This is a genomic window from Arcanobacterium pinnipediorum (genome assembly GCF_023973165.1).
Taxonomy (GTDB): Bacteria; Actinomycetota; Actinomycetes; order Actinomycetales; family Actinomycetaceae; genus Arcanobacterium; species Arcanobacterium pinnipediorum.
Genome location: NZ_CP099547.1, coordinates 1,672,473 through 1,730,143, shown reverse-complemented (window position 1 = coordinate 1,730,143; position 57,671 = coordinate 1,672,473). Strand labels below are relative to the sequence as shown.

Genomic DNA, 57,671 nt, shown 5'->3' with positions numbered 1-57,671 from the left:
TGATCTTAAACTCGAAGGTGATGAAGCAACTGGTGCTAACATCGTCCACGTAGCTGTTGCCGCCCCACTCAAGCAGATCGCAGTTAATGCTGGTCTCGAAGGCGGAGTTGTTGCAGAAAAGGTTCGCTCACTGCCAGTTGGTCACGGCTTGAACGCTGCCACCGGTGAGTACGAGGACCTGCTCGCTGCAGGCGTGAATGATCCAGTGAAGGTTACTCGTTCTGCACTCCAGAACGCAGCTTCAATCGCTGGTCTGTTCCTCACCACTGAAGCAGTTGTGGCAGATAAGCCAGAACCACCAGCCGCTCCAGCACCAGGTGCTGACGATATGGGCGGCATGTACTAAGGATAACTGCTTAGTTCTTGTGGCCAGATAATGGCCAAACAAAAAGGAGCGAACCTCGGAGATGTTCCGAGGTTCGCTCCTTTTTAGTAACCAGTGTGCTATGCGAGCTTTAGGCTATAGGCCGAGCTTTACTTCAGATTTCTTAGGCTAAATTGGTGTGGCTGTCAGGCTTTCTGTAGTTTCCTCGGACCGCTTATGTGTGTAGTAGACGTAGGCGAGGGTGAGGGCGATGATGCCAGCTATTCCAGTTACGGGAGTCCATATCCGGTCAATCGCATCGGTGCGAAGGTGGCCGAAAAGGTCGGTGCGCACAATATATTCTTGGATGGCAAGAATTGCGTCGTAGAGTCCGTGAGCGATGATCAGCGGTAGGATACGGCCTCGGCGTGTGACATATATGCCGGCAAAGATACCGTCGGGAATAAGCCATAATACTATGCCAAGCGTTGCGTAGTACAGGTGTAGTATCACCCGGAAGATGAGTACTACTGCAATCGACAGGCGTGATGGCATGCGGAACATATAGATCAAGGCTAATAAAATTAACGCATAGGCAAGTTCTTCCATGCCGCCATTGAGCGTATTGCGGAGAATATCCCATATTGAAGGAGATGATAGCGGAACGTCTATGCCATATATGTCGTGATTGGTAAACCAATGGTGAAAGTCGGTTCCGGTCGCCATTCCCCAGGATCTGAAATAGATACGAAAAGCGCTTCCTTGCACGAGGACGATAGCAAAAAATACTCCAAAAATCATCCAGGAGCTATGCCGGGTGGCTGGCGATGAGTGTGAAGGAAACGTATTCCGAGAGAGCATATACCATGCTACTACTAGCAGGCCTCCGATGATAATCATGCCCCAGAACCATTGTGACCGGTTTTGTTCCAGGGATGAATAATAGACTCCAGGAATATAGATGGGCAATGATTTTTGCCAAAAAAGCTGGATGATGCCGGCAATGAATCCGCCAACGGTGATGGTTGTTGCTCCAAGAATCATCGTTGCGCGTAGAGCGCAGAGCGCGGTTTTTGGCACTGTAGTTGTGTTTTTAGTGGTGGCGTGGTTGAGGGTTCGGGTGATGAGCCATGCGATTGCCCAGCACATGATGATGGGCAGGACGACGTCGTTGGTGGTGGTTTTTAGTGTTCCTAAGAGTGTTTCGCTCAAGATGTCGTTTGGTCTAAATGCGATGGCGTTAAATAGTGCGTGGCTTAATGCTAGTGGCCATACTCGACGATACTTCCAGTAGTAGTAGGTGGAAAATACTGCTACCCCAGCCCATTGAAGACTTGATAAGACGTTGAGGTAGGGAGCGAAGAATATGCCGCGAAATACTGCTGTGAGACCTACGGCAAGGGTGAAGCGTAGTGTGAAAGATAAACTCGTTCGGGTAAGTATCCACCAGCTGAGGGCGGCGCAGATTATTTCGGTGAGCGCTCCGATAGTAATGCTCAGTGTCCATTGCGTAGGCAAGGGGAGGCGTTGGGTGAGGCCGAAAATATCACCGATAAATCCAGCAGTTGAGATAAATCCTAGTTGCTGAAATCCTTGGGTGTGTATGAGTGCAAAAGAAGCTAGTCCGCTAAAGACCACGCAGCCAAACAACACATCCCGAAACGATAACCGATCCTCACTAATCACTTCCCACTCCTTCGCGTAAACCACACGTTGTTCTTTAGCTCAGCTCTTTACGACCTAACGGCACCGTGCCTGGATCAACTTTGTTCATACATACATAAACGCCATGGATGCTCAGGAATTGGGGTGAATATCTGAAATCATTATAAATAGAAATGAACATTTCAGCAAGATAAACTTACACGAAACATACTATTAGCTGGATGTGCCGCTACCTAAATGAATGCGTAGCGTTAATGTTGAACGATTATGGAGATCATGATGAGTAACGTGACGAAGGGCGTTTATCGCCGGCTATATTCGACAACACTCATTAACCTTATTGGAGACGCAATAGCGCAAGTCGCTCTCCCGCTTGCCTTCCTCTACGCGACTGGATCCATCGCATTGGCTGCCACGTTGGCAGCGGCAACGTTAACTACTCAATTAGTTTTGACAATGCCGCTGGCGGCGATTGCAGACCGGCTACCGCGCAGACCAATCGTGATCGGTGGCTATATTATTGAAGCGATCTGCCTAGCTATCTTGGGGATATTTCTCTACGTTGGTTTTGCTCAGCCGCTAGTTTTTATTGCGATCGGTTCACTGCGTGGAGCCGCGTCCCAATTTGGGGTAGCAGCAAGTGCCGGCTATGTTCCGCAGCTACTGGGACGCGATGCGCTCCTTCACTATCACTCACGAGTAGAAACTGTTGAAGGTGTTGCCGCGATTGGTGGCCCTTCAGTTGCTGGCGGAATAGTAGGGTTACTCGGTGGCCCGTTGGCGCTCTTCGTCCCAGCTGTTATGTCCGGTGCAAATGCCCTTATTTATCGAGCATTGCCGCCGCGGCCCACAGTGGCCTCATCTGCTACCAGTTCAGGTAAGAGCGGGATCTTTCGCGCGATCTTGCCCGATATTTATGAAGGCATGGCATATATTGCTCGCAGTAGAACCCTTATCGCGGCGCAGTTAGTTCAGGTTGCGTTAGGTGCAACCACTGCCGGATACATCTATGGCGTAGTGGTTCATCTGAAATCTGATCTCGGTCTACCAGCATGGCTGGTCGGCTTCATACTTGCCTCCTCTGGCGTAGGAGGAATCATTGCGTCCTTGACGTTAGAGCGCTTCGTTCCTATCGGGGGCTATAAACTAGTAATGTCTCTATCCCTCGCAGGTGTCGGCATCATCCTGGCAACCTTTGCGTTCATCCATAACCTATTCTTCCTCAGTTTCGGGCTCTTCGCGCTCGATTTTTTCTGGGTTGGACTCTTTATTTATGTGGGAACATTGAGCCAGTATGTGACAGATGATGAGCATTTGGCTCGGGTTGATTCGGTAGAGACGTTGTCTTTTTATGGTGCTTCGGCGCTCTCAACGTTCTTTGCTGGGCTAGTGATCCCTAACCACGGCGTGGCAATATATTTGAGCGTCATCAGTACAACAGTTCTTCCGGCGTTCGTGATGCTGTTGTCGTTTCCGGCGTATAACACCAAGCAAACCCAAGACTGACTATAAAACGACGAAGCCTTTGCTACCTCAGCACCATACTTAGCGTTTCTACTCGCGTTCTTCGCGCCCTTCCAGTGCTTCGGTTTGCTTACGCTCAATTGTTTCCAAGGTTTCTTGGACAATCTGTTCGCGCCGCGCTGCCGCAGCTTGTGAATGGTCTAAAACTCGTGGCGGAGCACCTGGGGTGAACGCATCATCGAGTTCTTCGAGCGAGGATCGCTTCACTACCGGCACGTGGGGTTGAATAACATCAGAGACGACGACGTCGTCAACAGCGCCGTTATCGTGATCACTATCCACATCCGGGGCAGGAGTTTGAACCATGTTGCGTTCCAGCTCGGCGGTTTGGAACAGCTTTGCGGTTGGATCTTCTTCTAAGATCGCGCCAGGTAGCGTTTCGGTCGGTGGTTGATAATCGTGCGAATCCGTCGTCGTATCAGCGCACAGTGCAAGAGCATCAATTCGTTCTAATTCGGCTTGTAAGTTTTGCCGAGCAACTGGTTCCCACTGTGCGGCCAGTGGCGTCAAAAAGATTCGTTTACGCGCCAATAAGTGTTGTGCGATCAACCGCCGAGCCATCAACCAGTCTTGTTCTGGAACATGTGCATATTCCTCGCGCACCTGTTGCACATAGCTCTTGTAGCGCTGTGGAGGGGTGGCTAGGGTTCCAAAGTGTGCATCGTATAAGGCCATGCGATCAACGTCGATAGAATCGAAACGTGAGGTTTCGTCAGCGTGGGTAGTCAAACCTGGAACGTCGTGGCGTTTGTGCATCTGCATAATCAAATCTGAAATTCGCTCGATGTTGTTGCTTGGAATACCGATAGCGGAAAAATACTGGGCGGCCACGTGGGCAGAAGCGCGCTCGTCTTCACCGCCATTGCGCGAGTAAACCGCCTCTGGGGAAATATTGAAGACGAGTCCGTGGCCCCAAGTTGCCAACCGTACCAGGCACGGGTTTTGAGTTTCGGGTGCAAGAGTATCTACGCGAGTGAGCATATCGGTTAGATGCCGAGTGTTATGAAATAACCGCTCAGGTGCTGCCCAAACAGTGAGAAGATCATTGGCGGTTTGCTCAATGAGTGTACGTTGCGCACTCGCACCGGCATCGAGTGCACTGCGCACAAAGGCCTGCACTACCCAACCAGGAACGTTTATGTCTTGCATAGATCCTCCATAGTCAACGTTCCACGATTCTATACCCACCTAGCAAACTACCCAAACTCGTAGCTGACAACAACTAGACAATTACCACGAAGGTGTAAATCAAAGTGCTCTACAGCCCAAAGTGTTCTAACGTAGATATTGTGAACAAACAAGGTGCGAAAACAGTTCTTTCCGGCCGTGCACTTATTACCGGTGGCACATCGGGAATGGGGGCAGCATTTGCGTATGCCCTAGCTAAAAAAGGCTGCGACCTAGTGCTGGTGGCGCGCAACGAATCGCGCCTGCGCGCAGTCGCTGAAAAAATATCGGGCGAAACTGGCGTAGATGTGCGAACTATTCAAGCAGATTTAAGCCAACGCCACGGCGTAGAGCTCGTCAAAACCGCACTTTTAGCACAGAACGAACCCATCTCGATTTTTGTCAATAACGCTGGGTCTGGGATGTATTCGCCGATGGCAACCGATGATGCAACCCAGTTGCGAGCCGGAGCTGAACTTATGGCACTCGTACCAATGGAACTCGGTGGAGCTGCCGCATACGCAATGAAACAACGCGGCAACGGCATTATTATCACCACCGCCTCAATCGCCTCCCTCGCACCGATGGGAGCCTATGCGGCAGTCAAAGCCTTTGTGCGTATGTGGTCAGAATCATTGTCTATCGAAGTGGGAAAATACGGCGTTCAAGTCGTCTCCTTCTTGCCCGGATGGGTACGAACCGAATTCCATGAACGCTCCGGAGTATCGACGTCGTCAATCCCCCATTGGCTGTGGCTCGATGCTGAACGCGTCGTCAACGAAGCACTGGCCGATGTTGAGCGCGGAAAAACTGAAACAATCCCAGCAAAGCGATTCAAGGCACTTGCCTTCTTCGCCCGGCATACACCGCGAAGAGTGGTACACAAGGCAGTCAAGAAATTGAACAAAGGCCGCCGATGAGTGAACACAATCCGGTAGACGATTACCGTTCAGATCGCAAACGAAAAGTCCGCAAAGCCGTGCGCAAAGTCGTAACCCGGCCTGCGATGAAGACCTTGCTGGGCACAACCGTGTGGGGGGAACATAACGTTGAAGGGCTTACTGGCGCATATATCGTCGTCGGTAACCACTCCTCCCACCTTGATGCGCCGATGGTGTTTTCGTTGCTGCCAGACCATATGACCGACAATCTCGCAACCGGCGCAGCAGCCGATTACTTCTATCGGAAAAAGGGTATCGCGAAACTGACCTCGATATTCTTCAATACTTATCCCATAGAACGAAAAGGGAAAACTACCACCCCCGCACCTGGTCGTGCTACTGGGATGACCAGCAAGCTCTTGCGTGCCGGCATACCGATTCTTATCTTCCCTGAAGGTACGCGATCGCGGGATGGAAAGATGGGAGTATTCAAACCCGGAGCAGCTGCGATCGCACTGAAAATCGGGGTTCCTATTGTTCCGTTAGCGATGTCTGGTGGCCATGAGGCGATGCCGGTAGGGCGGTATCTGCCTACACTCAACCATCCACAAGTTCATCTTTTTATTGGCGAACCCATGTATGGCAAGCCCGAAGAAACTCCAGAAGATTTCATTGCTCGCGTGCGCCACCACATTGAACTTATGCTCGATCAGATGACGGCGAACCCAGATCCGACGTTAAACTAGCGGAGTCAATGGTGTGGTTTTGCAGATAAGGAAGCGGGAAACTTAACCGGACTGTCAAACCACCGCCTGGTGTTTCCTTAATCGACACACGGCCGTGATGAGCAGCCGCAATCGCAGCCACAATAGCTAAGCCCAGCCCGGAGCCTTCACCGCTACAGCGTGAGCGCGAAGAATCGATTTTGTAGAATCGTTCAAAGATATGGTCACGGTCCTTTTCGGGAATACCTTGGCCATGATCGCGCACTTCAACGATCGCCTGTGCAGAATTTTCCGGGTTGATCCCCACGGCAACTTCCACAGCAACATCGCTCTCAGTGTGCGTGCTGACATTGCCCAACAGGTTCGTTAAAAGCTGAGTAACAGAATCATTATCGCCCATAATAACAACTGACTCGACCTCACCGCCGTCGAGATTCGTCACGGTAGCACTGCGTTGCGGTGCACGTGCCAGGAAGTCGGAAACCGTGTTGAGGGCTACTGCGGCAAGGTCAACGGGCTTTGGATTGATTTCGCCACGCTCATCAAGGCGCGCAAGTTTCAGAAGGTCTTCAACCAGATTAGCCATTCGGCCTGACTCTGATTCGATTCGGCCAAAAGCTTGCGGAATCTGATCGCTGGGCACTCCGCCCAACCGATAAAGTTCGGCATAGCCTCGAATTGTTGCCAACGGGGTACGCAATTCGTGGGATGCGTCGGAAACAAATCGACGCATTCGTTGCTCGGAAGCGGCCCGAGCATCGAAGAGCGTCTGGATTTCATCCAACATGGCGTTGATCGATTCACCTAATGCATTAACTTCACTACCGGGTTTCATTGGTGGGACGCGGGCGGAGAAATTACCGCGTCGCACGTCTGAACTTACATGATTAACGGTACGCAAACCACGCAATGACCTGCGGATCAAAACGATAGACACTAGCGAACCAATAGAGGTAATGACGAGAACAAATAGTGTTAAGACTTGGCGAAGGTTCGCAACCGTGCGCTCTACTTGTTCTAACGGTAGACCGATGAGTACGTGCCCAACTGTTCGTGGATTGGGCCCGGTGGAGGTTAACGGAACTGAAATAACACGCCATTGGGTGTGCAGCCGAGTGCCGGGAACAGAGCGCGGTTGAGAAATGTAGCCATTGGCTAATTCGGCTGCGTTGAGTGGTTTGCCGAACTGTTGTTCAACTGCATGATGTACCTCTTCTACTGCCGTACCGAAATCGTCACGGATAAATAAGTAGAACTCCGATGGTAGTAGCGTGCTTGAAGATCCTTGGATAAGAGCATCAACAGTTTGCGAGGCGACGATCTGGCCGGAAGACGAGAGCGTTTTATCTGTTTCGGAGGTTAAAAAGGTGCGCAACGAGATCGTGGCGAAGGCCGAGACAAGAATCAAAGCCATACTGATAATAAGGAGAAATACGGCAAGTAGTTGCCATGAAAGTCGGCCGGTAAGCGGGGGTCGAGGGCGATGATCGGCCATGCTTATCTGTCGGCTCGCATAACGTAGCCGATACCGCGTTTAGTGTGAATCAACGGAAGAAGTTCGCTTGCTTGGGTGGGGTCGGTGATTCCTAACGCTTCTGCCGAATCGATTTTTCGACGCAGATACGAAATATAGGATTCGACGATAGAAGCTTCCCCGATCCAGTCGTAATCCCAAACGTGGTCAAGGATTTGTACTTTAGATACCACGCGTTCGGCATTGACCATTAAATAGCGCAACAGCTTGTATTCGGTGGGGGAGAGCTCTACGAGGTGCCCGGCGCGGCGCACCTCGTAGGTATCTTCGTTGATTTCCAGATCGTGGTAGCGGATGATGGCTGAATCTGGTTCGGTTGGATTGGTGCGACGCAAAATGACTTGGATTCGAGTCACGACTTCTTCGAGTGAAAAAGGTTTCGTCACATAGTCGTCTGCACCGGCCGTCAGGCCGTGGAGTTTATCTTCTAGGTCATCTTTTGCGGTGAGGAAAAGGACTGGAACATCTGAGCTGCGCTCGCGGATCCGGCGCAAGACCTCATAGCCATCGAAGTCCGGCAACATGACGTCGAGAACAATCAGATCGGGGGTAAATTCTTGTGATTTATGAACTGCTTGCTGGCCATCGGCTGCCGTATCGACGGTGAATCCGGCGAATTTGAGCGATACGGAGAGAAGCTCGCGGATCGAAGGTTCGTCGTCGACGACGAGAATTTTCGCTGATACTTTTTGTTCTGCCATAGTCAATATTGTTCGTTAGAAAACTGAAAATATTCTGAGAATGTTCGGATTAAAGGTAGGGATATGGATCGAATTCGTCGATATCAACTGGGTGAGTGCGATTAAGTGGTAGGTTAAACGCTTGCACATCTAGTTCGAGATCGTGAATGATGAGCCCTTTATCTTCGAGTTCTGCGATAGGTAGCGCTAAGAATTCACGGAAACACAAGATGGAAACCCGGTGCCCGGCATCTAGGAGGGCTTCAAGTTGCGGTAAATAATCGACATCGTGTGTGCCAACGACAACGTCGGCTCCCGGCTTTTCTTTCAAAATCGCATCCAAGGTGCGCTGGATGCCTTCATCGACGATCTTGCGTTCGGGATCTGTAGAGGTCAACTGAATGGGTTGCCATCCGATTGCCAGTAGCGCTTGGATAAAAGGTGCGGCAGTTCGTTGGGAAACGTTAAGGAAGAATAGGCCGCGCGCGGAGGCTGTATCCGATTGCGTTTCAGGATCCTCGGATTCGGACTGCGCCTGGAACGGGTGGAATTCCAATACGCGATCCCACCGGGGGCGTTCTTCGCCGCGCGGTGGTCGTTTCAAGATATTTACGCCCAATGTGGCATCGATATTTTCACCATCAATAAGAATATACATACTCGTTATCCTAGCGTGGTAGCTAAGGAAATTCAGCGAATTTTCTCGTTAGCGTATTTCGATGGTGATGTAGCCTGCCAAGATAACCGAATGGGTAGTGATAAACCTTTACATTGTTCATCACTACCCATTCAGCCTGCTCATAGCGCAGCTCTTGAAGAGCTCTATAAAAGGCTCAGTTGTTTTTCCGGCCGGTTGGGCTCAGCTACGATATTCAGCCTTCGATCTGATCGACGTCGAGTGAGGCGTTCAACGCAGCGAGGCGAGCTTCAACTTCGGTTTGTGACGTTGAGGATGTTAGCTGCGCAAACTGTTCTTCAAGTGAAGAAGAGGCGACTTCTGCTTTACCAAGTGCAAGAGCTTCTTGGCGGCGCACTGATTCTTCAAACCGGCCAATTTCTGTTGACGGATCGAGAACATTAATTGAACTAATGGCATCTTGGACTTTGTTCTGTGCATCGGCAGACTTTGCACGAGCCACGAGCTGATCGCGCTTTGAGCGCAAATCTTCGAGCTTAGAACGCATCACGTTCAAGCCATCCTTGAGCTTGGTAACAACCTCACGCTGGGAATTAATCATCGGTTCGGCGTCGCGAGCTTCAGTTTCGGCGCTAATTTGGCGTTCAAGGGCGATCTTAGCGAGGTTTTCCATCTTCTGCGCGCCGTCTTCATTTCCCGAAGCGCGCAGTTCGCGTGCCTTTGCAACTGCAGCTTGCGCCTTAGTACCCCACTCACTAGCGGCGCGAACATCTTCATCGTAGTCAGCCTCAGCAAGCCGAAGGTTTCCAACAGTAACAGCAACCGCATCCTCAGCTTCAGCGATTGAGTTGGTGTAATCACGCACCATTTGATCGAGCATCTTTTGTGGATCTTCAGCGCGATCCAAAAGTGCGTTGATATTCGCCTTGGTGAGCTGGGCAATCCGCCCGAGAATTGATTGTTTTTCAGCCATGGTAAAAACCTTTCGTTGTGACTGACTCTTCCAGTCTTATTGTTACCAGATTTGTGTTAAATATGTGATTGTTTTAGATAAAATATAGTATGTGCTCGCTTCGCTCGCCCTAGAATGACTTTCCAAAACCACCGCCATTTGATCCAAAGCCGCCACCGGAACTCCGGCCACCGCCCCATCCTCCGCTATAGCCACGGCGAGAAGAACCGCTCGAAAATGCTCCATAGACCAAGGCACGTAGGGCGCCACTAATAATAACGTCAGTTAAATTGCCGCCACCGTCATCAGAGTCGCGATAGTCTTCGAGATCTGAAAACAGCGCACGATTTGCACGAGAGGCGTAATCCATAGCTGAAATATAAGCAGCTATTTGTTCGTCCACCGGTAGTCCTTGTGCTGAATGGAAAATTGAGTGTGCTCGTTGCAGTAGCGTTCTGGTATCAGCAGAGACAACCTCTCGATACCGAGTCACATCCTCATCTAGGCTCTTCAACTTTGCCTGAGTCTGTTCATAATAGCGCCTCACCTTGGAGTCGATGTGCCGTTTTTGTTCATCTCGTGCGCGCACACCTGCTAACGCCAAATCGAGATTGCGTTCCGCCTGGGAAAGCTGCTCGTTGATGAGCAACAGATCAACCTGCCTGCCTCCGGTAGCCCGAGCAAGAACTTCCTCGGCTTCCTTTTGACGCATCTGGATCGTGGCATCTGCTCCACCTAATCGACGAGCGTCAATAATATCTGCCGAAAGTGATTCAATACCCGCAGCCAGTTGGTCACGTGCTGCCGCCAGTAATTGGGGGGCATCATCTATCCGCTTCACCAACTGAACGGCCTGGTCAAGAACACTTTCGGCCAACCGAGCGTACTGTACTGCCTGGTTTTTCTCTCCACCAGATTCTGCCTTAAGGGCAGTATCCAAATGTGACTCAACCGCTGTGAGCAGGGAGCGAATCTGATCTGGGAAGGCCGACAGCGTCACCAAGGATTCCTTGGGGAAGTTAAACTTTAAGTTTTCTACCTTATCGTCGAGCAACGGAAGCTGTGAGCGTAGCTCACCCGTCCGTTCACTCAATTCAGTGAGTTTCCCCCCAATCCGGTTAGCTAGATCGCGTAACTGCGAAAACTCTTGTGCTTGGGAGCGCATAGCTTGACGTGCCCGCTGGGCAAGACTAAGAATCTGGGTATTCATCTGCTCTTGCTGAGCGGGAGTTTCTGGTTCGTCGTCGTCAAGCAGGCGCCGCAATCCAAACGCCTTGGCAACATCTTGTTGTGCCAACTCAAGTGTTTCCCGGAATTGCGCGGTAGCATCCGTACCAAATTCGAGGCGGGCAAACTCCAGTTCGCTCACGCCGGCGCGAACGTCGTCGTCAGCCGCAAGTAGTTCAGTAGAGGCTCGTCGGGCAAGATCTTGGGAATCGGCTTGGCGAGCTACTAGTTTCTTACGCTTGCGCCAGTAGGCAAACCCTGCAACTCCAGCCCCTCCTAGACCAATAACGCCTAAAGCTGGAAGAATGTTAGGTACTGACGACGTTGGCTGCGAAACCGGCAACGTCGCGCCACCACGCAACGAGCGCACATGTTCGGCGAACAAGGTAAGGCCTTCATCCCAATTGCCTTCATGGAATTCATCGAGCACATCTTGCGTAGTTGCCTGATTCAACAACTCTTTAATATCGCCACTGGGTGAATATGCGTAAAGTTCAGAGGTTCCTATACTAATAACTAACAAACCATCGCCTGACCCTAGCCCAGACTTCTCAAAGGTCTGCTTTGCCCAGAGATTGGGAGGCATAGAATCGAAATCGTCAACTGTGATCACCCACAGATTGCCGTTGGATACTTCAACCATCAGATTAGACAAGGCTGCAACACTGGTTGAGACATCGGCGTAGTCTTCGTAATTTCGCTCCACATCGACAGGCTCAACTGCGTAGGCGGCTGTTGAAAATAGAGACAGCAATCCCGCCAAACAAGCAGCAGCATATACACGTGTGTATTTCATAGCCTTGACCTTCCTCTTAGGTAATAATCCAAATTTATCAAGCCCTTCCCACAATGTGTGGGCGAGCAGATACGCCACCCGCAAAATCATCACCGCGCTACTTGATGGAATACTTTGGCAGTTAAGTGTCATAATATGTGTAGTAAAGTTTTCGTACCGAGAAATTATCTACCAATATTGGAAATGAAAGAGAGAATGCCGTGCCTACTGGAAAAGTAAAGTTCTTCGATGCAGAGAAGGGCTTTGGTTTTATCACTGGCGACGACGGCGCCCAAGTCTACTTACCGCAAAGCGCGGTACCGATTGGGGTTAAGCTTCGTCCAGGAACCAGGGTTGAATATGGTGTGGGAGAAACCCGCCGCGGACCGGCAGCGTTATCGGTTTCGGTAATGAAGAAGGAAGCTTCGTTGCTCGAAGCTAACCGACGTTCCCCGGAAGAGCTTGTGCCACTAATTGAAGATCTCATCAAGATTCTTGATGTGTCCTCAACCCAGTTGCGTCGAGGTCGCTATCCAGAAGGGGGCCCACGAATCGCTCAAGCGTTGCGTGCTCTGGCAGATGATTTCGATGTCTAAGCGTATAAAGCCAAGCAAGAAAGCTGTTAAAGATAAAGTTCTTGGGGGTGCAATCGATTTTGCTCGCCAAGCACTGTTGGATATCACCACCCTAGAACATATCGGTGATCATGTTGGCATGCTTCAAGAAGATGAACGTCTTGTCACTCATGCCTTTGATTGCCTGCTACCGGGATATCGCGGATGGTATTGGGTGGTCTCCCTTGTTCGCGTTCCGCGCGCGAAGAAAGCGTTAGTCGCTGAGCTATCGATTTTGCCTGGTGAAGATGCGTTGTTGGCTCCAGATTGGGTACCGTGGTCTGATCGACTTCACCCATCGGATATTCATCCTTCAGATCGCATGCCGTATAATCCGCATGATCCACTTTTGGTAGCCAACGTTGATCCGGGCTTGGATCAGGGTTTTGAGTCCGTGGGAGTGGATGAAGATGCGATTGCCCTGTGGGAGCTGGGTTTAGGCCGTGCTCGAATCATGTCTGAGCAGGGACGTTCGCAAACCTATCGGCGTTGGTATCGATCCGATGCTGGGCCGCGAAATCAGGCCACTCGGGACGCGAAGGCTCCGTGCTCTACATGCGGTTATTTGTTGCATATGGGTGGTTCGGCGCGCCAACTCTTTGGGGTTTGCGCCAATGAGTGGTCTGCTTTCGATGGCCGAGTTGTTTCGATGGATCATGGTTGTGGTTCACACTCCGAAACTGATGTCGCATATCGAGAACCCCTGTGGGAGCAGGCATCGCCTGTTATTGACGACGTCAATATTGAGGTTGCAAAGCAGTAGTGCATGAAGTTCTTGCAGGGGAGAGTTCGCGAGTACTCGTGGGGATCGCATAGTGCGATCCCCCAACTTTTCGGTTATGCGCCACATAGCCACCCCGTGGCCGAGCTATGGTTTGGTGCCCACCCTACTGCGCCGTCGTTCATTTCGGATAATCCGGCAACACGCGCCTACGAACCGGCTAGCTTGTCCGGCACGCAATCACCTGGCCATTCACTTGCTGATCTGATTGCCACAGATCCCAACACTGTTCTTGGGCGTGACATTGTGGCACGCTACGGCTCGCAACTACCGTTTTTGTTAAAACTGATTGCCCCTGATGAGCCGTTATCGCTACAAGTCCATCCTTCGTTAGCGCAAGCCCAGGCTGGGTTTGCGCGAGAAAACGATGCTGGTTTACAGATTTGCGATCCGATGCGTTGTTATCCAGATGCAAACCATAAACCGGAGATGGTCTACGCACTATCGAAGTTCGAGGCGTTAGTTGGTTTTCGTAGCCCGCGCCGCATTTTAAGTGTGTTAGCTGGTCTAGATTCTTCGATTGCGCGTCAGCTTCACGCGATAATACTTGCCGAACCGAATACGAACGGCGTCCAGCGGGCTTTTTCAACGCTCATTTCTCACCACACTCGCCCTTCGGGCGCCCAAGTTCAAGAATTGGTCCAGGCGTGTTCCCGCCGGAATCCGCACGAGTCTCCCTCGCCGCGTGCCGACGCGCTCGCGGTACGTATCGCTCATTTTTATCCTCAAGATCCGGGGGTGGTGGCTTCGTTATTGCTCAATCCGGTGACGTTGCATCCCGGCGAGGCGTTGTTCACTCCCGCCGGGATTGTCCACGCCTATATTTCCGGTTTAGGCGTGGAAGTGATGGCAGCTTCAGATAATGTGTTGCGCGCAGGCTTGACGCGCAAGCACATGGATGTTGATGAACTTTTGCGCATTACTGATACGGTTGCCGCGCCACCGATTAGGATTGCTGCCGAGCGCATCACTGCGGTGCAATCGACGTTCTATGTGCCGGTAGATGATTTCGAGTTGTCGGTTGTTTCGTTACGGCACGCAGATGAGCGGGTTGCTATTCGTGGTTGTGGTCCACGTATCATTTTGTGTGTGCGAGGCGCAGCTCAGTTGTGGGTCAATGGGGAGAATTACTTTGTTAATACTGGGCAATCCATATTTTTAGGTGATAACGACGGCGAGGTTTATGTTCGCGGCGCCGGGGAATTAGTCCAGGTAGAATCCCCGTAATCTTAAAGTTTGAGAACAATACGTCTCAGGATTTGGCATTGTTCTGATTTGTGCCTTTGCCGTGTGCGAAAGTAGAGCAAGTGAACAGCACTACGGGAGCTGCCCCAGTAAAACAGCCAATGACTGAGTCCTCATCTCCCTCCGTCGTCGAGAAGTACTTCAAAGTAGCAGAACGTGGTTCTTCGCTACTTCAAGAAGTTCGTGGCGGCATCGTGACCTTCTTCTCTATGGTCTATATCCTCGTCTTGAATCCGATCATCTTATCTGGTCCAGATTCAACTGGCGCTTTCCTTGGCGGGGGTTTGGAACCAAACATTCCTGCTATCGCAGCCGCCACGGCGCTGGTTGCTGGAATTATGTCAATCTTGATGGGTGCGGCGGCTAACTTCCCCATAGCTTTGGCAGCCGGTCTCGGCCTGAACGGCATGATTGCGGGCTTCGTGCAAATTCCAGGAATGACTTGGGCAGATGGCATGGGAATTGTCGTCCTCGAAGGTATCGTGATCGTGTTATTGGTGCTTACCGGGTTACGCGAAGCCATATTCCGGGCGGTTCCTAAATTCCTACGTTCAGCAATCTCGGTAGGCATTGGCCTTTTTATTGCCTTCATTGGCTTGGTCAACGCGGGTATCGTGCGACCAGGTCAGGGCGTTATTGTTTCGTTTGCTGTTAATAACTCGATTTCTACATGGCCCCTTGTCGTCTTTATCGTTGCTCTGCTAACCATCATCGTTTTGATGGTTCGCCGTGTGAAAGGCGCCCTGCTTATCGGCATCGTTACTGGCACTCTCTTAGCAATCGTCATCGAAAAGATCTTCGGTTTACATCAACTCAGCCATGACGATCCAGGAAGCTGGGGTTTAACTGTTCCTGCCTTCCCTGGTTCACCGGTTCAAATTCCAGATTTTTCAACCGTCGGTCAATTCTCGATCGTTGGACCATTCGAAAAGCTCGGAGTCATCGCGGTTATCGTTTTGACCTTCTCAATCATGTTGGCCGACTTCTTCGATACCTTAGGTACGATGGTTGCAGTGGGTACAGAAGCTGGTTTAGTTGATGAGCGTGGTCAACTTCCACGCACACGCCACATTTTGCTGATCGACTCTCTCGGTGTTGTTGCTGGTGGTGTGGGCGGCGTATCAACCAACACCTCTTTCGTTGAGTCCTCCACCGGCGTTGCCGAAGGTGCTCGTACTGGTATTTCTTCAATAGTTACTGGCGTTGCTTTCTTGTTAGCAACTTTCCTTTCTCCGCTATTCGCAATTGTGCCGAGTGAAGCTGCTGCTCCGGCACTCGTCGTCGTCGGCTTTTTGATTATGCAACAAGTTGCCGAAATCGCATGGCAAGAGCTACGCATCGCCATCCCATCCTTTATGGCGATCGTCTTCATGCCATTTACTTACTCGATTACCGTCGGTATCGGTTTTGGATTCATTGTTCACGTCCTTGTTGAAGTAGTGGCGGGCAATGCAAAGAAGGTCCATCCGTTGATGTATCTGACCAGCGTTGTATTCTTTATATATTTCGCACTCGAACCGATCAGTTACTTATTGGGAATCAAGTAACTCTCAATTTGCTAGTGCGTTGAGTCGAGCCGGTAGCTAACCGGCTCGACTCAATGCTTTGTGGAGTGCGGAAGTTACGGTGGTAGAAGAGCTGGGGTTAGGTCAGCTAAATATGGTGTATCTCGTTGTTAGTATGGCGATGAGGAATTGCGTGCTATAGGAATAGCTAGCGCAACGAACGCGTTGAAATTTGTAGATGTAATTTAGTGCGATCAAGTAAGATAGCTTGCAGGAAGAGGTGGAATATGAATGATTTACTAGACACCACAGAGATGTATTTGAAAACCATATACGAGCTGATTGAAGAAGGTGTTCCACCGTTGCGCGCTCGGATAGTTGAGCGGTTGAGTCAGTCCGGCCCAACAGTGTCTGAAACTGTAGCGCGTTTAGAGCGCGATGGGCTCATTGTAATGAAAGCTAATCGGGAAATGTCGTTCACCTCCGAAGGTTACATTCGAGCTGCGGGAGTGATGCGCCGCCACCGCTTGGCTGAACTTATGTTAGTCAACGTTGTCAATATGCCGTGGTCCGAAGTTCATAACGAGGCGTGCCGATGGGAACATGCGATGTCTAATGAGGTTGCAGAACGCATCAGTGCGATGCTCGGTCACCCCACGCGCGATCCTTTTGGTAACCCGGTGCCAAGCAGTGATCCGCAACCTGACGATGTTCATTGCGGGTGTGATGATGGCCTGATCGCGCTCGATGATCCGGCGGTTGTTGGGCAAAAGATTAAGATTGAACGGATCGCTGAGGTGTTGCAAGTCGATAGCGATAGTTTAGATAATTTGCGCGAGTTAGGGCTCGTGCCGCAAGCAGAGGGAAGCGTTGAGTCCGTCAAACCTTCGGTTGTTGAGCTTGGAGATGTGCGGATTGCGATCCCGGATGAGTGGGCTACCCATATTTTCGTTTCGCTTCAATAATATGGATCGTTCAGCTGAGCGTGGCAGCGGAGCACATATATAACGAAGAATCGTGGAAAATAACAAAATGTAACAAAATATAACGTTCCTGTAACATGAATCACTGCGGTTAGTTTTCGTTGGTATTTCGCGGAAAGTTGCGCAATGTGAGTGGGGTTTGGTGTGCTGTTGTTATATTTGTGTGTTCAATTGTTGCCTAATCGTTATAAACGCTGTAATCTCTTTCTTGTGCCTACGGGTGCGTTAGATTTTATCTGACAACCAAAACCTAGACATAAATGGAGAAAAAGCTATGGGCCGTCATTCGATGCCAAAGACCGTAGATGTCAAGAACCCAAATGCGGTTCGTGGCTTAGCCTTGGCAGGAGCTCTCGGCATTATCGCCGGTGCCGGTATTCCAGTAGCAGTTGCTGCTCCTGAGGGTCAGCAGAAAAATATCTCTGCCGATAGCTTGAATGCTTCAGTTTCCCTCAGTGGAAAGGTTGCGACAGCCAAAACCACTGATGTGCAAAGCATTTCGCTCGAAGATGCTAACGAAGGTGAATGGTCCATCCAGGCAGTAGATGCTCAGATCGATCTTGGCAGTGCAGTAGTCGAAGCAGTAGATAATGCTCCAGCTCCAAGTGTTGCGCGTTCTAACGGCGGTCAAGCATCCGGCGGGCGCGTTGCTGTAAATGCCCCTGCTATGATCTCTGGTGACATCGCCTCAATCGCACGTGCCTACGTCGGAACACCTTATGTGTGGGCTGGTACTACGCCAGCTGGATGGGATTGCTCTGGTTTCACCCAGTGGGTATATGCACAAGTAGGTATCTCCTTGCCACACAACTCCGAAGGTCAGCTCGCTGCCGGTACGATTATTTCCCAAGCTGAAGCACAGCCAGGCGATCTCGTATGGTGGCCAGGGCACGTCGGTATCTACACCGGAAACGGCATGCATGTGGCAGCTCGATACCCAGGTGCGGGAACGCTTGAAGGTGAACTTTACGGTAGCCCAACATTTGTCCGCATCGGCTAATATTTAATCTTTAGTAATTGGGGGTAAGCATAATGCTTACCCCCAATTACTATATTTCAACCAGTATTCTCAGTGACACCTGACACAGTTTGCAAATCGTGCAATAATAAAAGTGATCGAAGGAGATTGCTATGTCACACGAGAATATCGTTGTTGTTGGAGTCGATGGTTCACGAGGTGCTTCAAGTGCACTGATGTGGGCACACGCGCAAGCCAAAGCTCGCAACGCTCGCCTGCATCTTGTATGCGTCTATGAACTACCTAGCTATGCGCCAGAGTTTATGGCCCCAAGTGCACTGAGTATTCCCGCCGAGGATAGCGGTTATTTGCGTTCAGCTGCCGAGAAAATGATTCAAGAAAAAGCTCAGGCACTCCAAGGGCAAGGAGTTGAGGTAACGTGGTCGCTCGAATTCGGTGACCCAACTGAGGTGCTTGTGGAGATGTCGAAGAAAGTCGCCCTCGTCGTCGTCGGTGGCCGTGAACCCAACTCCAGCTCGCTAGCGGATCGGCTACTGCGAACCGTCTCTTCAGCTGTGCCGTCTAACGGATACTGCCCAACCGTTGTAGTTCCATCCCAGCACGAAGTCAAGGACGTGCCAATTAAACATATCGTCGTAGGTGTAGACGGTTCGGAACACGCTAAAACCGCGCTGCAACGTGCAGTGTGGGAAGCAGATCGCTGGAATGCGCGACTATCTATTGTGGCTACCGTCAATACGGCAGCTGCAACCTGGATTCCAGCAGATAGCCTCCACGACGGCTTCTTAGACGAAGTCTCCGAATCAGTTCGGGCGCAACTTGCCGAAGTTGACGAAGGGCGCCAGATCGACGTCGACATCCACGCCATCGAAGGCAATCCGGCTGAAGTTCTCGCCGAGTTCTCCCATGAAGTCGATCTTGTTGTGATCGGAACTCGGGGTCGAGGCGGATTCGCTGGTCTGCTCCTGGGATCAACCTCGCAAACTGTGCTCTCTACAACCGCTTGCGCAACGATGGTTGTTCCGCGTCGCGTCCGGCCAGGAGACGACGTGGGCCCGCAGCCACAACAAGCTGAATCAGACCAGTAAGTGACTGTGCAATAGTCAACTAAAGTCTGCACGTATCTGCCACACCGAGCCCAATCTGAGCACAAGACCAATACCACGGTTAAACCTCTCGGTATGGTGAGGTTCATTGATGCTGGCTATATCAGTTAGACTAGGTAAGGACTCTTCATCCAAGAAAGTCCATGCCCTCGTAGCTCAGTGGATAGAGCACGGCTCTCCTAAAGCCGGTGTCGTAGGTTCGATTCCTATCGGGGGCACGCCTGGTTCCATCAGAACAGCTCTGGTGATAGTGCATAAAGGGGAAATACTGTGGCAATTTCGCGAGTTTTACTTTTCTACAAATTCACGCCCATCGCTGATCCGCAGGCGATTAAGCTTTGGCAGTGGGATTTATGTGAGCGCCTAAAGTTGCGCGGGCGCATCCTGATTTCCCAGCATGGAATCAATGGCACCGTGGGTGGGACAATTCAAGCATGCAAAGCATACGTAAAACGCATGAAACAGTATCCTGAATTTGCTGACATTGAATGGAAGATCTCCGAAGGCCTTGGCACAGACGCTGACGGCTACGCATCTGATTTTCCGCGCCTCTCAGTCAAAGTGCGCAAAGAAATCGTAGCGTTCGGTGCTCCAGATGAACTAGAAGTTGACGAGAACGGCATCGTTGGCGGCGGCCGCCATGTCCGCCCCGAAGAAGTTGAACAGATCATCGCACAGAACCCAGATCTGGTTTTCTTCGATGGCCGCAATGCTATTGAAGCGCAAGTAGGGCGTTTTGACGGTGCAATTGTGCCACCAACATCAACCACGCATGATTTTATTTCACTGCTCGATTCAGGTGAATATGATGACCTGAAAGACAAACCAATTTTGGCATACTGCACGGGCGGAATCCGCTGCGAAGTGCTGACCGCACTGATGAAAAAGCGCGGTTTTTCCAAGGTAATGCAGCTCCATGGCGGTATTGTTCGCTACGGCGAAATGTTTGGCAACACTGGACGCTGGAAGGGGTCACTTACCGTTTTCGACAACCGTGAAGTGATGGACTTCGACGGCGGCGACGTTAGCCTCATTGGAACCTGCCATTCGTGTGGTGCGTCAACTAACACGTTACACAACTGCGATGAGCCTTCGTGCCGCGAGCGACTTGTCACATGCCAAACGTGCGCACAGCAACCAGTTTTCTGTCAAGAGCACGCAGTAGCGCTCGCGTGAAAATAGCTAGAAGAATATGACGACGGCGAGAGGTGTAGAACGTGAGTTTATTTAAATGGAAAAAGGAAACTCAACCGGACCAGTTTCCGGTAGCTGACCACAGCGACGACGTCGACGAACCTAGCGCAGTTGAACAAACTCCAGATCCAGTTGCTGAACCCGCCCTTCCTACGCGTACCCCAGAACTACATGCCTCGCGCGAAATCCTCATAGGCCAGGCCTATGAGCGGTGGCATGCTGAGCTCGCGGAGCTAGTCCAGCGCGCAGACCAACGTGAAGCTGAGCGCAGTCCGGGGCGTATTGATCTGACTCAAATCCATCCCACGGGCTCAGCACAGTTCTACGCATATCAAGCTACGCGCCTATCGTCGTTGATACGCGAAGAGCGCGCTCTCGCGCAGGCAAAAACTCAACTATTACGGCTGCGCGACGAACTCCATATCGCTACCCAAACCTATGGCCATGCACCGGCAAGTCTGGCTGTGGGTGTCATGACATGGACCGAACTACCTGAACCAGAAGTAACCGAGGCGTTAGTCAATGCTTATACTGCTACTGGCGAGTTGCAGTTATCGCCCGAAAATTATCTTAACGATCTAGGATCAAGCGACCAATCAGTTGATGATGCGCCCACACAGGTAGCCGATAGTAGTGCAGCTGAGCCAGATACGCCCCCAACTATTCGCCAAGCGCGAGTTATTCGAGAGGTTGCGGTATATCGTCCCGTTCGGCTTTTCTTCCATGACCAAAAAGACGCACTCATTCAACTCACCCCAGCCGTTGACATCAATACCGCAGTGATTCGAGCCTTGCGCAACCACGGAGCGGTTGCCGAAGAACTAGCTAATCTACGCCAGTTAGCAAGTGAGGATGGCCCAGTTGACGTGCTCATCACGCGATTAACGGAATTGGGCCGAATCTACTTGCCGGGCTTTACATACGAACCCCACGTCACGTTAGGCTCATTCTTCCAGCCAGAACGCACGATGCTTGCCGATCTCGAGGCGATGGAACCCTATATTCGCACCTCGGGTACCATGCTTGCCCTGGCTGGAGACGAAGAAGCTCGCCAGCTATCGTCGTTGCCATTATCGCCAGGTAACCCCAAAGATCGCCATCCCGAACAAGAACGCGGAGTGGGTGATTTAGATCCAGCAGAGCTCGACGTCGTTGAGGCAGTGGCCGCAGGACGGTCAATCGTCGTGGATTGCCCGCCAGGCTCCCAACGCTACGAAACTATGGCAGCAATTGCTGCTGACACGGTTGCTTCGGGTCGCTCGCTCATCGTCGTCCCATCGCGAGCATCAAGCGCAGCGCAACTAGTGGCGGAACTTGATCGCCGCGGTCTGGGCTCGCTGGTTGCCGATTTTTCCGACGTCGAAGCAATCCCCATGCGGTTACGCACCGGCATGCGTGTAGAACGCCCCGATCTGCCAACCGATGAAACACTCGAACGCCGTACAGAACTCATGCGCGTGCGCACCGAACTCGAAACCTTCATGTACGAGTTGCATGACGTCGATCCGCACTGGGGTGTGTCGGTTTATGACTTGTTGGAAAAACTTGCAGCTTCCACCCAAGGTAATCATGCTCCAGTGACGAAAGTGCGCTTCGACGCTCAGACGCTAGATGAGATCTCGGGAGAGAATCTGGAATCGATCTACGAACTTTTGACTACTGCTGGGCACCGGCATGCCTTCGATCCTGAGGTTGCACATTCTGCCTGGAATACAACTGATATTGCCGATCCTGCGCTAGGTAACCAGGCTTTGGATGCAGTGCGCCGGCTCCATGAAATCTCAATACCAGCAGTTGTTGCGCAGTCCTCGCGTGCAGCGGGAGAAACCGGGTTGCGCCAGGCAGATACCGTGAGTCAGTGGCGCGAACAAATCGAGGTTCTTGACGGTATTTCGCAGTCTCTCGACATTTTCTTACCCCAGATTTTTGAAACCTCAGCAATGGACATGGTTATTGCGAGTGCTTCGCGCCAGTGGCGGGAAGCCAATGGGTATTCCATGCGTGGTTCGGAGCGTCGTAGGTTCAAAAAGCAGGCCCAGGATTTGATTCGCCCAGGTGTTGTGGTTAAGGATCTGCACGCCGAGCTCCTCAAAGTCCAAGAACGTAGGGAGACTTGGCGCCGATACACTGCCGAGGGTGGATGGCCACAGTTGCCTCAAGGATTGAATCAAATCCGTTCCACAAGTGCCGAACTATTTGCTGATCTTGATTTCCTTTCTGAGCATCTTGGTGGAGAGAACTTCTTTTCGTTGGAGTTTGCCCAGCTCGAAGAGCGTATCGCTCACTTGGCAACTGATGCGCCACATATGGCGATCTTGCCCGAACGCAATGCGGCGCTCAATGAGTTGCGCAGTCGTGGTCTAGGAAGATTCCTCGACGATATGATTGCGCGCGCGGTGCGTGCAGAAAGTATCGAAGCAGAGTTCGAACTGGCATACTGGTCTTCTGTTTTTGAACAACTCATTGTGCACTCGACGTCGTTGGCTCATCTTGGCCCACAGGATCTGTCGCGGCTCTTACGAGCTTTCCGTGATTTGGATACGGTGCACTGCGAGTCAATGGCTGGTCCGGTAAAATTTGCGGTAGTTAATAACGCGCGTAGTCTTATGATCGATCGTCGCAACGATACGTTGAAACTCGATAGCATGTTGGCTTCCAGTGGAGTGTCAGTGCTGCGCGATGTTATTGCAACCTATCAGCGACTGGTCCAGGTAGCGCGACCGATCTGGATCGTCCCGGCAACTATCGCTGCTGAATTCATCCCGCCCATGCCGTGGGTTGATGTGGTGATGATGGATATTTCCGATAATGCTACTGTTGCTTCAGTTGCGTCGTCAATGACTCGTGGCCGGCAAGTCGTCGCCATGGGAGATGTACGCCGTGCGCAGTTTGTTGAGCGCGAAAATGGTGTTATGCGTGCGTTATCGGCAGTCCTGCCAGTACGCCAATTGCCGGCAAATCGGATAAAGTTAGACGACTTGTCGATTCGGACGTTACGCAACCATGGCTATGATGATGTCTTAGTAGATATTCCATCCGTTTCCCGATCCGAGAAATCGAAACTGGTTGTTGTTGACGGACGCGGAGTTCCGAGTGCTTCTGGCAACGGAGCCGTAGTGGCGCCAAAAGTCGAAGTAGATGCTGTTGTTGAAGCAATTCTTTCTCATGCGATGGATCGCCCAGATGAATCGCTCGCTGTTATCACAGTCTCGTCCACACATGCACAGCGGATACGTGATGCCTTGCGGCATGTGGGCACCCATTCTGCAGAACTTTCTCAATTGTATAGTGGGCACAACGGCGAACCGTTTGTGGTAGTCGATATTATGGCCGCTAGTGGAATTCGCCGTGACCATGTGATTCTTTCAGTTGGCTATGGCAAGACCGTTCACGGACGCGTGCTGCATTCATTTGGCATGTTATCGACTCCGGCAGGTTTTGCCGGGATGATTGACGCAATTGAAGCTGCCCGTGCTTCGATGACCATCATTTCTTCCATCGCTCCGGGCGAGATTTCATTTAACAGAGTGACAACTCCAGGTCCGCGACTGCTAGCAGATCTTTTATCCGAAGCTGGTGGCTACCATAGCCAAAGCATGATCACGGATGATTCACAGGAGGTAGCGCCGCTTTTAGCAGATTTGGCACAGCGGATCGAAGCTGCTGGTTTCGTGACACGAGCAAATGTTGGCAGTGGCCAATGGCGTATTCCGTTGGTTGTGGGGCATCCCAAGATTCGTGATCAATGGGCTGTGGCTGTGATGTATGACGATAATGACTACACTCAGATAGAGTCTATTCGCCGGCGCGATCGGCATCGCTTTGCGACGCTGGAAGCTCATGGATGGGCTGTTTACCAAACTTTTTCGACGTCGCTATTCGTCGATCCGCAAGGTGAAGCACAACGCGTCATTGACTTGGTTTATGCCGCAACTGATCTCCTACATGAGCCGTCTGCTACTGGCTTAGTGCACTCGAATGGAGAAGAAGATCAGGACTCACCGCTACCGCATTCCACTACGGGCAATGGTTCTGTAGCCAGAGCGCGCGGCCAACGCCCAGCGATCATGCCGGGGTTACAGATTGCTGGCTATACAGATAACGAGCTCGAAGATCTCATCACCTGGATTGCCTCAGACGGAATTGAGCGTAACGTAACGCAGTACGTCACCGAGGTTCGCCATGAATTAGCGTTGCGTCGCGGTAGCCAGATCGAACGTGTGTTGGCTAATATCGTGCGACGGATGGGAGTTGCCCGTGACGGGGAATAAAAAATCTCGTCGCGTGGTTCGCTTGTCGCGAGTAGATGCGCAACGGCTCGCTAATGGTGAGATTACTACGCCAGAAGAGGCTGTACATATATCAGATGCGCGGACGATTTTGCCTAAGGTCGAGCCGATTCAAGTTCGCACTGGGCAGGCTCTAGATGCCCACGAGAGACAACTTTTAGAAAATATCCCGCCGCACTTTGGAAAGCTGTAACGTTTATTTTCGTGCCACACTCGTTACTGAGCTGGGGTAGTTAGCCCAGTTAGGCCGGGATAGTTGGCCTCAGTCAGTAACGAGTGGCGTGTGTTTTTATTTGTGTGCGAGCAAGTCACGAATCTCAGTTAGTAGTTGAATATCTTGTGCGGGCGGTGTGGTTTCAGGTTCGACTTTCTTGCGTGCTTTGAGGGCGTTCATCGGCATAACAACTGCGAAATAGATAGCGGCCGCGACGATAATGAAGTTAGCGACAGCGGTGAGGAAGAATCCAGGCTGGATTGCTGTTTGGCCGATATGGAATTCGCCGATGTGATCGAACTTGGGTTGGCCGAAGAGTGCTGAGATCAACGGCATAATGACTTTTTCAGTTAGTGAGGAGATCACGGGAGAAAAAGCTGCGCCGATGACGACGGCTACGGCGAGTTCAACCACATTGCCGCGGTTGATGAAGTCCTTAAATCCTTTGAGCATATAGGTTCCTTGAAAAATAGCTGGGCTAACTTGATACAAGTGTTATTCACTAGGCGTATGGGAAAGCACTGCTAATAGTGGAGTGCGCGTCCCGGCGCCCAGAATTACTTTAACTGTTGAGTCAGGTATTTCTAAGAAGAACCTCATGGTGTCGGGCATGTCACGGAAGAAAGTTGATTCTCCAGTGCTTTGGGCAACTCCGGCAACTCGAATATGGCGCGCAATCAGCTCCGCTTCGCCACTTCCCTCACCAAAGCTATCGGGGGCAGGTGCGAACAAGTCAATGTAGCTTCCCGTTTGTAGCATAGATAGTCCGCCAGTATCAGCAAGCAATACCGGAGCTATGACGAAACCAGGGCGCGGTTTAGCTAGAACCTCAGGGGAGAGCACCTGATTCTTCCCGATCGCAGCTCCGGAAGACACAGGCGTTAGAAGGTGAAATCCGACGAGATCTGCCGGATCGGTGGCCATGTCGGGTAAGAGATCGTGTACGAGGTTGGTCTCCACATCATCTGCTGATAATTCGTGGCCAGCCGGTAGATCGGCTGACGCCACAACTGCCGGGTAACGAGGCTGGTTCGTCAACGTTATTGTGGATAAAACGTTGTGCGCTATTAGTGTTGTGAACACCAGGATTGTCACCCAGCGCCAGCGCCACAGCGTAGCTCGAAAACGGCGGTAAGTTGAGATTGAAGTAGGCATGTATTGATTGTGCCAATTTCTAGGTAGGCTTCCGGCCAGTGCGCCGCTTCTTGTGGATAAATCTCAATGGAACATTAGTGTGGAAAATAAGTAGATCACACCCAGATTTTTGCCACTGCGAAGCGATGAGCGTTGCCGCGAGTTTGCCAAAAGCCACCGCAAAGAGGTGAAAGGGTGTGGCGTAGTAGAGAGGTGTCAGTTTCTTGATGCGGCGGTAGCACTCCAGCCGGAGGGAAGGAGGACGTAGGGGATGAGAACATCTAACTCATTTTGTGGCAGGTCGGTGGTGAAAAATTCCCACGGAAAAACCATTTGGCCAATTCGACTAGTGAGGTTATCAGTTTTGAGGACGCGATCATACCAGCCTCCGCCTTGCCCCATACGTTGGCCCGACGCAGAAATCGCAAGTCCGGGGATAACCATGGCATCGACGTCGGCTAAGACGTCTTGGGGTAACGCTGGGCCCGATGGTTCAAGCGGACGGCCCGGAGCGAGCTGAGCTAAATCTGATTTCCCGCGGTATTCTGCCCAGGCTCGCGTCAGGCCAGGGCCAAGTTTCGGGAGCAAAATCGTTTTCCCGGCTGCCGCTAACGCGTCGAGGACTGGCCCGGTAGGAGGTTCGTCGGGTAAGGAGACGTAGCATGTGACGACGTCGAGACCGTCAGTAAATTGCAGAACCGGTTCAACCCATTCGGACGAAAACTGGTGTGCTCTGCTCTTGCGCCGCTCGCGAATCAGTGCGCGAACGGCCTGCTTTGCTTCTTCGATATCCATACCGGATGTATCGGGTAATGTCAGTGCCGAGTTCATAGGTTCATTCTTCCACGAAAGTTCAATAAGATGGGCAACCTTTAGCGCGGAGCAGATAAACTAGAAATACATCAAAATCGGAGGAAAAAATATGAAGTCCGTTGCCGATCACCTTGCTGATTGTCTCGCAATTGTTTCACCCCTGCCTGCCTTTACTGTTACGTTGCATGATGCGGTAGGGACGATTCTTGCAGATAACGTTCGATCCTTAGTAGATTTACCAGCTACTAACCTTGCCGGACGTGACGGATATGCGGTGCGTGCAGCTGATGTTTTCGGTGCGAGCGCGGCCCAGCCGGTGAAACTTCCAGTTATCAGCGAGATACGTGCAGACGCTACCGATGCGCAAAGCATTATTGAGGGCGCGTGCATGCGTATCTCCTCGGGTGCTCCGATGCCATCGAATGCTGATGCGGTTGTTCCTATTGAATCAACTGATCAAGCCAGAGCTGAGGTGCTGATTAGTTCCGGAGTTGAACCGGGAGCCAATATTCGCATGCAAGCTGAAGATTTGCAGGCTGGTTCTATTATTTTGCAGGCTGGGGTGCGTATTGGATCTCGGCAGGTGGCTATGCTGGCATCTGCGGGTCATTCGCGAGTTATGGTTCATCCGCGCCCTCGGGTTGTTATTATGTCGGTTGGCGATGAACTCCAAGAACCTGGAACCCAGGCTCGCCGGGGGCGTGTTTTTGATGCTAACTCACACGCCCTTGCCTCTGCGGTCAGTGATGCTGATGGCGACGTTTTCCGGGTGGGCTCGGTGTCTGATGATGCTCGGCAGTTGCGTGACATGATTGAAGATCAACTAGTGCGAGCTGACATCATCATCACTACTGGCGGCTTGTCCTATGGCGGTGGTGATACGGTCAAAGATGTGATGCATCAGCTTGGTGATGTGCGTTTTGACAATGTGGCTATGTCGCCTGGGCGTCAACTTGGGGTTGGCAGAATCGGAAACACTGTGGTGTATTGTCTACCCGGTAATCCGGTTTCGGCATTGACGAATTTTGAAGTCTTTATTCGTCCTTCGTTGCGAAAGATGGCAGGCCATTCTCATATTCATCGCCAATCGATTCGAGCCCGAGTTTTGCGTGGTTGGGAGTCGCCACGCGGGCAGCGCGAATTTGTTCGAGCTAAAGTGTTGGGCAATCCACGTGATGGTTACCAGCTTGAACCTACCGGTGATCCGCGTCGTCCACTTATAACTGCATTATCGGCGGCGAATTGTTTGGCGATCGTACCGGAGGATAAAACCGAGGTTGCAGTTGGCGATGAACTCATCTGCGAAGTGTTAGATCGCTAATAGTGGTGATACACGTGAGACTGATGCCCGAATTGTCGAGCAAAATACGCAACACACCATTGAGAGATATCCGCTTTAGCTAAGGTATTTACTACCGTTAAAGCATGGGTTTTGGAGGAGTTGGAGTTGCAGTTGCAGCTATTTTTCTGCTCATCTATCTCGTCCCACAAGCTTTACGTTCATGTGAAGTTTCAGCGGATGCACACATAGATGATCGATTTGCAGAAGATCTGCGACTACTCGATGACTCTACTTTTTCCCCATCTCCAGCCTCACCGGCCCATGGCAGAATTTTTTTAACGGAGCGAATCATGACACCAGCATTAACGAGTGAACAGTTACGGCGCGTCGCTAGAGATCGATCTCGGGCACGCGCTCGAATGGCTACTCGCCACGCTCGCCAAATGCGTGGCATGACCATCGGCATCCTGCTCCTTGCCGTCGCAGTCACCACCTGGCTTGCGGTGTGGCTAACCAGCCTTTCGTCTGTGCTAGCAATAGTTGCAACCAGCGTTGTTGCACTCTACTTCGCTGGGTTTGGCTACGTCATTAACGAGATGCTTAAAGCAGACCAAGAAGACGCAAAGCGAATCGCGCATGCGGCTAAGATTTTACGTGTTCATTCCCGCCCGGGCGTGGCAGTTAAGCAGACCCAACCAAGTGAGCAGCCGATAGTGCAAAGCCCTTCTCCTGCAGAAGTTACGATCGCCTCGGATATCGACGAAAAAGTCGATGAAGTCCAGGTTGCTGCAGAACACAAAGCTGGGCAAGGTGTGCGTAAGATGACGCGCGCAGAAATCGATGCCCGCACAGCTGCGCTCGCTGTTCCGGCGACGCCGTCGTACACGTTGAAATCCGTAGCTGGGAACAGTGCGGAAAATCTTGCCCAAAATGTTTCAGATGCTAATGTGCCATTCCGTCCGCGCCGCTTGCACGAACGCATCGGAGATGGTCTGGTAGGCCAGGCGCACAGTGCAGACCAATCGGCTAATGGCGCAGATTCGCGTGATGATGTTCTAGGTGGCGGGTCAATGCTTGACGCACTGCTATCTCGACGTCGAGCATAACAGTGACGACGATAGTTTTCTTGCACGCCCCGGGAAAATCCTATATGGATTGGAGGGAGGTCGCCGACCATCTTCCGCCTGCGTGGGCTATCGCGGCCCCTGATCTATCCCGCTGTGCAAGTGCAGATGAGATTTTCGATGTTATCGACGCCGATGCGCGTAGTGTTTCATCTGAGCAAATTGTTGTGGTTAGTCAGGGTCTAAGTGTGGTGGGCGCTGGTGGTTTTTACCGGGCACGCCAGCAGCGGGTAGCGGCCATTGTTGCGTTATCTGCCCAGTGGAAACCGTCGCTGGCACAGATGTTCGCGTTGCGTTCAGATACTTATTTCCGTGCGTTGCGAGCTAAAGAATTTCGTGGTGTACCTGCGCTAAGTGCAACGATAACGACGACGATTCCCAATTCTCAAGCGCAATATCCAGCTCAAACTGCTGCGGCGCTTTACCGTACTATCTCAGGTTTGGTTGCCTGAGAATCGTGGCATGTAGCTAACGGCTATTGCCCGCAGGTGCAATTACAGTTGCCACCGCATCCACCTGCGCTACCTTGCGGTGCATCTTCGTCGAAAATCTCAATAACGTGGCTGGCGTCGAAGTGAATTTCATCGCCGGCAGTTAAGGACTCAATAACTTCAGGGTCGGTATCAAGCGTGCCGATGAAACCAGTTCCAGCAAGCTCATTGACAATCACCCACATGCGTTCTGCGGCGATATCAGTTTCTGGATCGGTCAGACCAAAAACCAGCTTGACGATATCACCGGGTTGAATCTCTTGTAATTGTTCAAGAGATGGAATGGGGAATCCGTCAATTAGAGAAGCTAATTCTTGGGCGTCCCATAGTTCCCATTCGCGAGTGGCTTCGGTGGTGGTCATAATCGCTCCTTTGCTTGATATGACATCATAGTACCTCTGTGAATAAACGTACAGCAATATCTGCACGGTTTCTCGCCAAGACGATTGCTGGTGAATATGCAATGTGGCTGTGTCTAACAGGTTGGGTTAGACACAGCCACATTGGCTACTTAGCGCAAACGGCGTTTAGCTACGTTGCCTATTCTTAATTGCGAAGATGATACCAGCACCTCCAGCGAGCAAAATCGCAGCGATCCAGCCTGCCACGGAAATCGATGCGCCAGTTTGGGCTAATGGCTTATCCGTAGGCATAGGTGTTGGATCGGTTGGTGTTGGATCGGTTGGTGTTGGGTCAGTTGGTGTTGGATCGGTTGGTGTTGGATCAGGTACCTTGCGTTCAATAACTGTCACGTTGATAATCTTAGTGACCATACTTCCATCACCGAAGGTAATCTTCACTGTTTGGGTGGTCTTTCCAGGAACAGAGACATCGGCCGGAGTAATAATTTCAACGCTCGCATCCTTGGGTAGATCAACAATTCCGTCAGTTGCTCCAACTGGATCGCCAACCATCACAGTGATATCGACTGTTTCAACATCAGGCAATGGCGTGGTGGTGAAGGTGATCTTAGTGTCTTGGGATACCGTGCTCATCGACGTGAACTCCGGGCCCGGTGTAGGGTCAAAAATGACGAACTTGCCAGCAAAACCAGCTGGAACATCAGGCTGAGTAAAGAAGGTGGTAGCGTTGAGTGGCTCGGCAATATTCGTACCTGCAATGAGCGTACGAGTATCTGCACTCTGGGCATCGTCTTGGTTGACGTAGTAGTCGACCATAACTGCCGGTGCCCACACGTGCTTCATGGAATCATCAGATTCTTTGGTCACTTTGTAAGTGTAAGGATTGCCTTCGAGGTCAATGCTAACTTCTGTGGTATCGGCATCTGAAATAAATTCACGCAGATCTTGCCCGATCGAATTCTTAGCAACGGTAGTCGGTGGTAGAACAACAGTGCCGCCATCAATGACAGTTGTAATCTTGGCGTTAGGCATATCGCTCGTGCCTGGAATCTGAACCTTTGAATCGCCAGTGATCTTCAGATGAGATCCGGCTGTCTGCTTTGAGTCAACGCCAAGCGAATCGCCAACGACAACACTGGAATCGATGTTGTACGTCGAATCTTGGAACTGGAACGCCTCGTGAGTTGCTCCAGTTGCCTGAATGTCACTCGAAATAGTGCTATTGAGAATATTGACCGTGTTACCTGCCGTATTGATCGCAACAAATGGTTTCTTGAAAATCCAAAAACCTTCAGTAACTGCATCGGCGGTGGTCACTAAGTCTACAGTGGAGTTGTCAAAGGTGGCAGGAGCGCCAGCAACAAAAGACATATTGTAGTTACGCACAGTCTGGGAGCGAACTGCGCTATTGCGGAAGGTGATCTCCCGCTCTGAATACAGTGCAGGACGCCACACCGAGGTTGTACTCGAATGATCTAAGTTAAGCGCGACGTTGTCGAAAACTACCTTGGCATCAACGCTTTCTCCGGTTTGCTTCGCGAAGATCATCGGCCCTTCAACAGTGTCAGGACCTGTCGCAACATTGAGCGCCATATCCTTAACTGTAAAAGGACCGTTGAGCAGTTGGCCATCGATGCCGTAGTTTTTCGTGGGGCCAACATTAATTGCGCTACCATCTCGACCATCTCCCATAAAGACCACACTTTGGCCAGGAGTCTTTTGGTTAATCTTTACGCCATAGCCACCGCTAGAAACTAGATTAACCGTGCCCATATTGTTAAATACGAACTCGGACTTAATATCGAGGGCATGCCCGACGCCGGTGGTGAAATTGACAGCGATACCATCGTTAACAACAAAAGTCATCGGATGATTGATGACGATACCGCCATCAAAGTTGGCATTTTCTGTGAAGATCACCCGTTGGGTAGTCTCATCGGCAAGTGCCACCTTGAGTTCATCAAGTGTGGTGGTTGCTGTGACGGCGAATTCTTCAGCAGCAAGTGCGCTAGGTGCAAACCCGATAACAAGCCCAGCGGCAAGGATCGGGGAGATTATAATCTTTTTTATTCTCATACCGGCGAGTGTACGGGATTATGAGGCGCGCGTGAAGTGTTTTGCTACTTTTGAGTATGGTTACATCGATTTTAGTATCCATTAAATCTTGATTATCCAAATTGATGCCGATATATATCTAATGTCTCCAAAAAAGAGCATTTGGTGTATATAAGTCATTTAAGAGTTTTTCCGAGTCAGAGTTGCGTACAGTGACGAGGAAACTGGGGCAGAATACCTACAGCCACCCTTTTTCACGTGCAACGCGCGCAGCTTGGGCTCGAGTGGCAGTGCCGGTTTTCCCGATTGCGGATGAGAGATGGTTGCGCACAGTTCCTTCCGAGAGGAACACCTGCGCAGCAATCTCAGAAACCGTAGCGCCTTCTTCAGCCACCCGCAACAGTTCTCGCTCCCGTTCGGTGAGCGGGTTAGATCCGAAAAACAGCGACTGCGTTGCTAGGCCCGGATCAACGACTTGGCCACCAGCGTAGACCTGCCGGATAGCTCCGGCGAGTTCTTCGGCGGGAGTATCTTTTACCATAAACCCCGAGGCGCCCGCAGTCAGTGCCCGCTGGAGATACCCGGGCCGCCCGAATGTGGTGACGATAAGGATTTTGGTCGCTAGGCCAGCTGCACGAACGGCTTGAGTTGCAGCGATTCCATCCAGACCTGGCATTTCGATATCGACGACGGCGACGTCGGCGGCAGTGGCTTCTAGAGCGGGAATTAGCTCATCGCCACGCCCAACATCGCCGACGACGTCAATATCATCTTCCAAATTCAACAATGCGCATAACGCACCGCGTACCAGTGTTTGATCATCTGCTATCACAACGCGAATCATCTCTTCTCCTCAGTTACCCTTTGTTAGCCTACGCCTTAGATCATCGTTGCTCGCACAATTGTTCCCGGAGAGTTATCGGAAATCTCTAACCGTCCGCCAGCTGCCGTGATACGTTCGCTTAAACCAGTGAGCCCATTTCCAGGTGCTGTTGCGCCGATCCCGACCCCGTCATCACTCACCGAAATCTGGCTTGAACTCAACGTAATCGTGATCTGTGAGGCGCGACTGTGGCGCAAAATATTCGTACTAGCTTCGCGCACAACCCACGCAAAAACGAATCGGAATCGCGGATCGACGTCGTCGACACTTCCGGTGACTGTGACCTGCAACCCCGCCTTGCGCAAGACCTCGACGGCACTGGTTAATTCTTCGTCCAAAAGCCGCATCCGAATCCCGGAGACCGTTGCACGCACTTCTGCAATTGCCGCGCGAGATAGATCGCGAATGTCCTCAATCTCGGCACGTGCACGGCTTGGATCAACGTCGAATAAGCGCAGCGCAAGCTCAGACTTCATCGACATAACTGTCAGCGAATGGCCTAAGACGTCGTGGATGTCGCGAGCCAGGCGACTGCGTTCGTTCGCAGTCGTCTCATGGACTATGGCTGCTTGTTTTTCTTTGGCTATCTGATCGAAGTATCGCGAGCCAGCCGTCATTGCAAAAATTGCTATTGAGATAAAGAGAAGCTGATGGGCAAGAGCGGACGTGTTGAGCCACCACCCCGCTATTTCCATACTTGCCCCCAGCACTACGACGACGGTGGAAGCAGCGGCCAACGGCAGGTGGATCCCGACCAGTGAAAAGAGATAGGGGAAGAGTGATAGACCGGCTGCGCCAAATAGCCACAGCACGCTCGCAGTGATCGCAGACTGAATGATAACCGAGGAAACGAAGAGCTCAGTGCGCCGATGTGCCAGGCGCGGTAAGAAGGTTAGAACCCAGGTCGTAACGTTAACAATTGCGAAGATTGCGATCAGGAGGTAGCCCAATGAGCGCAAGGCGGGTGAATAGGGACCTATGGCGATCAGACGCAGTGGAATAAAGAGAAAGAATAACCAGATCAGAGACATGGTTAGCGATAACGCATACTCGCGGCGGGTATCCATGATCTTTTCCTTTATCTATATTCGCAGTTATCGTTGGTTGCTTCGCGGCCCAGCAAGGCGGGCCAGGATAACGAAAATGGCCAACCAGGCGCTGATGTTTAGCAGTGCATACCAGATTGGAGTGGTGTAGATTACGCCGCTTGCATCATACATCTGTCCGGAAGTTAGCGGGTAGCGGGCCAGCTCACCGATTCCCCACATTGGAGTAAAGCGTGCAACGGTTAACAAAGTGCCTGAAAGTGGCGCGAAGAGATTGCCGGCAAAGGCGAATAGGACGAGGAAGCCAGCAGAAATGCTCGTGGCTGTTTCAGCTTTGAAGGTATTGACAACCGCCAGGCCGTAGCTGGCAAATAACACAACCGCCAGATAGGAAATGATCCAGACGCTAAGTAGACGCAGTGGTGGGACATTTGCGCTCATGGCGATACCTGCCATCTGCAACGCGCCAAAGGTGATGGTGGAAATGAGGAAGGCTGACATTATTCGGATGAATAACAGCTTATCGGCAGATAGTGGGGTGAGAGCTAATTGGCGCCCCCAACCTTGAATGCGATCAATAGCGATCGTTCCGGTATAACCAACCGCAGCTTGGGCTACCGCGTAAATGCTCATGTTGATCAAAACAACCGCATTCACAGTGACGTGCCCGATGGGGATATCGCCGTATTGGGCACTACCGCCGAAAATAATGTACATCAAGATGGGCAATCCGATAGTAAAGAAGAGCGCTTCGGGGGCGCGCAGAAACCGGATAACGTCGGCGCGAATCAAGGTGATGTTCATGGTCAGACTTCTTTCGCTAAAGTATCGGCGGCGACGAGGGATGTGAAGGCGTCGTCCAGAGAGGGGGAGATGATTTCTAGATCGTGTGCGCCAGCGTTGAGCAGTGCGCGGGCAAGATCGTCAGATTGCGCAGTTGCGCAGGTCAGGCGCTGGTCTGTGATCTGGGCGCCGAAAGTTGTTTCGAAAGCGGTGAGGTCTTGCTGATTGACTGATTCAACTCGTGCCCGAACGTGGCGAATCCCGGCGATGGCACGCACTTGGTCGATGGATCCGTCTGCGATGATCCGTCCGCGGTTGATAAGGATGACGCGATTGGCGAAATTTTCTGCTTCTTCAAGGTAGTGGGTGGCGAAGATGATCGTGCGCCCGGTGCGCACATGACTATGCATGGTTTCCCAAAACGCATGGCGCGCAGTGACGTCCATCCCGGCGGTGGGTTCATCAAGGATCATCAGGTCTGGATCGGGCAGCAGTGCGAGCGCAAATTTCACTCGCTGTTGTTCCCCGCCAGAGAGTTTGCCGATTTTTCGATCTAGCAGCGAGTTAAGTTGTGTTTGGACAACGACCTCACTGATTCGAGCAGACGAGATTTGGTGTGTAGATTGATACGTGGCGCCGATATAGGAAAGTATTTCGCTGACTTTCATGTCTTTGTTCAGGCCGCCGGTTTGCAACAGCGCAGAGATTTTCCCGGCACTAATCGCTTGGCGCGGGGTTGCCCCTGCGATCGTGATTTCTCCCGCTGTGGGTGAGATCAATCCGAGGATCATATCGAGCAACGTTGTTTTACCCGCGCCATTGGGCCCGAGAAGGCAGACGATTTCTCCGGTAGGAATATCGAGGGATAGCTGATCGACGGCGGTTAGCGGGCCGTCAGAAGTGAGGAAAGTTTTCGTCACTTCGTGCACATGTAGCAGTGTTGGATTCATGCTTTAAGTATCACAAACTCGATGTTTGCGAGTAAGTCATGAATGTCAGCTAATGTGCATGACGGATGTCATGGTTTGACGTAGCCGTATCCTTCAGCTTGTAGTTTAGCGATTTCCACGATCCCGGCGGGCACAACGGTACAAAAGTCTGGAACCATATCTGGTTTAATTTGGCGTTGCTCGAGTGCGATATTGCAGATCAGGAAGTGGACGCCTTTATCGGAGAGGTCTTTGATTCGTGACATCCGATGGGGTTCGACGTCGAGCTGGGAGAAGGATCGAACAGAAGCTCCATTGGCAACGACGGTAATGTTGGTGCCGGGGGTTGTGGAGTTTGTCAGGACGTTATCAACTGAACGGATGGCGAATGGCCAGCGGTCGTTTTCGTTGACATGGAAAACAAGTTTGATTTCTGGCATGGCGACTCCTCTGTCTCATACACAACTATAAATGTGCTTGGTATCACCTTACCTCGATATCTAGGAATTGTCTCGACGTTAAGACAAAATCGTTGCGAGAAGTGTGGCGCCCAGTAATGCGAGGCGCGGTCGGGATCTACGAGTAGTCGATGGGAACGATGGTGAGCGGGTAGAATGTGTGCATGATTATTCTTGCTGGAACCCCGTTAGGTAACGACGCCGATGCTTCGCAGCGGTTAAAGGATTCGTTGGAGAGTGCGGATCTGATTGCAGCTGAGGATACCCGCCGGTTATTGAATCTGGTGGGGCGCTTGGGAGTGGAGATTCATGCCCCGGTTATTGCCTATCACGATCATAACGAAGCGGAAAAAGCACCAGATCTTATTGCGGCAGCGAAGGCGGGTAAGGCTGTTGTTGTGGTCTCGGATGCGGGAATGCCCTCGGTCTCTGATCCGGGGTATCGGTTAGCTGCACTCGCGGCTCATGAAGGTGTTGGGCTCACAGTAGTTCCCGGCCCTTCGGCGGTGCTTACTGCGCTGGCAATTTCTGGTTTAGCTTCGGATCGATTCTCCTTCGAGGGGTTTTTGGCGCGGAAGTCGGGGGAGCGCCAGCAGGCATTATCGAAACTCGCGCGCGATGAGCATACTATGATTTTCTTTGAATCTCCCCGGCGCTTGCATGAGACGCTAAAAGATATGAGCGCAATTTTTGGTGCTGATCGCCCAGCGGCAGTGGCTCGAGAGTTGACGAAAGTCTATGAAGAGGTGGCCCGAGGGAGTTTAGCAGAACTGGTGGAGTGGTCTGCTGGTGAGATCAAAGGCGAGATCTCTATTGTGGTTGGCGGATACCGAGATGATTGTGCGGGGCAGAGGGAAATTGCCCCAGAGGTGATTGCTGATGTCAAAGAGCTGGTGGAGTTGGGTGTGCGGATGAAGGATGCTGCTGGTTTTGTTGCTCAGCGCGCTGGGTTGCGCAAGAACGTTCTCTATCAAGCGGTGCTAGGTAGCTGATCTGTTACAGCGGTGACATGAAAGCCAGGCTGTGATGTTTTCTACTGACAACTTGGCGACGTTTTATGTAAAAGTGTCGCACAACTCGAGGTAGAGTGGAGTCAGTAATGGAAGGAAAACAATGAGCAATACGAACACTCCTAGCCACCTACCGCAACCAACTGGCTCATCAAAGCTAGATTCCGCAGTAACATTCTTGCGATCTCGCGCTTGCCTGCCGCTACGAGGTTTACTACTGCTCTTCTGGTTAGCGATCTTTGCCTTTGGTGGAATGGCACAGGGGAAAATTTCGACGCTAACCGAATCCGACCCGTCCTTCTTCCTTCCCGCATCCGCCCAATCAACCCGGGCAGCCCAAGAAGCCAATAACTTCCGCGAAGACGCCACTATCCCAGCCCTCGTCGTCGTCCAAAACAATGACGAAAGCGAACTAAGTGACGATCAGATGGCGCTACTGGGCAAAATCTCGACGTCGTTACCTAAGCTAAAACTTGATGCAGACCTGCAACTAGCAGACGTCAGTGCCGGCCCCATTCCAGTTATTCCCAACCAAGAGCGCACCGCCGTACTCATGCCCATTGCACTGGACAAAGCAATGATGAATGAACGCACCGCAGATAACGATACGCGCATAAGCCTAACTATCAGTCAAATCCGCGCTACCCTCGCCACCCAATTATCTGACGCCGGTCCTACGGGGCAAAACCTCGTTCCTTATGTTTCAGGTCCTGCAGGATTGGCAGCAGATCTCGGCGGCGCATTTGCCGGAATTGACCTCACCCTCCTCCTCGTTGCCGTCATCGTGGTTTTTATTATTCTTATCGTCGTCTACCGCTCTATTTTCATCCCAATCGCCGTGCTCTTCACAGCAATCACCGCCCTATGTGGGGCGGCGCTGGTGGTCTTTGGGCTGGCGCAAGCAAACATTATCAACCTCAACGGCCAGACCCAAGGAATCTTGGCAATTCTCGTTATCGGTGCTACAACGGACTACTGTCTACTGCTCATTGCGCGCTACCGCGAAGAACTGACATTGCACGATCACCCAATGACCGCGCTCGTAGTAGCGCTCAAAGGATCATGGGAGCCGATCTTAGCCTCCGGTGGAACAGTTATTGCCGGGCTACTGATCCTGCTAATCTCTGATCTTTCTTCGACGTCGTCATTGGGGCCAATCTCCTCAATCGGTATCGTTTTTGCTATGCTCGCCGCGCTCACCCTGCTCCCAGGTATTTTGATGATTCCAGGCAAGCATGCCCGCGCGCTGTTTTGGCCCGCAAAGATTGTGCACTACGATTCACGCGCCGAGGCGGAAAGTCATGGTATCTGGCATAAGGTTGCCCGATTCGTCGAACGTCGCTATCGCAGTGTGTGGGTTGGAACGTTAGCAACACTATTGATCTTTGCCAGCTTCGCCTTCACCTTCCAAGCCTCAGGTACCTCAGCAACGGAACAATTTACCCAAACCAGCGAAGCCGTTAGTGGTTTTGAGGTCATCGGCCGTGAGTTCGAATCTGGCTCCATTCAGCCCACGATTGTTGTGATCGACGCCGAAAAGGCCGACCAAGCAATCACCGAACTTACCAAGCTCGACGGCGTGGTTCGAGTAACGCCACAACCCCAAGAAGCCGAGCAACTAACTGGACCGCCGCCGGGGGTAGCGGCCGATCAACAAGCCAAGCCGCCTGCCGGTGTATCGGGATCAGAACGTGACCAGCCAGCTACACCACCCAAACCGCTCATTATTGACGGACGCGTACTTCTCAACCTCACCACCGCCATGCCCGCAGAAGACAAAGCAACACAAGAGGTGGTAGGTGAAGTGCGCAAGGTAGTCCACGGCATTGGTGGCAACCCGCTCGTAGGCGGTCCTGCGGCCGAAAGCCTCGATACGCAACAAACAGCGCAACGCGACTTTACCAAGATTGTTCCAACAGTCCTTTTCGTCATTGCCCTGATGCTCATGGTGCTACTGCGCTCGGTGGTAGCCCCGCTCGTTGTGCTGGTAGCTAACCTCATATCATTTGGAGCAACCTTAGGAATTTGTTCCATCGTCTTCTACCGCATTCTTGATATGCCTGGCGCAGATGCCTCCGTCCCCCTCTACGCCTTCGTTTTCCTTATCGCGCTGGGGATCGACTACACGATTTTCCTCATGTCGCGCGCCCGCGAAGAATCTTTGGAGATCGGCAGCCGTGCCGGTATGACGAGAGCAGTCGGCGTTACCGGTGGGGTGATTACCTCGGCAGGAATCGTCCTAGCAGCAACCTTTGCGGCGTTGGGAATTGTGCCACTGCTGTTCATGGTGCAACTAGCAATTATCGTCGCATTGGGCATTATGATCGATACCTTGATCGTGCGCTCCTTGCTCATCCCCGGATTGGCCTATGAGTTTGGCGATCGCATGTGGTGGCCGTGGACGGCACGCAACCTTGCCCCGCAAGCGCAGACTACTGACCCGTGAAACTCTCGCGAGCCGTAGTCAGCCACAATCACGCGTAAACATAAGGTGGTGCTTGTTTCACCGCAATGAAACAAGCACCACCTCGCTAAGGCGCAGTAGCAAAAGACACAGTGGCAAAGTTGCTCGGTTAGCCCTAAATCCCTTAAAGCTATGCGAACTTAAGCGTGTTTACTGACCGGGCTTGAAATCGATATCCGAAAAATCGAAATCAGCTTCATCAACCTCGTCAGAGAAGTCGAGTTCTTCATCGATATCGATATCGAATTCATCCAGATCCAGATCCTCAATATCGACGTCGGCGGCGAGCTTGGTGCTTAGTTCATCAAATCGACGCGAATCACTGAACTCGCTGCCATCTTCATCTTGGAAATCGTCATACGCCGGAGCTGGGCGAATAACACCACCATCTGACTCATCAGGAAGCTCGAAATCACGGTAATCGGCTGCGCCATACTCATCATCTTCCAGATCGTCAGGGATCCCATCGCCGTCGTTATCATTCCAAGTATCGTCATCCCACAAATCTGAGGAAGCAGAATCCCACTCATTGTCGGTACGCGAATGAGCATCCACCCACTCATCAGCGATACGGGAGATGTCGTCGTCGTCTTCATCATAAAAACCGAAGGCCTGCGCAGAAGTGAGTTGTTCTACGCCTGCTTCATCCATCTCCTGACGCGCCTGGATACCTAACTCTTCGGTCACCGGTACCGTTAAATCAGAAAGAACTCGGGTTGGGAAACCGGCTCGCAGTGAATCTAGCGCAGTTGCCTTAACACAATGCGATTCGGCAATACCGACGACGTCGACTGCGCTGATGTCATGTTTACGCAACAGCATCTCCAGCAACTCCCCATCGGGATTCTTGCCTTCGAACCCGGAATATGCGGCCTGATATTCCCCCTTCTTTACCGATTCATCGAAGGGCAGCGCGGCAATTGCGTCATGGAGCTCTGCTTCGGCAGTTCCGGCAACACCGTGCGGGGGCCAGGTATCAACAAAATCTGGTTCTTCAGCAAAATGGTGACCAGGATTGATATGCCAATCCTGGGTTGTGACGATGTATGAGTAATCGTCAGCGTGTTCGGTAACAAAATCTGCGATCTGTTCTGCTACTGCGTTTCCGCCGTCGACGCCTAGTGCCCCGCCCTCACAAAAAGTCGGCTGGACGTCAACGATAATTAGGGCGCGTTGTGTTTCCATGGCTCCTCCAATAACTCATCGTCATTGACTACACTCCAAGCATACGCGCCGAACGTGAGATAGGCACATGGAGTTTCAACTCATCGCCTTACGCGCGTAATCTATAAGTTATGAAGATTTTGTCTGCAGTAGCTTGGCCTTATGCCAACGGTCCGCGCCATATCGGCCACGTCGCTGGTTTTGGTGTCCCTTCTGATGTTTTCTCCAGGTACATGCGTATGGCTGGTCACGATGTGCTTATGGTCTCGGGAACAGACGAACATGGCACGCCGATTTTGGTTGCTGCCGATAACGAGGGTGTTACTCCGCAACAGTTAGCGGATAAAAACAACCGGATTATTGCTGAGGATTTAGTTAATCTCGGCTTGTCCTATGATCTGTTTACGCGCACAACAACTCAAAACCATCTCGATGTTGTTCAGCGTTTGTTTGAAGGCTGCCGCGATAACGGGTACATGATTGTTCAAGAGCAACTTGTAGCTATTGATCCGAAAACTGGCAATACGTTGCCAGATCGTTTCATCGAAGGTACATGCCCGATTTGTGGTGCCGCAGGGGCACGCGGTGATCAATGCGATACCTGCGGTAATCAGCTCGATCCGCAAGATCTGATCAATCCGGTCTCGAAAGTTTCTGGGCTAGCTCCGAATTTTACTTCTACAGAGCATTACTTCCTTGATTTACCGGCACTTGCGCAAGCTTTAGGGAGCTGGTTAGACGACGTCGAGCGCGATGGTTCGTGGCGACCTAACGTGATTTCGTTTTCTCAGCACTTACTCGACGACGTTCGCCCTCGTGCGATGAGTCGCGATATTTCTTGGGGTATCCCGGTTCCGGGGTGGGAAGATAAACCGAATAAGCGCTTGTATGTGTGGTTTGATGCAGTGGTTGGTTATCTTTCGGCTTCGATCGAATGGGCACGACGGCGTTCGCAGCGCGGGCAGGGTAGTGCCGAAGATTGGCGTGAGTGGTGGACGAATCCACAAGCGCTGTCCTATTACTTTATGGGTAAAGATAACATTGTTTTCCATTCCCAGATCTGGCCGGCAGAGCTTTTGGCTTATAACGGTGCTGGATCTCGTGGCGGGCATGCTGGTGAGTTTGGAACCTTGAATCTACCAACCCAGGTGGTTGCTTCGGAGTTTTTGACGATGGAAGGCAAGAAGTTTTCCTCGTCGAAGAATGTCGTGATTTATGTTCGTGACGTGCTTTCGCGTTATCAACCAGATGCTTTGCGGTATTTCATTTCGATCGCTGGCCCAGAAACCTCTGATTCAGATTTTACGTGGGCTGAGTTTGTGCGCCGCAATAACTCCGAACTCGTTGCCGGGTGGGGGAATTTAGTTAATCGCACTGGGGCAATGATTGCAAAAAATTTCGGTGAGATTCCAACTGCGGGTGAGCGTGAAGAAATTGATAGTGCGCTCTTGGAGTCTATCCGGGCTGGTTTTGATACGGTTGGGCAACTCATTGGCTCCCACCAGCAGCGTGCTGCCTTGAGTGAGATCATGCGTCTTGTTGGTGAAGCTAATACTTATGTCACCCGTACTGAGCCGTTTAAGCTCAAGGAACCAGACCAGCGTGACCGGCTAGCTACTGTGCTTAACACTTTGGTTCAGGCTGTCTTTGACCTCAATACGATGATGAGCGTATTCTTGCCACACTCATCTAACGCGATTGATGTGATTCTTGGTGGTGACGGAGATCTTGCCCCGATGCCTCGTCTTGAAGAGGTCACGGATTTAGATACTGAGTATCCGTATCCGATTATCACTGGTGATTATGCAAATGTGCGGCCGTGGGCGCCGCGCGAGGTTGTGCCCGGCACTCCAATTGCTAAGCCGAAGCCGGTGTTTGCCAAGCTCGATGAATCGGTGATCGCCGAAGAGCTTGAGCGCCTGGGCATCGTAGAGTAATCGGCAGGTTTATGACGAGCTCGAAAGCTAAGAAAGAACGTCGGCGGCTGGTTGTGGATATTCCAGACCGGCTGGCTGTTCCTATCGTTGATAATCACACCCATATTTCTCCTGACCCGGTTGCATCTGGTCAAGGGCAAGTCTTAGTTCAAAATCGAAGCGACGATGGCCACCTGAAAATGCCGGTGTTACTCGAAACATTGTTAGCTGGCATGGAACAAGCCGGGGTGCGCGCTGCTATCTCATCAGGCTGTGAAGTTCCGCTACTGGATTTTACCCATGATCTTGCTCGAGATGTTCCCCAGCTGTGGGCTGCGCTAGCGATTCATCCCAATGAAGCAGCACTGCATGCTGGAGTGCGCGAGGTAGCTCCAGATGGTTTAGAGCCCCGCGTAGAGCCTTGGCATGAGGAGTTTTCTCTTGACGAGGCCGTGGAGCAGGTAGCTCAATTGAGTGCCGATCCGTATGTGGTTGCAATCGGGGAGAGCGGACTGGACTATTTTCGTACTGGCGAGGCCGGTAGACGCGCCCAGATAGATGCGTTTCGGGCACATATCGCTCTAGCTAAAGAGCTCGATAAACCGTTGCAAATCCATGACCGGGACGCCCACGGCGACGTCATTGATATTTTGAAAGCTGACGGTGCACCACAACGAACCGTATTCCACTGTTTTTCTGGTGACCGGCACATGGCTCAGGTGTGTACCGAGAACGGATGGTATGCATCCTTCGCCGGCCCGTTGACCTATGAGCCCAACGCTGAGTTGCGCCATGCCTTCGATGTGCTTGCCGATGAACTGATTTTGGTAGAGACGGACGCACCGTATTTGACTCCGGTACCGTTTCGTGGTCATCCCAATGCGGTTTGGGGTGTTGGATACACGGTGCGTTTCATGGCGCAGCAGCGAGGCATGGATATCGATTCGTGGTGTACGATCGTCGATCAAAACACTCGTAACGTGTACGGAATATAGCCTAAAGTCCGATTTTATTGTTATCCGAGGCACGTTAGCGCGACTAATGATTACAATTTGGTTACAATCGGTGTAGAAACGATAACTATTATGTGTAAGGCGTGGAGAAGATACGTATGGACCAGACCAAGCGCACCGATATGGCTCCGCCAAAACCGGGTTCGCGTCGAGCTCGTCGGGCAGCAGAGCGTGCCGCAGCAGCAGCTGCGCGCCGAGAAGCAACAACAGGAGAGATTCCAACTATCGTTGTTGGCCGGGCCCATGGGAACTTCTCCAATCCAGTAACCATTGTCCCTTCGATCCCATTTGCAGAAAAGATGAACCACGATCTTGTGGTTTCTCGGGTTGAAGAACCAACTTTCGTGCGTAAATCCCGTAAAGCAACTCTTCTGCAAGGCGTAGGTTTTAGTTCGGCAGCCGCGCTCGTTCTAGGTTTAGGGTTTGGTCTGGCGGTCGAAAACGTGCCACCTTCTCTAGCCTTGGCAAACTCCCAGCCAGCAGTAGCTGAAATTGCCAATGCTTCAGTTTCACTAACACAAACTGCTCCAGTTATTGAAGGAGTAACAGCGCCATTTACCGTCACTGTTGACGGAACCACAAAGAAAGTTGTTACCGGCTCTAAAGTTAGTTTGGCAGACGCACTCAGTGCAGCAGATATTAAGCTCAATAGCGAAGATATAGTTTCTGCGCCATTGGATAAGCCAATCGCAGCCAATGCCCGTGTTCGTATTACGCGCGTGACAAAAGAAAACGTTTCTGAAACCTATGCGATAGAACCACAGGCCACTCGTGAAGATGATCCAACATTAGACAAGGGCGAAGAGCGCATCGAAAGTGAAGGCGTGGCAGGCCAAGGCACTCGCACCGTGACTATCACCAAACATGATGGTCAAGAAGTTAGCCGCACGGTCAGCGTCGATATCGTTACCCAACCAGCCCAACCAAAAGTTATTAAAGTTGGCACGAAAACCCAAGCTCATGCAATTGCACCAGCCAATGCTGCTCCAGTTGCCCCTGGAACCGCACGAGCAATAGCAGCAGATATGGTTGCGGCACGAGGCTGGGCACCAGCTGAGTTCGCCTGTCTCGATCAGCTCTGGCAACGTGAGTCGGGCTGGAATCACCTAGCTGCTAATCCTTCGTCTGGAGCTTATGGTATTCCGCAGTCGCTACCTGGATCAAAGATGGCATCCGCCGGAGCCGATTGGCAGACTAACCCGGCAACGCAGATCACCTGGGGATTAGGCTATATTTCAGGACGCTACGGCACGCCATGTAATGCACTGGGACATTCACATTCCGTGGGTTGGTATTAAAACTCCTGGTAGTCAATTACTTGGTAGACTTCAGCAGATAGTTCTAGCCAACATACCGCGAGGAAAATATGAACCACCCCCATCTTCAACTTCTCGGTCCGGTCAAGATCCGTGAACTTGCACATCGGCTAGGTGTTCGCCCAACGAAAATGCTTGGGCAAAATTTCGTCCACGATGCTGGAACAGTACGTCGGATCGTTCGCGATGCCCAAGTTCACCCCGGAGATCACGTTGTTGAAGTAGGACCAGGGCTAGGTTCGTTAACCTTAGCAATTTTAGAAACCGGAGCTTTGGTATCTGCTATCGAAATAGATAGCGCTTTAGCGGATGCGCTTCCGGCTACGATCTCTGAGGTTCAGCCAGAATCGATAGCTAACTTCGCCGTTACTAACCGCGATGCGATGGAGATTTCTTCCGCCGCCGATCTGAGCGTGCCGGAGATAATCGGCAGTGCCGGCCAATTCACTCCGAAACATTTAGTGGCAAACCTGCCCTATAACGTTGCGGTGCCAGTGTTATTGACGCTCTTGCAGTCACTGCCCACGCTCGAAACCGTAACTGTTATGGTGCAACTCGAAGTCGCAGACCGGCTCGCAGCCCAGCCTGGTTCTAAAACCTACGGGGTTCCTTCCGTGAAAGCTAACTGGTATGCCGATGTGTGGCGCGGGGCGAAGATTTCACGAAACGTGTTTTGGCCCGTCCCCAACGTCGATTCGGCTCTTGTTCACATGCAACGCCACCCCCAGCCAACTGGAGTAGAACGCGAAGATGTGTTCACCGTCGTCGATGCTGCCTTTGCTCAACGCCGCAAAACCTTGCGTGCCGCGTTAAGCCAGTGGGCCGGCAGTCCAGCGCGTGCCGAAGAAATACTGCGTGCAGCAGGTGTTGATCCTTCGCTTCGTGGCGAAAAACTCACAATCGACGATTTCATTGCGATCGCACAAAGTTTCACTAAAGTGTCGTAGATTACGGAAGATATTGCAAATGTGGGAGCCGTACCATATATTAGGTAAGTGAAAACCCCTGGGTGTTACTGTTTTGCAGGCATGACCAGATAGGCGCCGATTTGTGGTGCGCTCGATGAGGAGCAATATGGTACAGTCTGCTGCTCGTGTAGTGAGAATTTTCAATAACAATGCGGTACTGGTTAGTATCGACGGTGTTGAGACGGTTCTCGCTGGACGAGGAATTGGTTTTGGGAAACGGCCCGGAGATATGATCCCCGCCGGCGATGCCCAGCGCCAATTTATCGAAGCGAGTCCCGATAAAGTGGACTTTCTGACGTCAGTTAATGCTCTTGATCCTCATCTAGTGTCCATAGTTAGTGAAGCAGTAGAACTTGCAACAAACGTACTGAGCGATCTCGATTCATCAGTGTATGTGTTGTTAGTTGATCATCTCGCATTTGCAGTCCAACGCCACCGCGATGGGCACGTCATCAGGAACAAACTTGTTGACGAGATCCGCATTGCGTTCACCGCTGAATTCACTGCGGCAGAGATGATGATTCACTACGTCAACGAAAAACTCGATGTTGAGTTGCCTGTTGATGAGGCAGCGTTTATTGCGCTCCATCTCAATGCCGCACGTATCGGTACCACCGTTAAGCAACCGCTTTCTGAAGCGAACAAACTTGGATCTATCGTTGAACTGATCACCAGTGAGTTAGACGTCCAAGGAAAAGCCGATTTGAGCGAATTGCTTAAAACAATCAACGGGGTTATCACTCGCATTCAAGCTGGGATATGGCGAAGAAACGACGTCGCGGCAGTGATCGAGACGCTGTTACGAGACGAATTTTTCATAGCCGAGCGAGTAATCACGCAGATTGCACAGCCAGGCGCTGCGCCCGCCGATATCAAGAACGAAGCCGCATTCTTGGCGGTCTTCCTCCACGGTTGGCGACAGGGTCCGAACTATGCACATAGCTAGGCGCTTTCGCGCGCACAACAAGCACACATAAAGGACACATCAACATGAACGGAAAAGTCATGGAGAGCCTACAACGGCTCGGTAAAGCACTGATGGGTGCAGTCGCTGTTATGCCAGTGGCCGCAATCCTGATGGGTATTGGATACTGGATTGATCCAGATGGTTGGGGCGCCAACAGCGTTCTGGCCTCAGTTTTGATTAAGTCAGGCGCTGCTGTGCTTGACAACCTCGGATGGCTCTTCGCAATCGCTATCGCCTTCGGTTTATCCCGCGATAACAACGGTGCTGCAGCCCTTTCCGGCTTCATTGGATTTGCAACCATCAAGATGCTCCTCAACGAGAAGGCTGTTGCAGGATTCCAGGGCGTGGATCTCGAGGCGCTCGAAGGCGACGCTAAGCTCGACTGGGTTTCCCAAGGTTGGGGAGCTATGGGCGATAAGAACGTCTTGGTCGGTATCGTCATTGGTATCTTGGCTGCTTGGGTTTACAACCGTTTCTCACGCACCAAGCTCCCACCATTCTTGGCCTTCTTCTCTGGCCGTCGTTTGGTTCCAATCGTCACCGCGCTCTTGGCAATCGTCCTCGCTGGCGTTTTGTACTTCGTATGGCCATTCATCTACTCCGCACTCTTCCACTTCGGTCAGTCCATCCAAGGTTTGGGCGCAGTAGGTGCAGGTATCTACGGCTTTGCTAACCGCTTGCTCATCCCAACCGGCTTGCATCACGCATTGAACTCGATCTTCTGGTTCGACGTTATCGGCATCAACGACATCGGCAACTTCCTTTCTGGTGGTAAGACGATTGCTGACGCTGCTGCAGCTACCGATGCAGCATCCTGCCCAGGTGTTGGTGTATGGGCTGACGGTACCTGTACCGTTATCGGTGAAGTTGGCCGCTACCAGGCAGGCTTCTTCCCAGTAATGATGTTCGGTCTTCCGGCTGCTGCATTGGCAATGTACCTACGGGCAAACACCAAGTCGCAGAAGGCAGTTGGTTCCTTGATGCTCGCTGGTGCGCTTGCTTCCTTCTTCACCGGTGTTACCGAACCACTCGAATTCGCATTCATGTTCGTTGCTCCAGCTCTGTACTTGGTACACGCTGTGCTAACTGGTTTGTCAGTATTCTTGGCAGCCCTCTTCCACTGGACCGCAGGCTTCGGCTTCTCTGCAGGTTTGGTCGACATGGTCTTGTCTGCACGCAACCCATTGGCTAACCAGTGGTACATGTTGCTTGTTCAGGGCCTTGTCTTTGCAGCGATCTACTTCGTCATCTTCTACTTCCTCATCGGCGCTATGAACCTCAAGACCCCAGGTCGTGGCGACGACGTCGAAATGGCTGCACAGCAAAAGTCTGGCGACGCTGAATTCGCCGGTATGGCCTCAACCGTGATTGCTGGTTTGGGCGGTGTATCTAACATTGAGTCCATCGACTACTGTGCAACTCGCTTGCGCACGGTTGTCAAGGATGAAGTCAAGGTTGATGAAGGCGCGATCAAGTCTGCTGGCGTGGCTGGAATCATTCGTCCATCCCAACGTTCAGTTCAGGTTGTGGTTGGCCCACAGGTACAGTTTGTTTATGACGAGGTCGCAGATCAGTTGCGTGCTTCGGAAGTAACACTGAACGGAGAACAGGAGATTTAATGTTTGGCTTAGGCAAGAAGAAGGTGGAGTTCCATCCAGTTTTCGCAGGCCGGGTTGTTCCGGTAACTGAGGTTCCTGATCCGGTGTTTGCACAAGGCATGCTGGGGGACGGATATGCAGTTATTCCTGATGAGAATGCTGATGAGCTGGTCGTTTGCGCACCAGTTGATGGTGAGGTTGCCAAGCTTTTTAAGACCTTGCATGCGTTTACGATGCATGTTGAGTCAGGTGTTGATCTGCTTGTGCATATCGGCCTAGATACAGTTGACATGCGCGGCGAAGGCTTTACAGCGCTCGTAGAGAAGGGACAGGCAGTTAAGGCAGGTACCCCGATTATGCGTCTGGATGCCAAGGCGTTGCGCGCCAGTGGAAAAAACCTTATCACTCCGGTCGTCTTTACTGAAAAGGTGCAGGTGAAATCGGTGGTTGTCCACGAAGGTGAGGCAGGCTTGGACGCTGTTGCAGCAACTGTGACTCTTGCCTAACCAGAGACATCTCTGAGATAGCTATGTGCTGGGCGATGCGAGGTAACTCGTATCGCCCAGCACTGTTTTATGTCATGAGTGGTCTAGTTATGATCGGAGATGGAGGTTTGGGGGTTGATGCAGTGCCGGGCTAGTTCAGGTTTGAGGGTTGGCGAGCACAGTGGATAATAGAAGATATGAGCATGGATCGAAACGTACGGGCATCGGCTCCCGGAAAAGTTAATATTGCGTTGCGAGTGGGTGCGCCGCGCTCAGATGGTTTTCACCCATTAGACACGGTGTTTGAGGCTTTAGATGTGCGTGACGACGTTGAAGCCCGGCTTGCTGGCGAACTGTCGATGAGTATTTCCGGGCTTGGTGAAGATTTGCCCATCGACGCCACGAATCTGGTGATTCGCGGCGCCCAGTTACTTAAAGATCGTTACGGTTGGCGTAGCGCACTCGATTGTGCCCCCGAAGAACTCGGTGCGCAACTTACAGTGACGAAACGAATCCCGGTAGCTGGCGGAATGGCTGGCGGTTCGGCAGATGCGGCCGCTACGTTGGTGGCGCTCAATGAGCTGTGGCTTTTAGGGTTATCGGATGAGGAGTTACATGAGTGCGCCACCGAGTTAGGCTCCGATGTTCCGTTTGCGCTTTTGGGTGGTGTGGCCCGTGGTACTGGTCGCGGTGAAGAGCTCCAAACGCTGGCTACGAACCAAACCCACGGCTGGGTGATGTTAACTAACTCGCGTGGGTTATCTACTCCGGCGGTGTTTAACGAATTTGACCGCCTCGATCTAGGTGAGGCAACTGTGCCAGATACCGCCTCAGTCATCGATGTGTTATCTGGGACAGCTACCGGCATCGAACACCGAACGTTGCTAGGGACCGTCCTTGCTAACGATCTCGAACAACCTGCTCGTTCGCTACGCCCGGACGTAGCAACCATTATTGATACGATTCGCGCCCACATCGGTGCTGGGGCTCTCGATGCGCACGCCGTGATCCTCTCTGGCTCTGGCCCCACAATTGCTGTTCTTGCCGAACCAACGCATCTCGATGTGCTTGCTGCGCGACTAGGGAAACTATTTCCCGAACTCACCCCAGTGGTTGCCATCGGGCCAGCTCGCGGAACTTATCTAGTAAACTAAGACCCGGTGCGTGCATACAGTTTGCATATATGGAGATTTCGACTCAATTTTTCAAATATAAACTCAAATTCCCTAACTTTGTGCACGCATTGTGATCAGTAAAGAAAGGCTGGGTTGATGGCACATATTTTAGGTGTGGACAATGTTTCGATCGATCTAGGATCGCGTCCGATTCTCGGCAATATCAACGTTTCGATTGAAGACGGCGCTAAGATCGGCATTGTTGGCCCAAATGGTGGCGGGAAATCCACACTGCTTAAACTCCTCACCCGTGTTCTCGAACCAGACACCGGCCAAGTGACGATGACCAGCGGTACCCAGTTCTCAGTGCTCTCCCAAGCTATCTCATTCGAACCAGGCCACAGCGTGATTCAAGCAATCCACGGCACTGCTGCCGAGTACGAATGGGCATCGGATTCGGCAATCCGATACCTCCACGAAGGACTTTTGCCAGATGTCCCGCTCGATAAGAAAGTCACTGAACTCTCCGGCGGGCAACGACGCCGAGTAGCACTCGCGGCAACCCTAGCAGCGGACGCGAACGTGGTCGTCCTTGACGAGCCCACAAACCACCTCGATATCGAAGGCGTTACTTTCCTCGCCAAATATTTGAACGAACGGTTCGGCAGGGCAGAAGGCGCACTTATCGTCGTCACCCACGATCGCTGGTTCCTAGACGCCGTATGCGACCGGTTGTGGGAAGTTGTTCCCGGAAACGACGGCGCTGGCGGGCGAAACCCACAACCCGGCCACGTCGAAACATACGAAGGCGGATATGCGGCCTATATTTTGCAGCGCGCCGAGCGCTCGCGGATTTCTCAGCAAGCGGCCGAAAAGCGCAATAATATTTTGCGCAAAGAGCTGGCGTGGTTGCGGCGCGGTGCACCGGCACGCACCTCGAAACCTAAGTTCCGAATCGATGCCGCGAACGAGCTGATTGCCAACGAGCCACCACCGCGTGATTCGGTTGAGCTGGCGAAGATGGCAACCACCCGGTTAGGTAAAGACGTTATTGATCTCATCGATGTGTCTTTCTCGTATGATCATGCTGGAGATGAGGGTGGCGAAAAACCGGTGCTTGCCGATGTGACGGTGCGGTTAGCGCCGGGCGAGCGGTTGGGGATCGTTGGCGGAAACGGTGCTGGAAAGTCCTCGCTTCTGGGGCTGATTAGCGGGGTGTTGGAACCAACGTCGGGCCGCATTAAGCGCGGAAAAACTGTGAAGTTGGCGGTGTTGACGCAGGAAACAAAAGAGCTCGATGAAATTGCGCATCGGCGAGTGGTTGAAGCCGTTCACGATATTGCTACCCACGTGATGGTGGGGAAGAAGGAGATGACTGCCGCGCAGTTGGTGGAAAAACTCGGGTTCACCCGCGAGCGCGCTTGGACTCCGGTTGGCGATCTGTCTGGTGGGGAACGACGCCGGCTACAGCTTTTACGGTTGCTTGTTGGTGAACCGAATGTGTTGCTGCTCGACGAGCCGACCAACGACCTCGATACCGATACGTTGGCTGCGATTGAGGACATGCTTGATTCCTGGCCGGGAACGCTCGTGGTGGTTTCGCACGATCGGTACTTGTTGGAGCGGATCACCGATCATCAGATTGCAGTTCTTGATGGGCGTGTGCGTGATCTGCCTGGTGGGGTTGATGAGTATATGCAGTTAGTAGCGCAGGCTCGTCAGGAAACTTCTGTGGAGAGCGATGCCGTGCAACCGATCAAGGTCAAGGATGGGGCTAAAGAGCGGTTGGCACGCAAGAATATGGCGCGTCTGGAACGCAAGATGGATAAGGTTCGCCAGCAGATTGACCAGATTGGGTTGAAGCAGGCTGATGCGGCAGCTTCTGGTGATTTCGAGGCTTTGATAGATCTGGGGAAAGAGGCGGCTATGGTTCAAGATGAGTTAGATGCGCTTGAAGAAGAGTGGATGGTTGCCGCTGAAGAGGTAGGAATATAGTACAAGATCGCAAAAGCGTTGTTGCCAGTTTAATTGGGGGGGTATATTTTAGGTAAATCCCAGTTGCGATCTGAGATGATAATTTCTCCATTAGCAAGTCTAGTTAGGAACCATGATGAGTAGGTTAACGAAATATTTGAGTGCTGGCGCGCTTTTAGCCATCGTCAATTCATTGATCGTGATGAGTCCAGATGTGTTTGATGGTGCAGGTTTCGCAGATGCGCTATCGAATAACGCCACAAAAATTATCATCCAAGCGAGCTTGGCGTTGGTGGTAATGGGCAGTGCTGGCCTCATCCGTGACAAAGCTGATTCAGGCGATTTGCCTTTGAAAACTGCTCAAAAATCCCTATCGTTCGCGATTATAGCTGCGCTTATTCTGATAGCGGTTCTTGTGGCGTTGTTGTGGAGATAGAGATACGGCCTTAAGTCCGTAGACTATATTTTGATGTCAAGGTAAAGTGTTGGGTGTGCGTCAAGCAACGGAGCTTAACGCACACTCTTGACCTGCGCGAGACCACAGGAGCTTTCCATGACTGACCCAACACCTCTCGATAACTCAATCCGTGACGAAGTCGATGAGATTATTGCCGGCTGGCAGATCCAACGTCCAGAACTCGATACTCATCCCCTCGAAATTTTTTCGCGAGTTCTGCGGCTAACCCGTCACGTTGAGCGGATGCGCAAAACCGTGTTTGCCCGCAACGAGCTCGAATCGTGGGAGTTCGATATGCTCACCGCCTTGCGCCGCCAGCCTGAGCACACCCTAACCGCCGGGCAACTCATGAAAGAAACACTCGTATCATCTGGAACAGTCACTAACCGGCTAGACCGCATGGCGCACAAAGGGTTACTAGAGCGCGCTACAGATAACCACGACGGTCGAATCGTCCATGTTAAAGCAACTGCGCTCGGCATAGCGCGAGCCGATGCTGCTTTCGCTGATCTCTTGAGCGTCGAAGCAGATATCTTAACCGTATTCGATCCAGAAGAAAATACACAAGCAGCCGCCTACTTGCGGCGGCTGCTGTGTCATTATGAGCAGTGAATTGTAGGCAACTATACGGTGCCTTACTCGGATTCCACTGCCTTACTTTGCCTTCAGTGCCTTACTAATAGACAAACGCTTTCCGGAGTGTAGCACTGAATTGCGATAGATCTTGCCCGCTAGAGCTGCCATTAACGGAATGAAAGCAACGGCGATCACGAGCGCGATGATTTGCTCCGTTAGTGAGGATATGCCATAGGCTTCGCGTACCGGCATGATGAATGCGGAGAAGAAGGGCAGATACGACAAGATCTTCGTCACGAGCGCATCGGGCAGAGAAGTGACAAGGAACATTCCGGCATAGACCGGGATGAAGATCAACATCATCAAGGTGCCGGTAACAGGCGCGAGATCTTCTTGGCGAGAAACCGTAGCAGCTAGTGCGCCGGCAATGATCGAAAAACTAAAGAACCCGATGACGGCCCACACCAACGTCCAACTGATGATGCTCGTGAAGCTAAACGGGGCGACGAATCCCGAAATCTTTAGCGAGACTATCATTGCGACGATATAGAGCGCAAACTGCCCCAAAATGACGGTGCCGATACCGAGAATTTTACCTAGCAGTAGGGTGCGTGGCTTGACCGAGGAAAGAATGATCTCAACAACTTGGGAAGATTTTTCTTCCACAACACCCATAGAAATCGTTGATAACCCAGTCGCCGTAACCATGACAAGGAGAAAAAGCGTGGCAATCGCCGCAAAATAACCAGCCGGGTTCGACGAGAGCAGACTATCTCCGGCCTTCAAATCAAGGATCTGCACATCGGCTGCTTGCGCAGCGGTAATCGCGTTATGAGCAACGTCTGCACTCAGGTTCGAGCCATCACCAGCAATCCACATCGTGACCCCAAACTGGAGCGCTTCACCCAAGGAAGAGTCAACTGCGCCAACGTTAGGGAATATCACCACAGGGTTTTCGGCTGTGCCAGCAACGACGGCGTAGTCGACGTCGTCGTCGGAATCAGCGTGGTTTTCCACGGCATCAGTAAGCCAGGCCTGCCCGTGACCATCATCAATAATTTCGGTGGTGAGATAAGGCTGGGAAGCTTCAATAAAACCAGCTGCACTACTGGCGGTTCGTTCGATACCAACCACGTAGGATGTTTCTGGTTTCCCGGAGTCAGATTCCTCATCCGAACCGGTGAAGAAACTAGAGACGATACCCACTGCGAGGATAAAGATGATCGTAAAGGCGAAACCAATTTGGTTCGAACGGGTGGCGAGGAGAGCCTTCATCTCCCGCTTCATAATTAATGCCAGCATGTCACTTCCTCTTTCCAAACAGGGCAGCTAAACCGCGCTTCTTTTGGGGTTCGTCATTTTTTTCTTCGCCAACCGGTACACTGACCACGTCTTTGAAAATATCTTGCAGATGAGGACGTTGGGGGGCAAACTCCACCACTGGACCAGCTTCAAGTGCGATACGCAGTAGTTCCTGGGTGTCCATCTCGGCTCCGACCGTTAAGTTCAACGCTCCGTTCGGATCACGTGTTGTGGCGATTCCGCGAGCGAGGAACGTTTGAGCAAGCATTGCGCTATCGCCGTCGAGCCGGATTCGCAGATGCTGTTGATCGGTGGTGCGCAGTTCGTCGATTGTGCCTTCGGCAACGATCTTGCCTTGAGAACAAATACCGACGCGTTCACACATACGTTCCACTAAGTCGAGTTGGTGTGAAGAGAAAACAACGGTTGCGCCGGCGTCGGCCTTTTCGCGCAAAACGCCACTCATGATGTCAACTGCGACCGGGTCGAGACCAGAGAACGGCTCGTCGAGAACCAGAACTTGGGGATTGTGTATAAGTGCAGCAGCCAGTTGGACGCGTTGCTGGTTACCGAGTGACAGTGTTTGAACTTCGTCGTTCCGGCGATGGGCAAGGTCTAAGCGCTCGGTCCAATACTCCATAGCTTGAGTCGCGTCTTGCTTGGTCAGTCCTTGCAACCGCGCCAGATAAATGAGCTGTTCTGCCACCCGCATTTTCGGGTAGAGACCACGTTCAGCCGGCATATAGCCGAAGGTTTTCCTGGTTGCAAAGTCTAGTTCTTTACCATCGAGGGTCACTGTGCCCGAATCGGCGGATAAGACACCGAGGGTGATACGCATCGTCGTCGTCTTGCCGGCACCGTTCGAGCCGACGAAACCATAGAGCTCACCGGGGCGAACACTAAATTCCATTCCATCAAGAGCTACGACCTTACCGTAGCGCTTGTGGAGATTGCTGATGTGAAGATTCACCAGTGCTCCTTTCGTGTTTATATGAATAAGTATATTTTCTACGCCGGAAAGCGGCTGGGGAAAGCTAGGGTGGTGCGAGCCTAATGTTCGAGGCGGGCGATCATCGTAGTTAGTTTTCCGGAGTAACCAAAGTGGGTTGCGCCTCCAAATGATGCAAGCCGTTCCACATCAAATTCACCAAATGAGCAGCCATCACACGTTTTTCTAACTGTCGATTCACAGCCCATGATTGGCCAACAATCCCCATCAACCCAGAAAGCATCTGAGCATACAGCGACATAGCATCGGGAGGGAACTGTAGTTTTTCGACGTACGCCCCTAAAAGCTGATCCAAATGGTCTCCCATATCGGAAATAATCGTTGAGAAGCGGCCACCGGCTACGACGTCGGGACTTTGATGAACCATCAAGCCGAACCCATCTGGGTTTTCTTCGATGTAATCCAGCAAACCTAACACAACTGCCTCAAGAGATTCGCGCGGACTTTTCCCGGTGCCGAGCGCAGCATGCAAAATCGTATTAACTGCGGTTGTTTCGCGGTCAACGATCACCTGGTACAGACCTTCTTTGCCGCCAAAATGCTCGTAGACTACCGGTTTAGAAACGTTGGCGGCGTGAGCGATTTCCTCAATAGAAACTGCATCATAGCCTCGGGCCGCGAACAGGCGCCGCCCGATCCCTATAAGCTGGTCACGGCGCTCAACACGCGTCATTCGTTGCCGTTTGGGGCTCGGGTTCGTAGCGGAAGAATCGGATTTTGCGCTTGGAGTCATGCCCATATTCTCCCATACTTACGGTATCGAAACCAGAATAGCGACCTGGTAGATTCCTATAACATGAAAAAGGAACTGTCTGCCAGATGAGTGCGCAATACGTGGGGTGGGGAACGCCATAAGTCTCGATATGGTCGCGTGAGTGGAAACTATCGGCACAAACTGGCACAATATATCAAGTAATCCGCCATGGTGTAATGGCAGCACAGCGGTCTTTGGAACCGCTTGTCTAGGTTCGAGTCCTAGTGGCGGAGCGAAAACAACGTCGGTGCAGCGTTGTTGAATATGGTTCGGTTAGCCGAGGAGGCACCTGTGAGTTATCAACTCGCTGCAGCAATCATTCTTGCTGCAGGTAAAGGAACCCGAATTAAATCACAGACCCCAAAAGTATTGCTGCGCATGTGCGGGCGTTCCCTTATCGGCCATGCCCTAGATGCAGTTGATAAAGCAGGAAACGATCACACCGTCGTCGTCGTTCGTCATGAACGTGACCAAGTGGTCCAACATGTAACGCAGATCGCGCCGCACGCAAAAATTGCTGATCAAGACGATATCAAAGGCACCGGCCGTGCCGCGTGGTGTGGAATGCAGGCATTGCCAGATGATCTGCACGGTCCAGTCCTCATTGTTGCTGGGGATTCGCCCATGTTCGCCCCAGAAACTCTAGCTGAACTAGCCCGGGTGCATATCACCTCCGGTGCTGCAGTTACCGTTTTGTCAACGATTTTGGCTGACTCGCACGGCTATGGCCGGATATTGCGTGATGCAGCTCCCGGCTCGGAGGAAGTGGCCTACACCCCGCAAGCAACTGGTCAAGTTGTGGGTATCGTCGAAGAAAAAGATGCAACCGACCTACAGCGCACCATCAAAGAAGTTGGCACCTCCACCTACGTCTTTGATGCCGACTTCTTGCGTCAAGCCCTCGGTGGTTTGGGTACGGACAACGCCCAAGGGGAAATGTATCTTACTGACGTGATCGCTAAAGCCGTCGAAACTGGACACGGGGTAGCGTCGTATGTTCTTGCTGACTCTGTGCAAGCAGAAGGCGTTAATGACCTTGTGCAGTTAGCTCATTTGCGCTCAGAAAAGAACCGCCGCATCCTAGAAAAGTGGATGCGTAGCGGTGTTTCAATTATCGATCCGGCAACCACTCAGATTGACGTGGATGTTACTTTGGCGCCGGACGTCACCATTCAGCCAGGCACCATACTTCGTGGAACGACGAAGGTGTCTGAGTTTTCCGTCATCGGTCCGTTCACCGAA

Annotated in this window: 51 protein-coding genes, 2 tRNA genes and 1 pseudogene (2 of these 54 cut by a window edge); 33 read left to right on the top strand and 21 right to left on the bottom strand. The window is 51.9% G+C overall.

From position 1 onward, the window contains the following. Window positions 1–346 carry the final stretch of a chaperonin GroEL gene (groL, locus tag NG665_RS07740; RefSeq protein WP_252673134.1) on the top strand. The gene continues 1,277 nt to the left of window position 1, outside the view, so the window shows 346 of its 1,623 coding nt (coding positions 1,278–1,623); its start codon lies off the left edge, out of view; the stop codon is at window positions 344–346. A gap of 147 nt (window positions 347–493) precedes the next feature. Here the strand turns inward: groL and NG665_RS07735 are convergent, their stop codons facing one another. Beyond that, the gene (locus NG665_RS07735) at window positions 494–1,990 is read right to left on the bottom strand and encodes a CPBP family glutamic-type intramembrane protease (RefSeq protein ID WP_252673133.1); all 1,497 of its coding nucleotides are present in this window, start codon (window positions 1,988–1,990) and stop codon (window positions 494–496) included. 258 nt (window positions 1,991–2,248) lie between these two features. On the opposite strand from NG665_RS07735, the gene NG665_RS07730 reads away from it, so the two are divergent. Further along, window positions 2,249–3,475 (top strand): MFS transporter, encoded by a 1,227-nt coding sequence (locus NG665_RS07730; protein WP_252673132.1) that lies wholly within the window; start codon window positions 2,249–2,251, stop codon window positions 3,473–3,475. Between the two features lie 48 nt (window positions 3,476–3,523). Here NG665_RS07730 and NG665_RS07725 read toward each other — a convergent pair whose 3' ends face one another. Beyond that, the gene (locus NG665_RS07725; protein ID WP_252673131.1) at window positions 3,524–4,642 is read right to left on the bottom strand and encodes an HD domain-containing protein; all 1,119 of its coding nucleotides are present in this window, start codon (window positions 4,640–4,642) and stop codon (window positions 3,524–3,526) included. 140 nt (window positions 4,643–4,782) lie between these two features. Here NG665_RS07725 and NG665_RS07720 point away from each other — a divergent pair, with 140 nt between their 5' ends. Together NG665_RS07720 and NG665_RS07715 are read left to right on the top strand one after the other, a co-directional pair. Beyond that, window positions 4,783–5,580: an SDR family NAD(P)-dependent oxidoreductase gene (locus NG665_RS07720; protein WP_252673130.1), complete on the top strand. Its 798-nt coding sequence runs from the start codon at window positions 4,783–4,785 to the stop codon at window positions 5,578–5,580. Next, window positions 5,577–6,287 (top strand): lysophospholipid acyltransferase family protein, encoded by a 711-nt coding sequence (locus NG665_RS07715; protein ID WP_252673129.1) that lies wholly within the window; start codon window positions 5,577–5,579, stop codon window positions 6,285–6,287. The genes NG665_RS07720 and NG665_RS07715 overlap by 4 nt, the downstream gene beginning before the upstream one ends. Here NG665_RS07715 and NG665_RS07710 read toward each other — a convergent pair. The 5 genes from NG665_RS07710 to NG665_RS07690 form a co-directional block, all read right to left on the bottom strand. Continuing rightward, window positions 6,241–7,680, bottom strand: coding sequence for a sensor histidine kinase (locus tag NG665_RS07710; protein WP_252673128.1), 1,440 nt, complete (start codon window positions 7,678–7,680; stop codon window positions 6,241–6,243). The two genes, NG665_RS07715 and NG665_RS07710, sit on opposite strands and share 47 nt — an antisense overlap. A gap of 83 nt (window positions 7,681–7,763) precedes the next feature. Beyond that, a complete protein-coding gene (locus NG665_RS07705; protein WP_252673127.1) occupies window positions 7,764–8,501 on the bottom strand; it encodes a response regulator transcription factor in 738 nt (245 codons plus the stop codon). Window positions 8,502–8,550: 49 nt separating this feature from the next. Then, complete coding sequence (locus NG665_RS07700; protein WP_252673126.1) at window positions 8,551–9,138, bottom strand: nuclease; 588 nt, start codon at window positions 9,136–9,138, stop codon at window positions 8,551–8,553. A 214-nt stretch (window positions 9,139–9,352) separates the two neighbouring features. After that, the gene (locus tag NG665_RS07695; RefSeq protein WP_252673125.1) at window positions 9,353–10,090 is read right to left on the bottom strand and encodes a PspA/IM30 family protein; all 738 of its coding nucleotides are present in this window, start codon (window positions 10,088–10,090) and stop codon (window positions 9,353–9,355) included. A 109-nt stretch (window positions 10,091–10,199) separates the two neighbouring features. After that, window positions 10,200–12,092: a TPM domain-containing protein gene (locus NG665_RS07690; RefSeq protein WP_252673124.1), complete on the bottom strand. Its 1,893-nt coding sequence runs from the start codon at window positions 12,090–12,092 to the stop codon at window positions 10,200–10,202. A gap of 200 nt (window positions 12,093–12,292) precedes the next feature. On the opposite strand from NG665_RS07690, the gene NG665_RS07685 reads away from it, so the two are divergent. The 11 genes from NG665_RS07685 to NG665_RS07635 all read left to right on the top strand — a co-directional run bounded on the left by NG665_RS07685 (window position 12,293) and on the right by NG665_RS07635 (window position 24,960). Continuing rightward, on the top strand, window positions 12,293–12,667 hold the full coding sequence (locus NG665_RS07685; protein ID WP_252673123.1) for a cold-shock protein: 375 nt from the start codon (window positions 12,293–12,295) through the stop codon (window positions 12,665–12,667). Next, window positions 12,660–13,448: a DUF3027 domain-containing protein gene (locus NG665_RS07680; protein ID WP_252673122.1), complete on the top strand. Its 789-nt coding sequence runs from the start codon at window positions 12,660–12,662 to the stop codon at window positions 13,446–13,448. Before NG665_RS07685 ends, NG665_RS07680 begins: the two co-directional genes overlap by 8 nt. Window positions 13,449–13,451: 3 nt before the next feature. Then, the gene (gene manA, locus NG665_RS07675) at window positions 13,452–14,693 is read left to right on the top strand and encodes a mannose-6-phosphate isomerase, class I (protein WP_252673121.1); all 1,242 of its coding nucleotides are present in this window, start codon (window positions 13,452–13,454) and stop codon (window positions 14,691–14,693) included. 119 nt (window positions 14,694–14,812) lie between these two features. Next, window positions 14,813–16,258, top strand: coding sequence for an NCS2 family permease (locus tag NG665_RS07670; RefSeq protein WP_252674108.1), 1,446 nt, complete (start codon window positions 14,813–14,815; stop codon window positions 16,256–16,258). A 245-nt stretch (window positions 16,259–16,503) separates the two neighbouring features. Beyond that, window positions 16,504–17,181 carry a metal-dependent transcriptional regulator gene (locus NG665_RS07665; protein ID WP_252673120.1) on the top strand — a complete coding sequence of 226 codons (678 nt, stop codon included), beginning with the start codon at window positions 16,504–16,506 and terminating at the stop codon, window positions 17,179–17,181. A 292-nt stretch (window positions 17,182–17,473) separates the two neighbouring features. Further along, entirely contained in the window at window positions 17,474–18,199 is a 726-nt protein-coding gene (locus NG665_RS07660; protein ID WP_252673119.1) for a C40 family peptidase, read from the top strand. Window positions 18,200–18,330: 131 nt separating this feature from the next. Next, window positions 18,331–19,266, top strand: coding sequence for a universal stress protein (locus NG665_RS07655; RefSeq protein WP_252673118.1), 936 nt, complete (start codon window positions 18,331–18,333; stop codon window positions 19,264–19,266). Window positions 19,267–19,429: 163 nt separating this feature from the next. Further along, window positions 19,430–19,502 (top strand) — tRNA-Arg (locus NG665_RS07650). A gap of 52 nt (window positions 19,503–19,554) precedes the next feature. Then, window positions 19,555–20,460, top strand: a complete 906-nt coding sequence (trhO, locus tag NG665_RS07645; protein WP_252673117.1) for an oxygen-dependent tRNA uridine(34) hydroxylase TrhO — start codon at window positions 19,555–19,557, stop codon at window positions 20,458–20,460. 41 nt (window positions 20,461–20,501) lie between these two features. Further along, window positions 20,502–24,749 (top strand): PDDEXK-like endonuclease domain-containing protein, encoded by a 4,248-nt coding sequence (locus NG665_RS07640; RefSeq protein ID WP_252673116.1) that lies wholly within the window; start codon window positions 20,502–20,504, stop codon window positions 24,747–24,749. After that, complete coding sequence (locus tag NG665_RS07635; RefSeq protein WP_252673115.1) at window positions 24,736–24,960, top strand: hypothetical protein; 225 nt, start codon at window positions 24,736–24,738, stop codon at window positions 24,958–24,960. Before NG665_RS07640 ends, NG665_RS07635 begins: the two co-directional genes overlap by 14 nt. Before the next feature lie 96 nt (window positions 24,961–25,056). Here the strand turns inward: NG665_RS07635 and mscL are convergent, their stop codons facing one another. From mscL to NG665_RS07620, 3 genes are all read right to left on the bottom strand, one after another. After that, window positions 25,057–25,434, bottom strand: coding sequence for a large conductance mechanosensitive channel protein MscL (mscL, locus tag NG665_RS07630; RefSeq protein ID WP_252673114.1), 378 nt, complete (start codon window positions 25,432–25,434; stop codon window positions 25,057–25,059). Between the two features lie 42 nt (window positions 25,435–25,476). Beyond that, window positions 25,477–26,136 (bottom strand): SAF domain-containing protein, encoded by a 660-nt coding sequence (locus tag NG665_RS07625; RefSeq protein WP_252673113.1) that lies wholly within the window; start codon window positions 26,134–26,136, stop codon window positions 25,477–25,479. Window positions 26,137–26,331: 195 nt separating this feature from the next. After that, a complete protein-coding gene (locus tag NG665_RS07620) occupies window positions 26,332–26,946 on the bottom strand; it encodes a 5-formyltetrahydrofolate cyclo-ligase (RefSeq protein ID WP_252673112.1) in 615 nt (204 codons plus the stop codon). Between the two features lie 91 nt (window positions 26,947–27,037). Here NG665_RS07620 and NG665_RS07615 point away from each other — a divergent pair, with 91 nt between their 5' ends. From NG665_RS07615 to NG665_RS07605, 3 genes are all read left to right on the top strand, one after another. After that, window positions 27,038–28,249: a molybdopterin molybdotransferase MoeA gene (locus NG665_RS07615; RefSeq protein WP_252673111.1), complete on the top strand. Its 1,212-nt coding sequence runs from the start codon at window positions 27,038–27,040 to the stop codon at window positions 28,247–28,249. A gap of 104 nt (window positions 28,250–28,353) precedes the next feature. Continuing rightward, window positions 28,354–29,316, top strand: a complete 963-nt coding sequence (locus tag NG665_RS07610) for a hypothetical protein (protein WP_252673110.1) — start codon at window positions 28,354–28,356, stop codon at window positions 29,314–29,316. A 2-nt stretch (window positions 29,317–29,318) separates the two neighbouring features. After that, window positions 29,319–29,786 (top strand): hypothetical protein, encoded by a 468-nt coding sequence (locus NG665_RS07605; RefSeq protein ID WP_252673109.1) that lies wholly within the window; start codon window positions 29,319–29,321, stop codon window positions 29,784–29,786. 23 nt (window positions 29,787–29,809) lie between these two features. Here the strand turns inward: NG665_RS07605 and NG665_RS07600 are convergent, their stop codons facing one another. The 7 genes from NG665_RS07600 to NG665_RS07570 form a co-directional block, all read right to left on the bottom strand. Then, window positions 29,810–30,187, bottom strand: coding sequence for a DUF2314 domain-containing protein (locus NG665_RS07600; protein ID WP_252673108.1), 378 nt, complete (start codon window positions 30,185–30,187; stop codon window positions 29,810–29,812). Window positions 30,188–30,352: 165 nt separating this feature from the next. After that, window positions 30,353–32,263 carry a Rib/alpha-like domain-containing protein gene (locus NG665_RS07595; protein WP_252673107.1) on the bottom strand — a complete coding sequence of 637 codons (1,911 nt, stop codon included), beginning with the start codon at window positions 32,261–32,263 and terminating at the stop codon, window positions 30,353–30,355. A gap of 217 nt (window positions 32,264–32,480) precedes the next feature. Then, entirely contained in the window at window positions 32,481–33,086 is a 606-nt protein-coding gene (locus NG665_RS07590) for a response regulator transcription factor (protein ID WP_252673106.1), read from the bottom strand. A 35-nt stretch (window positions 33,087–33,121) separates the two neighbouring features. Continuing rightward, the gene (locus NG665_RS07585) at window positions 33,122–34,192 is read right to left on the bottom strand and encodes a sensor histidine kinase (RefSeq protein ID WP_252673105.1); all 1,071 of its coding nucleotides are present in this window, start codon (window positions 34,190–34,192) and stop codon (window positions 33,122–33,124) included. A 27-nt stretch (window positions 34,193–34,219) separates the two neighbouring features. Next, window positions 34,220–34,975 (bottom strand): hypothetical protein, encoded by a 756-nt coding sequence (locus tag NG665_RS07580; RefSeq protein WP_252673104.1) that lies wholly within the window; start codon window positions 34,973–34,975, stop codon window positions 34,220–34,222. Window positions 34,976–34,977: 2 nt separating this feature from the next. Continuing rightward, window positions 34,978–35,904 carry an ABC transporter ATP-binding protein gene (locus tag NG665_RS07575; RefSeq protein WP_252673103.1) on the bottom strand — a complete coding sequence of 309 codons (927 nt, stop codon included), beginning with the start codon at window positions 35,902–35,904 and terminating at the stop codon, window positions 34,978–34,980. Between the two features lie 68 nt (window positions 35,905–35,972). Further along, window positions 35,973–36,323: a DsrE family protein gene (locus NG665_RS07570; protein WP_252673102.1), complete on the bottom strand. Its 351-nt coding sequence runs from the start codon at window positions 36,321–36,323 to the stop codon at window positions 35,973–35,975. A 182-nt stretch (window positions 36,324–36,505) separates the two neighbouring features. Here NG665_RS07570 and rsmI point away from each other — a divergent pair, with 182 nt between their 5' ends. Together rsmI and NG665_RS07560 are read left to right on the top strand one after the other, a co-directional pair. Beyond that, window positions 36,506–37,333: a 16S rRNA (cytidine(1402)-2'-O)-methyltransferase gene (rsmI, locus tag NG665_RS07565; protein WP_252673101.1), complete on the top strand. Its 828-nt coding sequence runs from the start codon at window positions 36,506–36,508 to the stop codon at window positions 37,331–37,333. A gap of 121 nt (window positions 37,334–37,454) precedes the next feature. Beyond that, window positions 37,455–39,797 carry an MMPL family transporter gene (locus NG665_RS07560; protein WP_252673100.1) on the top strand — a complete coding sequence of 781 codons (2,343 nt, stop codon included), beginning with the start codon at window positions 37,455–37,457 and terminating at the stop codon, window positions 39,795–39,797. Between the two features lie 624 nt (window positions 39,798–40,421). On the opposite strand, the pseudogene NG665_RS08770 reads toward NG665_RS07560, so the two are convergent. Further along, a pseudogene (locus NG665_RS08770) lies at window positions 40,422–41,000 on the bottom strand (isochorismatase family protein); the annotation flags it as partial. Between the two features lie 110 nt (window positions 41,001–41,110). On the opposite strand from NG665_RS08770, the gene metG reads away from it, so the two are divergent. The 11 genes from metG to NG665_RS07500 all read left to right on the top strand — a co-directional run bounded on the left by metG (window position 41,111) and on the right by NG665_RS07500 (window position 53,400). Next, the gene (metG, locus tag NG665_RS07550) at window positions 41,111–42,916 is read left to right on the top strand and encodes a methionine--tRNA ligase (RefSeq protein WP_252673098.1); all 1,806 of its coding nucleotides are present in this window, start codon (window positions 41,111–41,113) and stop codon (window positions 42,914–42,916) included. Window positions 42,917–42,927: 11 nt separating this feature from the next. Further along, window positions 42,928–43,890: a TatD family hydrolase gene (locus tag NG665_RS07545; RefSeq protein WP_252673097.1), complete on the top strand. Its 963-nt coding sequence runs from the start codon at window positions 42,928–42,930 to the stop codon at window positions 43,888–43,890. Window positions 43,891–44,006: 116 nt separating this feature from the next. After that, a complete protein-coding gene (locus tag NG665_RS07540) occupies window positions 44,007–45,206 on the top strand; it encodes a resuscitation-promoting factor (RefSeq protein WP_252673096.1) in 1,200 nt (399 codons plus the stop codon). A 68-nt stretch (window positions 45,207–45,274) separates the two neighbouring features. Continuing rightward, complete coding sequence (gene rsmA / locus NG665_RS07535) at window positions 45,275–46,171, top strand: 16S rRNA (adenine(1518)-N(6)/adenine(1519)-N(6))-dimethyltransferase RsmA (protein WP_252673095.1); 897 nt, start codon at window positions 45,275–45,277, stop codon at window positions 46,169–46,171. Between the two features lie 127 nt (window positions 46,172–46,298). After that, window positions 46,299–47,138: a PRD domain-containing protein gene (locus tag NG665_RS07530; protein WP_252673094.1), complete on the top strand. Its 840-nt coding sequence runs from the start codon at window positions 46,299–46,301 to the stop codon at window positions 47,136–47,138. 44 nt (window positions 47,139–47,182) lie between these two features. Continuing rightward, a complete protein-coding gene (gene nagE / locus NG665_RS07525) occupies window positions 47,183–48,778 on the top strand; it encodes an N-acetylglucosamine-specific PTS transporter subunit IIBC (protein WP_252673093.1) in 1,596 nt (531 codons plus the stop codon). Then, the gene (locus NG665_RS07520) at window positions 48,778–49,263 is read left to right on the top strand and encodes a PTS sugar transporter subunit IIA (protein ID WP_252673092.1); all 486 of its coding nucleotides are present in this window, start codon (window positions 48,778–48,780) and stop codon (window positions 49,261–49,263) included. Before nagE ends, NG665_RS07520 begins: the two co-directional genes overlap by 1 nt. A gap of 176 nt (window positions 49,264–49,439) precedes the next feature. Continuing rightward, a complete protein-coding gene (gene ispE, locus NG665_RS07515; RefSeq protein ID WP_252673091.1) occupies window positions 49,440–50,396 on the top strand; it encodes a 4-(cytidine 5'-diphospho)-2-C-methyl-D-erythritol kinase in 957 nt (318 codons plus the stop codon). 117 nt (window positions 50,397–50,513) lie between these two features. Next, entirely contained in the window at window positions 50,514–52,352 is a 1,839-nt protein-coding gene (locus NG665_RS07510) for an ABC-F family ATP-binding cassette domain-containing protein (protein WP_252673090.1), read from the top strand. Between the two features lie 115 nt (window positions 52,353–52,467). Continuing rightward, window positions 52,468–52,767 carry a hypothetical protein gene (locus NG665_RS07505; RefSeq protein WP_252673089.1) on the top strand — a complete coding sequence of 100 codons (300 nt, stop codon included), beginning with the start codon at window positions 52,468–52,470 and terminating at the stop codon, window positions 52,765–52,767. A gap of 117 nt (window positions 52,768–52,884) precedes the next feature. After that, window positions 52,885–53,400 carry a MarR family winged helix-turn-helix transcriptional regulator gene (locus tag NG665_RS07500; RefSeq protein ID WP_252673088.1) on the top strand — a complete coding sequence of 172 codons (516 nt, stop codon included), beginning with the start codon at window positions 52,885–52,887 and terminating at the stop codon, window positions 53,398–53,400. Between the two features lie 42 nt (window positions 53,401–53,442). Here the strand turns inward: NG665_RS07500 and NG665_RS07495 are convergent, their stop codons facing one another. The 3 genes from NG665_RS07495 to NG665_RS07485 all read right to left on the bottom strand — a co-directional run bounded on the left by NG665_RS07495 (window position 53,443) and on the right by NG665_RS07485 (window position 56,408). After that, on the bottom strand, window positions 53,443–54,666 hold the full coding sequence (locus NG665_RS07495) for an ABC transporter permease (RefSeq protein ID WP_252673087.1): 1,224 nt from the start codon (window positions 54,664–54,666) through the stop codon (window positions 53,443–53,445). 1 nt (window position 54,667) lies between these two features. Next, complete coding sequence (locus tag NG665_RS07490) at window positions 54,668–55,636, bottom strand: ABC transporter ATP-binding protein (protein WP_252673086.1); 969 nt, start codon at window positions 55,634–55,636, stop codon at window positions 54,668–54,670. Between the two features lie 109 nt (window positions 55,637–55,745). Then, window positions 55,746–56,408 carry a TetR/AcrR family transcriptional regulator gene (locus NG665_RS07485; RefSeq protein ID WP_252673085.1) on the bottom strand — a complete coding sequence of 221 codons (663 nt, stop codon included), beginning with the start codon at window positions 56,406–56,408 and terminating at the stop codon, window positions 55,746–55,748. A 183-nt stretch (window positions 56,409–56,591) separates the two neighbouring features. Between NG665_RS07485 and NG665_RS07480 the strand changes: the two genes are divergently transcribed. Continuing rightward, window positions 56,592–56,662 (top strand) — tRNA-Gln (locus NG665_RS07480). Between the two features lie 58 nt (window positions 56,663–56,720). Continuing rightward, window positions 56,721–57,671, top strand: the 5' portion of a protein-coding gene (locus NG665_RS07475; protein WP_252673084.1) for an NTP transferase domain-containing protein. The gene runs 117 nt beyond the window's last position; the window shows 951 of its 1,068 coding nt (coding positions 1–951); the start codon lies at window positions 56,721–56,723; its stop codon lies beyond the right edge, outside the window.

Excerpts from the sequence above, each read along its gene's own strand:
- NG665_RS07730 (WP_252673132.1), top strand. The coding sequence starts at position 2,249 with ATGAGTAACGTGACGAAGGGCGTTTATCGCCGGCTATATTCGACAACA.
- NG665_RS07725 (WP_252673131.1), bottom strand. The coding sequence starts at position 4,642 with ATGCAAGACATAAACGTTCCTGGTTGGGTAGTGCAGGCCTTTGTGCGC.
- NG665_RS07715 (WP_252673129.1), top strand. The coding sequence starts at position 5,577 with ATGAGTGAACACAATCCGGTAGACGATTACCGTTCAGATCGCAAACGA.
- NG665_RS07710 (WP_252673128.1), bottom strand. The coding sequence starts at position 7,680 with ATGGCTTTGATTCTTGTCTCGGCCTTCGCCACGATCTCGTTGCGCACC.
- NG665_RS07705 (WP_252673127.1), bottom strand. The coding sequence starts at position 8,501 with ATGGCAGAACAAAAAGTATCAGCGAAAATTCTCGTCGTCGACGACGAA.
- NG665_RS07700 (WP_252673126.1), bottom strand. The coding sequence starts at position 9,138 with ATGTATATTCTTATTGATGGTGAAAATATCGATGCCACATTGGGCGTA.
- NG665_RS07695 (WP_252673125.1), bottom strand. The coding sequence starts at position 10,090 with ATGGCTGAAAAACAATCAATTCTCGGGCGGATTGCCCAGCTCACCAAG.
- NG665_RS07690 (WP_252673124.1), bottom strand. The coding sequence starts at position 12,092 with ATGAAATACACACGTGTATATGCTGCTGCTTGTTTGGCGGGATTGCTG.
- NG665_RS07680 (WP_252673122.1), top strand. The coding sequence starts at position 12,660 with ATGTCTAAGCGTATAAAGCCAAGCAAGAAAGCTGTTAAAGATAAAGTT.
- manA (WP_252673121.1), top strand. The coding sequence starts at position 13,452 with ATGAAGTTCTTGCAGGGGAGAGTTCGCGAGTACTCGTGGGGATCGCAT.
- NG665_RS07670 (WP_252674108.1), top strand. The coding sequence starts at position 14,813 with ATGACTGAGTCCTCATCTCCCTCCGTCGTCGAGAAGTACTTCAAAGTA.
- NG665_RS07665 (WP_252673120.1), top strand. The coding sequence starts at position 16,504 with ATGAATGATTTACTAGACACCACAGAGATGTATTTGAAAACCATATAC.
- NG665_RS07660 (WP_252673119.1), top strand. The coding sequence starts at position 17,474 with ATGGGCCGTCATTCGATGCCAAAGACCGTAGATGTCAAGAACCCAAAT.
- NG665_RS07655 (WP_252673118.1), top strand. The coding sequence starts at position 18,331 with ATGTCACACGAGAATATCGTTGTTGTTGGAGTCGATGGTTCACGAGGT.
- mscL (WP_252673114.1), bottom strand. The coding sequence starts at position 25,434 with ATGCTCAAAGGATTTAAGGACTTCATCAACCGCGGCAATGTGGTTGAA.
- NG665_RS07625 (WP_252673113.1), bottom strand. The coding sequence starts at position 26,136 with ATGCCTACTTCAATCTCAACTTACCGCCGTTTTCGAGCTACGCTGTGG.
- NG665_RS07620 (WP_252673112.1), bottom strand. The coding sequence starts at position 26,946 with ATGAACTCGGCACTGACATTACCCGATACATCCGGTATGGATATCGAA.
- NG665_RS07615 (WP_252673111.1), top strand. The coding sequence starts at position 27,038 with ATGAAGTCCGTTGCCGATCACCTTGCTGATTGTCTCGCAATTGTTTCA.
- NG665_RS07610 (WP_252673110.1), top strand. The coding sequence starts at position 28,354 with ATGGGTTTTGGAGGAGTTGGAGTTGCAGTTGCAGCTATTTTTCTGCTC.
- NG665_RS07600 (WP_252673108.1), bottom strand. The coding sequence starts at position 30,187 with ATGACCACCACCGAAGCCACTCGCGAATGGGAACTATGGGACGCCCAA.
- NG665_RS07595 (WP_252673107.1), bottom strand. The coding sequence starts at position 32,263 with ATGAGAATAAAAAAGATTATAATCTCCCCGATCCTTGCCGCTGGGCTT.
- NG665_RS07590 (WP_252673106.1), bottom strand. The coding sequence starts at position 33,086 with ATGATTCGCGTTGTGATAGCAGATGATCAAACACTGGTACGCGGTGCG.
- NG665_RS07585 (WP_252673105.1), bottom strand. The coding sequence starts at position 34,192 with ATGGATACCCGCCGCGAGTATGCGTTATCGCTAACCATGTCTCTGATC.
- NG665_RS07580 (WP_252673104.1), bottom strand. The coding sequence starts at position 34,975 with ATGAACATCACCTTGATTCGCGCCGACGTTATCCGGTTTCTGCGCGCC.
- NG665_RS07575 (WP_252673103.1), bottom strand. The coding sequence starts at position 35,904 with ATGAATCCAACACTGCTACATGTGCACGAAGTGACGAAAACTTTCCTC.
- NG665_RS07570 (WP_252673102.1), bottom strand. The coding sequence starts at position 36,323 with ATGCCAGAAATCAAACTTGTTTTCCATGTCAACGAAAACGACCGCTGG.
- rsmI (WP_252673101.1), top strand. The coding sequence starts at position 36,506 with ATGATTATTCTTGCTGGAACCCCGTTAGGTAACGACGCCGATGCTTCG.
- NG665_RS07560 (WP_252673100.1), top strand. The coding sequence starts at position 37,455 with ATGAGCAATACGAACACTCCTAGCCACCTACCGCAACCAACTGGCTCA.
- metG (WP_252673098.1), top strand. The coding sequence starts at position 41,111 with ATGAAGATTTTGTCTGCAGTAGCTTGGCCTTATGCCAACGGTCCGCGC.
- NG665_RS07545 (WP_252673097.1), top strand. The coding sequence starts at position 42,928 with ATGACGAGCTCGAAAGCTAAGAAAGAACGTCGGCGGCTGGTTGTGGAT.
- NG665_RS07540 (WP_252673096.1), top strand. The coding sequence starts at position 44,007 with ATGGACCAGACCAAGCGCACCGATATGGCTCCGCCAAAACCGGGTTCG.
- rsmA (WP_252673095.1), top strand. The coding sequence starts at position 45,275 with ATGAACCACCCCCATCTTCAACTTCTCGGTCCGGTCAAGATCCGTGAA.
- NG665_RS07530 (WP_252673094.1), top strand. The coding sequence starts at position 46,299 with ATGGTACAGTCTGCTGCTCGTGTAGTGAGAATTTTCAATAACAATGCG.
- nagE (WP_252673093.1), top strand. The coding sequence starts at position 47,183 with ATGAACGGAAAAGTCATGGAGAGCCTACAACGGCTCGGTAAAGCACTG.
- NG665_RS07520 (WP_252673092.1), top strand. The coding sequence starts at position 48,778 with ATGTTTGGCTTAGGCAAGAAGAAGGTGGAGTTCCATCCAGTTTTCGCA.
- ispE (WP_252673091.1), top strand. The coding sequence starts at position 49,440 with ATGAGCATGGATCGAAACGTACGGGCATCGGCTCCCGGAAAAGTTAAT.
- NG665_RS07510 (WP_252673090.1), top strand. The coding sequence starts at position 50,514 with ATGGCACATATTTTAGGTGTGGACAATGTTTCGATCGATCTAGGATCG.
- NG665_RS07505 (WP_252673089.1), top strand. The coding sequence starts at position 52,468 with ATGAGTAGGTTAACGAAATATTTGAGTGCTGGCGCGCTTTTAGCCATC.
- NG665_RS07500 (WP_252673088.1), top strand. The coding sequence starts at position 52,885 with ATGACTGACCCAACACCTCTCGATAACTCAATCCGTGACGAAGTCGAT.
- NG665_RS07495 (WP_252673087.1), bottom strand. The coding sequence starts at position 54,666 with ATGCTGGCATTAATTATGAAGCGGGAGATGAAGGCTCTCCTCGCCACC.
- NG665_RS07485 (WP_252673085.1), bottom strand. The coding sequence starts at position 56,408 with ATGACTCCAAGCGCAAAATCCGATTCTTCCGCTACGAACCCGAGCCCC.